The sequence below is a fragment of the Haloarcula mannanilytica genome, assembly GCF_005406125.1.
Classification (GTDB): Archaea; Halobacteriota; Halobacteria; order Halobacteriales; family Haloarculaceae; genus Haloarcula; species Haloarcula mannanilytica.
The window spans coordinates 1-57,671 of record NZ_BIXZ01000007.1 but is presented as its reverse complement, the minus strand read 5'-3'; the positions used below and the strand labels follow the sequence as shown (position 1 = coordinate 57,671).

General features: G+C 60.1%; 47 protein-coding genes and 1 pseudogene (1 of these 48 running past the window's edge). 19 read left to right on the top strand and 29 right to left on the bottom strand.

The window, feature by feature from the left end; all coding sequences use genetic code 11:
• The 6 genes from Harman_RS16185 to Harman_RS16160 form a co-directional block, all read left to right on the top strand.
• Nucleotides 1-1,756, top strand: partial view of a GcvT family protein gene (locus Harman_RS16185; RefSeq protein ID WP_137684822.1) — the 3' portion only. It extends 818 nt beyond the left edge of the window; the window shows 1,756 of its 2,574 coding nt (coding positions 819-2,574); the start codon falls outside the window, past its left edge; the stop codon is at nucleotides 1,754-1,756.
• A gap of 341 nt (nucleotides 1,757-2,097) precedes the next feature.
• The gene (locus Harman_RS16180; RefSeq protein WP_137684821.1) at nucleotides 2,098-3,237 is read left to right on the top strand and encodes an aromatic ring-hydroxylating oxygenase subunit alpha; all 1,140 of its coding nucleotides are present in this window, start codon (nucleotides 2,098-2,100) and stop codon (nucleotides 3,235-3,237) included.
• On the top strand, nucleotides 3,234-3,614 hold the full coding sequence (locus Harman_RS16175) for a hypothetical protein (RefSeq protein ID WP_137684820.1): 381 nt from the start codon (nucleotides 3,234-3,236) through the stop codon (nucleotides 3,612-3,614). The genes Harman_RS16180 and Harman_RS16175 overlap by 4 nt, the downstream gene beginning before the upstream one ends.
• Before the next feature lie 297 nt (nucleotides 3,615-3,911).
• Nucleotides 3,912-6,464, top strand: a complete 2,553-nt coding sequence (locus Harman_RS16170; protein WP_137684819.1) for a GcvT family protein — start codon at nucleotides 3,912-3,914, stop codon at nucleotides 6,462-6,464.
• A 56-nt stretch (nucleotides 6,465-6,520) separates the two neighbouring features.
• Nucleotides 6,521-7,768 (top strand): threonine ammonia-lyase, encoded by a 1,248-nt coding sequence (ilvA, locus tag Harman_RS16165; RefSeq protein ID WP_137684818.1) that lies wholly within the window; start codon nucleotides 6,521-6,523, stop codon nucleotides 7,766-7,768.
• Between the two features lie 91 nt (nucleotides 7,769-7,859).
• Nucleotides 7,860-8,303 (top strand): universal stress protein, encoded by a 444-nt coding sequence (locus Harman_RS16160; protein ID WP_137684817.1) that lies wholly within the window; start codon nucleotides 7,860-7,862, stop codon nucleotides 8,301-8,303.
• Between the two features lie 6 nt (nucleotides 8,304-8,309).
• Here Harman_RS16160 and Harman_RS21625 read toward each other — a convergent pair whose 3' ends face one another.
• Nucleotides 8,310-8,471 carry a hypothetical protein gene (locus Harman_RS21625; protein ID WP_200830935.1) on the bottom strand — a complete coding sequence of 54 codons (162 nt, stop codon included), beginning with the start codon at nucleotides 8,469-8,471 and terminating at the stop codon, nucleotides 8,310-8,312.
• Between the two features lie 400 nt (nucleotides 8,472-8,871).
• Between Harman_RS21625 and Harman_RS16155 the strand changes: the two genes are divergently transcribed.
• Nucleotides 8,872-10,632 carry a BCCT family transporter gene (locus Harman_RS16155; protein WP_137684816.1) on the top strand — a complete coding sequence of 587 codons (1,761 nt, stop codon included), beginning with the start codon at nucleotides 8,872-8,874 and terminating at the stop codon, nucleotides 10,630-10,632.
• 79 nt (nucleotides 10,633-10,711) lie between these two features.
• On the opposite strand, the gene Harman_RS16150 is transcribed toward Harman_RS16155, so the two are convergent.
• Nucleotides 10,712-11,314, bottom strand: a complete 603-nt coding sequence (locus Harman_RS16150) for a hypothetical protein (RefSeq protein WP_137684815.1) — start codon at nucleotides 11,312-11,314, stop codon at nucleotides 10,712-10,714.
• A gap of 104 nt (nucleotides 11,315-11,418) precedes the next feature.
• Between Harman_RS16150 and Harman_RS16145 the strand changes: the two genes are divergently transcribed.
• Complete coding sequence (locus tag Harman_RS16145; RefSeq protein WP_235007242.1) at nucleotides 11,419-11,841, top strand: hypothetical protein; 423 nt, start codon at nucleotides 11,419-11,421, stop codon at nucleotides 11,839-11,841.
• A gap of 54 nt (nucleotides 11,842-11,895) precedes the next feature.
• Here Harman_RS16145 and Harman_RS16140 read toward each other — a convergent pair whose 3' ends face one another.
• The gene (locus Harman_RS16140; RefSeq protein ID WP_137684814.1) at nucleotides 11,896-12,129 is read right to left on the bottom strand and encodes a hypothetical protein; all 234 of its coding nucleotides are present in this window, start codon (nucleotides 12,127-12,129) and stop codon (nucleotides 11,896-11,898) included.
• Between the two features lie 25 nt (nucleotides 12,130-12,154).
• Nucleotides 12,155-14,554, bottom strand: a complete 2,400-nt coding sequence (gene folP / locus Harman_RS16135; RefSeq protein WP_137684813.1) for a dihydropteroate synthase — start codon at nucleotides 14,552-14,554, stop codon at nucleotides 12,155-12,157.
• A 95-nt stretch (nucleotides 14,555-14,649) separates the two neighbouring features.
• Between folP and Harman_RS16130 the strand changes: the two genes are divergently transcribed.
• From Harman_RS16130 to Harman_RS16120, 3 genes are all read left to right on the top strand, one after another.
• Nucleotides 14,650-15,852 carry an alanine--tRNA ligase-related protein gene (locus Harman_RS16130; protein ID WP_137684812.1) on the top strand — a complete coding sequence of 401 codons (1,203 nt, stop codon included), beginning with the start codon at nucleotides 14,650-14,652 and terminating at the stop codon, nucleotides 15,850-15,852.
• 141 nt (nucleotides 15,853-15,993) lie between these two features.
• Nucleotides 15,994-17,739 (top strand): formate--tetrahydrofolate ligase, encoded by a 1,746-nt coding sequence (locus Harman_RS16125; RefSeq protein ID WP_137684811.1) that lies wholly within the window; start codon nucleotides 15,994-15,996, stop codon nucleotides 17,737-17,739.
• Between the two features lie 213 nt (nucleotides 17,740-17,952).
• Nucleotides 17,953-20,124, top strand: a complete 2,172-nt coding sequence (locus tag Harman_RS16120; protein ID WP_137684810.1) for a (Fe-S)-binding protein — start codon at nucleotides 17,953-17,955, stop codon at nucleotides 20,122-20,124.
• A gap of 35 nt (nucleotides 20,125-20,159) precedes the next feature.
• Here the strand turns inward: Harman_RS16120 and Harman_RS16115 are convergent, their stop codons facing one another.
• On the bottom strand, nucleotides 20,160-20,753 hold the full coding sequence (locus Harman_RS16115) for a cyclodeaminase/cyclohydrolase family protein (RefSeq protein ID WP_137684809.1): 594 nt from the start codon (nucleotides 20,751-20,753) through the stop codon (nucleotides 20,160-20,162).
• A 154-nt stretch (nucleotides 20,754-20,907) separates the two neighbouring features.
• On the opposite strand from Harman_RS16115, the gene Harman_RS16110 reads away from it, so the two are divergent.
• Complete coding sequence (locus Harman_RS16110) at nucleotides 20,908-21,285, top strand: hypothetical protein (protein ID WP_137684808.1); 378 nt, start codon at nucleotides 20,908-20,910, stop codon at nucleotides 21,283-21,285.
• A gap of 58 nt (nucleotides 21,286-21,343) precedes the next feature.
• On the opposite strand, the gene Harman_RS16105 is transcribed toward Harman_RS16110, so the two are convergent.
• From Harman_RS16105 to Harman_RS16050, 12 genes and pseudogenes are all read right to left on the bottom strand, one after another.
• A complete protein-coding gene (locus tag Harman_RS16105) occupies nucleotides 21,344-22,306 on the bottom strand; it encodes an electron transfer flavoprotein subunit alpha/FixB family protein (protein ID WP_137684807.1) in 963 nt (320 codons plus the stop codon).
• A gap of 2 nt (nucleotides 22,307-22,308) precedes the next feature.
• Nucleotides 22,309-23,079 (bottom strand): electron transfer flavoprotein subunit beta/FixA family protein, encoded by a 771-nt coding sequence (locus Harman_RS16100; RefSeq protein ID WP_137684806.1) that lies wholly within the window; start codon nucleotides 23,077-23,079, stop codon nucleotides 22,309-22,311.
• A 43-nt stretch (nucleotides 23,080-23,122) separates the two neighbouring features.
• The gene (locus tag Harman_RS16095; protein ID WP_137684805.1) at nucleotides 23,123-25,657 is read right to left on the bottom strand and encodes a GcvT family protein; all 2,535 of its coding nucleotides are present in this window, start codon (nucleotides 25,655-25,657) and stop codon (nucleotides 23,123-23,125) included.
• 408 nt (nucleotides 25,658-26,065) lie between these two features.
• Nucleotides 26,066-26,698 (bottom strand): GTP cyclohydrolase I, encoded by a 633-nt coding sequence (gene folE / locus Harman_RS16090; RefSeq protein ID WP_137684804.1) that lies wholly within the window; start codon nucleotides 26,696-26,698, stop codon nucleotides 26,066-26,068.
• Nucleotides 26,699-28,351: 1,653 nt separating this feature from the next.
• On the bottom strand, nucleotides 28,352-28,714 hold the full coding sequence (locus Harman_RS16085; RefSeq protein ID WP_394347829.1) for a transcriptional regulator: 363 nt from the start codon (nucleotides 28,712-28,714) through the stop codon (nucleotides 28,352-28,354).
• Between the two features lie 238 nt (nucleotides 28,715-28,952).
• Nucleotides 28,953-29,195 (bottom strand): annotated as a pseudogene (locus tag Harman_RS16080) (sensor histidine kinase); the annotation flags it as partial.
• Between the two features lie 253 nt (nucleotides 29,196-29,448).
• Nucleotides 29,449-29,832 (bottom strand): hypothetical protein, encoded by a 384-nt coding sequence (locus Harman_RS16075; protein WP_137684802.1) that lies wholly within the window; start codon nucleotides 29,830-29,832, stop codon nucleotides 29,449-29,451.
• A gap of 249 nt (nucleotides 29,833-30,081) precedes the next feature.
• Complete coding sequence (locus Harman_RS16070) at nucleotides 30,082-31,272, bottom strand: outer membrane protein assembly factor BamB family protein (RefSeq protein WP_137684910.1); 1,191 nt, start codon at nucleotides 31,270-31,272, stop codon at nucleotides 30,082-30,084.
• A 196-nt stretch (nucleotides 31,273-31,468) separates the two neighbouring features.
• Nucleotides 31,469-32,041, bottom strand: a complete 573-nt coding sequence (locus tag Harman_RS16065; protein WP_137684801.1) for a hypothetical protein — start codon at nucleotides 32,039-32,041, stop codon at nucleotides 31,469-31,471.
• On the bottom strand, nucleotides 32,038-32,799 hold the full coding sequence (locus Harman_RS16060) for an ABC transporter ATP-binding protein (protein WP_137684800.1): 762 nt from the start codon (nucleotides 32,797-32,799) through the stop codon (nucleotides 32,038-32,040). Before Harman_RS16060 ends, Harman_RS16065 begins: the two co-directional genes overlap by 4 nt.
• Entirely contained in the window at nucleotides 32,796-33,686 is an 891-nt protein-coding gene (locus Harman_RS16055) for an ABC transporter permease subunit (RefSeq protein WP_137684799.1), read from the bottom strand. The genes Harman_RS16060 and Harman_RS16055 overlap by 4 nt, the downstream gene beginning before the upstream one ends.
• Nucleotides 33,687-33,927: 241 nt before the next feature.
• On the bottom strand, nucleotides 33,928-34,125 hold the full coding sequence (locus Harman_RS16050) for a CopZ family metallochaperone (protein WP_137684798.1): 198 nt from the start codon (nucleotides 34,123-34,125) through the stop codon (nucleotides 33,928-33,930).
• A 972-nt stretch (nucleotides 34,126-35,097) separates the two neighbouring features.
• On the opposite strand from Harman_RS16050, the gene Harman_RS16045 reads away from it, so the two are divergent.
• The 3 genes from Harman_RS16045 to Harman_RS16035 all read left to right on the top strand — a co-directional run bounded on the left by Harman_RS16045 (nucleotide 35,098) and on the right by Harman_RS16035 (nucleotide 37,701).
• Nucleotides 35,098-36,354, top strand: coding sequence for an orc1/cdc6 family replication initiation protein (locus Harman_RS16045; protein WP_137684909.1), 1,257 nt, complete (start codon nucleotides 35,098-35,100; stop codon nucleotides 36,352-36,354).
• A gap of 513 nt (nucleotides 36,355-36,867) precedes the next feature.
• Nucleotides 36,868-37,287 carry a hypothetical protein gene (locus Harman_RS16040; RefSeq protein WP_137684797.1) on the top strand — a complete coding sequence of 140 codons (420 nt, stop codon included), beginning with the start codon at nucleotides 36,868-36,870 and terminating at the stop codon, nucleotides 37,285-37,287.
• 201 nt (nucleotides 37,288-37,488) lie between these two features.
• Nucleotides 37,489-37,701, top strand: coding sequence for a hypothetical protein (locus Harman_RS16035; protein ID WP_235007238.1), 213 nt, complete (start codon nucleotides 37,489-37,491; stop codon nucleotides 37,699-37,701).
• A gap of 33 nt (nucleotides 37,702-37,734) precedes the next feature.
• Here Harman_RS16035 and Harman_RS16030 read toward each other — a convergent pair whose 3' ends face one another.
• The 3 genes from Harman_RS16030 to Harman_RS16020 form a co-directional block, all read right to left on the bottom strand.
• Nucleotides 37,735-38,052, bottom strand: coding sequence for an RPA12/RPB9/RPC11 RNA polymerase family protein (locus Harman_RS16030; protein ID WP_137684796.1), 318 nt, complete (start codon nucleotides 38,050-38,052; stop codon nucleotides 37,735-37,737).
• A gap of 718 nt (nucleotides 38,053-38,770) precedes the next feature.
• The gene (locus tag Harman_RS16025; protein WP_137684795.1) at nucleotides 38,771-39,451 is read right to left on the bottom strand and encodes a class I SAM-dependent methyltransferase; all 681 of its coding nucleotides are present in this window, start codon (nucleotides 39,449-39,451) and stop codon (nucleotides 38,771-38,773) included.
• 243 nt (nucleotides 39,452-39,694) lie between these two features.
• Nucleotides 39,695-40,501 carry a hypothetical protein gene (locus tag Harman_RS16020; protein ID WP_137684794.1) on the bottom strand — a complete coding sequence of 269 codons (807 nt, stop codon included), beginning with the start codon at nucleotides 40,499-40,501 and terminating at the stop codon, nucleotides 39,695-39,697.
• Between the two features lie 102 nt (nucleotides 40,502-40,603).
• Between Harman_RS16020 and Harman_RS16015 the strand changes: the two genes are divergently transcribed.
• Together Harman_RS16015 and Harman_RS16010 are read left to right on the top strand one after the other, a co-directional pair.
• Nucleotides 40,604-41,008: a CopG family ribbon-helix-helix protein gene (locus Harman_RS16015; protein ID WP_137684793.1), complete on the top strand. Its 405-nt coding sequence runs from the start codon at nucleotides 40,604-40,606 to the stop codon at nucleotides 41,006-41,008.
• A 99-nt stretch (nucleotides 41,009-41,107) separates the two neighbouring features.
• Nucleotides 41,108-42,358, top strand: coding sequence for an MFS transporter (locus Harman_RS16010; protein ID WP_137684792.1), 1,251 nt, complete (start codon nucleotides 41,108-41,110; stop codon nucleotides 42,356-42,358).
• A 195-nt stretch (nucleotides 42,359-42,553) separates the two neighbouring features.
• Here the strand turns inward: Harman_RS16010 and Harman_RS22265 are convergent, their stop codons facing one another.
• Together Harman_RS22265 and Harman_RS16005 are read right to left on the bottom strand one after the other, a co-directional pair.
• Nucleotides 42,554-42,892 (bottom strand): DUF7521 family protein, encoded by a 339-nt coding sequence (locus Harman_RS22265; RefSeq protein WP_449271441.1) that lies wholly within the window; start codon nucleotides 42,890-42,892, stop codon nucleotides 42,554-42,556.
• Entirely contained in the window at nucleotides 42,892-43,239 is a 348-nt protein-coding gene (locus Harman_RS16005) for a transcriptional regulator (protein ID WP_137684791.1), read from the bottom strand. Before Harman_RS16005 ends, Harman_RS22265 begins: the two co-directional genes overlap by 1 nt.
• 335 nt (nucleotides 43,240-43,574) lie before the next feature.
• On the opposite strand from Harman_RS16005, the gene Harman_RS16000 reads away from it, so the two are divergent.
• Both Harman_RS16000 and Harman_RS15995 read left to right on the top strand, forming a co-directional pair.
• On the top strand, nucleotides 43,575-45,515 hold the full coding sequence (locus Harman_RS16000) for a COG1361 S-layer family protein (RefSeq protein ID WP_137684790.1): 1,941 nt from the start codon (nucleotides 43,575-43,577) through the stop codon (nucleotides 45,513-45,515).
• Entirely contained in the window at nucleotides 45,515-47,989 is a 2,475-nt protein-coding gene (locus Harman_RS15995; protein ID WP_137684789.1) for an efflux RND transporter permease subunit, read from the top strand. Before Harman_RS16000 ends, Harman_RS15995 begins: the two co-directional genes overlap by 1 nt.
• A 228-nt stretch (nucleotides 47,990-48,217) precedes the next feature.
• Here Harman_RS15995 and Harman_RS15990 read toward each other — a convergent pair whose 3' ends face one another.
• From Harman_RS15990 to Harman_RS15960, 7 genes are read right to left on the bottom strand one after another with little or no spacing between them, the layout of a single operon-like run.
• Complete coding sequence (locus Harman_RS15990; protein ID WP_137684788.1) at nucleotides 48,218-49,465, bottom strand: P-loop NTPase; 1,248 nt, start codon at nucleotides 49,463-49,465, stop codon at nucleotides 48,218-48,220.
• 1 nt (nucleotide 49,466) lies between these two features.
• Nucleotides 49,467-50,078, bottom strand: a complete 612-nt coding sequence (locus tag Harman_RS15985) for a hypothetical protein (RefSeq protein WP_137684787.1) — start codon at nucleotides 50,076-50,078, stop codon at nucleotides 49,467-49,469.
• A 2-nt stretch (nucleotides 50,079-50,080) separates the two neighbouring features.
• The gene (locus Harman_RS15980) at nucleotides 50,081-50,995 is read right to left on the bottom strand and encodes a HEAT repeat domain-containing protein (RefSeq protein WP_137684786.1); all 915 of its coding nucleotides are present in this window, start codon (nucleotides 50,993-50,995) and stop codon (nucleotides 50,081-50,083) included.
• On the bottom strand, nucleotides 50,995-52,032 hold the full coding sequence (locus Harman_RS15975; protein ID WP_137684785.1) for an ethylbenzene dehydrogenase-related protein: 1,038 nt from the start codon (nucleotides 52,030-52,032) through the stop codon (nucleotides 50,995-50,997). Before Harman_RS15975 ends, Harman_RS15980 begins: the two co-directional genes overlap by 1 nt.
• The gene (locus Harman_RS15970) at nucleotides 52,025-52,744 is read right to left on the bottom strand and encodes a TorD/DmsD family molecular chaperone (RefSeq protein WP_137684784.1); all 720 of its coding nucleotides are present in this window, start codon (nucleotides 52,742-52,744) and stop codon (nucleotides 52,025-52,027) included. Before Harman_RS15970 ends, Harman_RS15975 begins: the two co-directional genes overlap by 8 nt.
• A 10-nt stretch (nucleotides 52,745-52,754) precedes the next feature.
• Nucleotides 52,755-53,936 (bottom strand): 4Fe-4S dicluster domain-containing protein, encoded by a 1,182-nt coding sequence (locus tag Harman_RS15965; protein WP_004594247.1) that lies wholly within the window; start codon nucleotides 53,934-53,936, stop codon nucleotides 52,755-52,757.
• Nucleotides 53,936-57,127 (bottom strand): molybdopterin-containing oxidoreductase family protein, encoded by a 3,192-nt coding sequence (locus Harman_RS15960; RefSeq protein ID WP_137684783.1) that lies wholly within the window; start codon nucleotides 57,125-57,127, stop codon nucleotides 53,936-53,938. Before Harman_RS15960 ends, Harman_RS15965 begins: the two co-directional genes overlap by 1 nt.
• Nucleotides 57,128-57,671 lie beyond the last annotated feature (544 nt).

Genomic DNA, 57,671 nt, shown 5'->3' with positions numbered 1-57,671 from the left:
AGGCCCCGACCGGCCGATTCTCCGCGACCAGGACAACGCGATGTACTACCGGAACCACGGGGACGCCTACGGGATCGGCTCGTACAACCACGAGCCAATCGTGCCTGATCCGATGGAACTCGGTGGGAACGACCCCGACGGCGAGCAGGGGTCTGTCCACGAGTTCACCGACTACCACATGGACAACGCGACCCACCCGGACCGACCGGACAAAGCGCCCCGACAGGCCAGCGACGAACTCCTGCCCGCGACGGCCGGCAAAGAACTCGAACACAAGTACAACGGCATGTTTGCGGAGTCGCCCAACGGGCTCCCCGTGATGGGGCCAGTCCAGGAGTACGACGGCCTCTGGACGGCGGCCGCTATTTGGGTCACCCACGCCGGCGGTGCCGGCAAGGCCCTCGCGGAGTGGATGGAGCACGGCGTGCCACGATTGCCTGACGGCCCCATCGACCTCGCCCACTGTGATGTGAACCGATTCGACGAGCACGAGGGGAGTTGGGACTTCGCCCGTGATATCGGCGGTGAGGAGTACCGCATCGTCTACAACATCATGCACCCGAAGTGGGTGTGGACGGACAAGCAGCGAGACATCCGCCGGACCCCGATGTACCACACCCACAAGAAGTACGACGCCGAACTGTGGGCCGAGGCCGGCTGGGAGGAGCCACAATGGTTCGAGTCCAACGCCGACCTGCTGGCGGAGTATGGCGACCAGATTCCCGACCGCGAGGGCTGGGAAGCGAAGTACTGGTCACCCATCGAGGGTGCTGAGGCGCTGAACGTCCGGGAGAACGTCGGCCTCCACGACATGACTTCGTTCAACAAGATGGAGGTAATCGGGAGCGACGCCGGCGAGTTCATCCAGTACCTCTGTACGAACGACATGGACATCGACGTGGGCGACGTGAAGTACACGCTGATGTGCAACGAGGGCGGCGGTGTCCGGGCCGACATCACCGTCACCCGGACCGACGAGGACCGCTATCTCTTGCTGACGACCGGCCGCGAAGTCGGGAACAACCACGTCGCGTGGGTGCGCGAGCAGTCCCCCGAAGACGTGGTCGTCAACGACGTGACCTCAAGCCTGGCGGCGATGGTCTGTACCGGGCCGAACGCCCGGAAGGTCCTCTCGAAGGTCACCGACGTTGACCTCTCGGACGACGCCTTCCCGTTCTTCACGAGCCAGCAGTTCTTCGTGAAAAACATTCCCGTGACCGCACTGCGGGTCTCCTACGCGGGCGAACTCGGCTGGGAGTTCTACACGCCCTCGGAGTACGGCGAACGCCTCTGGGAGCACATCATGGAGGCCGGCGAGGAGTACGGCATCCGCCCGTACGGAAACGGCGCGCTGGACTCCCTGCGAATCGAGAAGGGGTTCCGCCTCTGGGGGAAAGACCTCCACACGGAGCACAACCCATACGAGGCCGGCCTCGGCTGGGCCGTCGATCTCGAGACTGACTTCATCGGCAAGGAGGCAGTCGCGGCGGCCGCGGACGGCGACAACATCGACCACAAAGTCGCGTGCCTGACCCTGGACGACGAGGACGCCGTTGTGCTTGACAACAAGCCAGTCCTCGACGGCGACGAGACCATCGGGTATCTCCACAGCGCCGAATACGGCTACACCGAAGGCGCGTGTGTCGCCTACACCTATCTACCGCCCGAGTACGCCGAACCGGGAACCAGCGTCGAAATCCTCTACGAGGGTGAACGCTACGAGGCGACCGTCCGCGAGGAACCGCTGGTCTCCTGACACTACCGGACACACCGTTCGCTGGCTGTCGAATCGGGAAGCGCGGCCGTGATTGCACGTGCCTCAAATGGCACGTTTAGGAACGTGGGTCTGACCGTCGGTGTTTGCCTGCTGTTTTTCCGAACCTGTGACTGCTGGCCATTTATATTACCGATATCGTGTCATTTGAAATGACATACCGCTACGTAGGTATGCAAGTCAGAGGCAGCGAATCACACGACGCCGGTACGAACTGTGTGTACTCCATTTCAATTGTTACTATGTTCTCTCCGACCATCATTTAAACAGGTGTACTATGTGTGGAGAACGGTGATGTGATAACCGAGCGGATAGGTAATCGTATGACAAGGTGGAACGCGAATAATGACGAAGTTGCAGCAGTTAGTCCCGATATAACCGATGAAACGAATGCATTACCGGCAGAATATTTCACAAGCCCAGATATTCATGAACTCGAAAAAGAGAAAATATTTGGCCAGTACTGGGTGTACGCCGGACACGCGAACGCAATTACGGAGACAGGAGCGTACTTCACGCGAACGATCGGCGACAAGCAAGTGATTATCGTCCGCGACCACGACGACGAGATACGCGCGTTTTTCAACGTCTGCGCACACCGTGGCTCGAAGATGGTCGAGGATACGCCCATGACCAACCCGGGAAACATGGGTCGCATCCGCTGTCCGTACCACATGTGGTCGTACGACCTGGACGGCGACCTCGAAAGTACACCCAAGAGCTTCGAGGAGGCGGGGCTCAACCCGGACCTGGATGACGAGGAGGTCTGCAGTTTGGATGCCAGCGAAAACGGACTCAACGAGGTCCAGACTGACCGGATCGGACCGTTTGTCTTCCTCAACTTCGCCGACGATCCCATGCCCCTAGCCGAGCAGGCGGGGACGCTGAAAACGGAGCTGGAAGACATGCCCCTGGAAGAGTACGAACACGCCGCGCGGTACGTGTCGGAAGTCGACTGCAACTGGAAGACCTTCGCCGGCAACTACTCCGAATGCGATCACTGTCATGCGAACCACCAGGACTGGATAACCGACATCGAACTCGACGAGTCCAATCTCGAAGTCAACGACTACCACTGGATTCTCCACTACACCCACGACGAGGATGTCGACGACGAACTGCGAATCCACGAGGAAAAAGAGGCGAAGTTCTACTACTTCTGGCCGAACTTCACGGTGAACATGTACGGCACAGCCGACGGGTACGGGACGTACATTATCGACCCGATCGACGAGGGGCGGTTCCAGTTGATCGCTGACTACTACTTCAGTTCCGCGGAGATGACTGACGCGGAACAGGAGTTCGTCCAGACGAGCCGCCAGCTGCAGGAGGAAGACTTCGAACTCGTCGAACGCCAGTACGAAGGACTGCAGTCCGGAGCGCTTGCCCAGGCGCAACTGGGACCGAACGAACACACCGTCCACAAACTGCATCGACTCGCACAGGAGGCCTACGAAGCGTGACTTCGGTGTCACGGACGGGCCAGCGGGAAGACGTACCGTTCGTCGCTCGATCCACCGAGACAGGTGCTCGCGTGGAGGCGTCGTCGGCGAACGAGGTAATTGCGTTCTATCGACGCCAGCAGGAACTGCTGGACACGGATCTCGAATGGGAGTTCGCGGACCATCCAGCAGTCACGGAGGCCCCGGACGCTGACAGTATCGACGCTGTCCTCCGGGCGCTGGACGACTACTTCGAGAGCGGCGTCCCGCTGGGGGTTCTCGCCGCCGCGATGAGTAAACAGGGCTGGACCGTCGGGGACACGCTGAGCGAAGTGTACGAACTGCGTATGAGCGGCTCGCTCTGGGAACCACGCGCCGACCACCTCCGGCCTGTCTGACGGGTCGCCGACCGTCATATCGGCCACGGCTACCTACCTGACCGCCTTGATTTGATCGCACACTCACAGCAGCAGCCACAGTGTTCGCAATGGCCTGTCCGCCAGTCGACTGCCAGAAACTGTAAGCTGCGTATAATGCTGAGGTTCGGCGTGACTTGCGTTTCGAATCGGCTCGCTACAGACCTCGTTCTGCCAAATATGCAGCATAGAGCCGCTATAAAGTCGAAATCGTCTGAGAATATATTCGGGCCACCGATGTTTTTATACCTGTGACAGAAGCAGTCCCGAATGAGATACATGAGCACAGAGACTCCCCCATCTCGGGCGGATACTGTTATTATCGGTGCCGGAGCTGTCGGGTGTAGTGTCGCGTATCACCTGACGGAGCTCGGCGCGGAGGATGTTGCCGTCATTGACCAGGGACCGCTCCCGGTAACGGGCGGCTCATCCGTCCACGCGCCCGGCATCATGTTCCAGACATCGCCGTCGAAGATTCAGACGAAAGCTGCCCACTACACCAGTCGATTGCTCTCCGACGCCGGCGTCTACGACGAGGTCGGTGGCATCGAAATCGCCCGCAGCGAGGACCGGATGGACTTCCTCCGGCGGCGGGTCGAGTGGGCCACCTCCTACGGCCTGCCAGAACCGCAACTGCTCTCACCGGAGGAAGTGACCGAGCAGCTCCCGTTGGTCGACGAAGAGGAAATCCTCGGTGGCTACTACTCCCCGACGGACGGGCGTGTCGACGGCATCAGTGCGCTCCAGTGGTACATGGAGAACTCCGCTGCGTCGTTCTACGGGAACACGGAAGTCACCGATCTGGACGTGTCGGGTGGCGAAATCAACGCCGTTGAGACGGACCAGGGCCGCATCGACTGCGAGCGAGCGGTCATCGCGACGAACAACTGGGGCTACCAGACCGGCCAACTGGCCGGGCTGGACCTCCCTATCGCTCCGGTCGAACACCAGTACGTCGTCACGGAACCGATGGACGAACTCGCCGATGTCGAATCGTCTGTCGGCGATAATACGACCGGGCTGGACGTGCCGGGTGACCGCTCCATCGCGGAGTACATGAGCGAAGGCCCACACCAGCCAGTCGGCCGCGACCAGGACCACTCGCTGTACTTCCGGACCCATGGCGACGCGCTCGGACTGGGGTCGTACAATCACGAGACCCTCTCCGTCGACCCCGAGGCGATGGGCAAGAACACCGAGGAGCACCAGGCCTCCGTTCGCGGGTTCACGAAGAAACACTGGGAGACGCCGACCCACCGCGGACGGGACAAGTCCGCGAAGCAGGCGTTCGACGAACTGCTGCCGGCGACACAGGACGTTGAATACGAAGCAACCGAGAACGGTATCTTCGTGTTCACGCCGGACGGCATGCCGGCCGTCGGCGAGACGGCACAGGTCGACGGACTCTGGACCGGGCTGGCAATTTGGTGGACTCACTCCGGCGGCTACGGCCGTATTCTCGCAGAATGGATGGAAAACGGGACGCCACGACTGCCGTCCGGACCGGTCGACACCGGTGGCATCCACGTCCGTCGGTTCGAACCCCACGCGGGCGAGAAAGACTACTTCGTCGACCGCGGGGCCAAGCGCTACGAACAGGTCTACAGCATCGTCGAGCCGCGGTGGCAGCCAGACGACCACCGGGGAATCCGGACGAGTCCGTTCTATCACCAACAGAAAGAACTCGGCGCGGAGTTCTACCAGAGCGGCGGCTGGGAGACGCCACAGTGGTACGAGTCCAACGCCGACCTTGTCGAGAAATACGAGGATCGGATTCCCGACCAGGACGGCTGGCAGGGCATCAACCGCTCGAAGATCGAGGCCGCAGAGCATCTTCACACCCGCGACAAGGTGTCGATGTTCGACATGACGACGTTCAGTTCGATCATGGTCGAAGGCGAGGGGAGCCAGGCGTTCCTCCAGCGGGTCTGTAGCAACGACATGGACATCGACACCGGGCAGGTCCGCTACTCGCTGTTGCTGAACGAGGGCGGCGGCATCCTCGCCGATATCACCGTCGTCAAACTCGACGACGAGGAGTTCATGGTGACGACCGGCGGCGGCAATTCCCCCGGCATCCACGGCGGCCACCTGAAAGACGAGGCCCCCGAGACAGTGTCGGTCCACATCGAGGAAGGAGCGAAGTCGACGATCGGCCTCTGGGGACCGAACGCACGGCTCCTCCTCCAGCGGTGTACCGACGAGGACGTGACCAACGAGGGATTCCCGTACTTCCGGGCCAAGCAGATGTACGTCGGCGACGTGCCGGTCATCGCGCTGCGGGTCTCGTACGTGGGTGAACTCGGATGGGAGCTGTGGACGCCGACGGAGTACGGCCAGCGCCTCTGGGAGACGCTGTGGGAGGCCGGACAGGACCTCGGCGTCCGACCGATGGGCGGCGGCGCACTCAGTTCGATGCGCCTGGAGAAGGGGTTCCGGCTCTGGGGCACGGACATCGACACGGACTCGAACCCCTTCGAGGCCGGCCTCCCCTTCGCCGTCGATATGGACACCGAGTTCATCGGCAAGGCGGCACTGGAGACCGCACGAAGCGAGGGCATCGACAGCAAGATCACGCCGCTCACGCTTGATGATTCGACGGACATCATGCTGAGTGGGCGGCCGGTGCTGAAAGACGGCGAGGCAATCGGCTACGTGCAGGCCGGGAACTACGGCTACAGCATCGACGAATCAATCGCATACACGTACGTCCCGTCCGAGTACGCCGAGGCCGGCACGTCGGTCCAGATACAGTGCGAGGGCGAGACCTACGACGCGACGGTGCGCGACGAGCCGGTGTTTGACCCTGGCCGGGAGCGCATCCTCAAATGATGGGACCGAGCAACGAACTGACGACGCCGGGGTAAGACCCGATACGAAACGAACTCATGACACAATCCGAATCGGACACGCTACCAGTCACGTACGCAGATATCGAACGAGCCCGTGAACGCCTCGACGACGACACCGTCGTGAAGAAGACACCGGTCGAACAGAGCACATCGCTGGGCGGGTTTGTCGACGCGGAGGTGTACCTGAAGATGGAACACCTCCAGTGGACGGGGTCGTTCAAGACACGGGGTGCGTACAACAAGATTTCACAGGAAGTCGCCAACGGCGTAGACGAATTCGTCGCCGCCAGCGCCGGCAACCACGCGCAAGGCGTCGCCCTCGCCGCGACGAAATGTGGGGCGGATTCGACGATCTTCATGCCAGAAAACGCCCCACAGGCCAAGATCGACGCGACCAGAGGCTACGGCGGGACCGTCGAGCTTGTCGGCAACGACTTCCAGGAGACGATGGCACACGCCCAGTCCGTCGTCGAGGAGACCGACGCCGAGTTCGTACACGCCTACGACGACCTGGACATAATCGCCGGACAGGGGACGCTCGGTGCCGAGATGTACCACGACTGTCCCGACGTTGACACGGTCGTCGTCCCTATCGGCGGCGGCGGCCTCATCAGCGGAATCTCGACGGCGATCAAACACCTCTCGCCCGAAACGCGCGTTGTCGGTGTCCAGGCGACCGGCGCGGAAACCGTCCACGAAAGCCTGGACAAGGGGATCCCGGTCGTTCTCGACGAGGTCAACACCATCGCCGACGGCATCGCTACCGGCGGTATCTCGGAGACGACCCTGGCCATCATCGAAGAGAACGTCGACGAGGTCGTGACCGTTTCGGACACCGATATCGCACAGGCGATCCTCCTGTTGATGGAACGGGCCAAGCAGGTCGTGGAAGGTGCTGGGGCCGCCTCAGTGGCAGCCATCCTGAGCGACGGTCTCGACGTGTCGGGTGAAACGGTGATGCCGCTGCTCTGTGGTGGCAATCTCGATATGACACAGATGCGTGAGGTTCTCATACACGCGCTGACGGAACGTCAACAGCTCTTGCAGCTGCGTGTTCGCATTGATGACCGCCCCGGCGTGATGGAAGAAATCTCGGGAGTCATTGCCAGCCAGGGGGCTAACATCCACGACGTTCGCCACGAGCGGTCCGTCGATAATCTGGAAATCGGAGAGGCCTACCTCGTGTTCAACGTCGAGACGAGCGGTACTGAGCACGCGCAGTCGATTATCACAGCGATACGCAACGCGGGTTACACGGTCGACAACATCGCACGGAAAGAGTAACGGGTCCTATCGGCGTTCGGACCGATATCCTGATATTTGTGGGGGAAACCTATAACAGGTTTGTCGTGGATGTTAAAATGAGTCAGGAAGCATGTACGAACACATACTCGTCCCGTATGACGGCAGCGACGAGGCACAGATGGGGGCAGAACACGGTATCAAACTCGCGGCTGCACTCGGTGCGACAGTCCATGCATTGTATGTAATCGACCTCCCGGGCACTCCCCGGGCGCTTGCGCTCAGAGACGACGAGGACAAGATGCGCGAGGAGTACCGGGAATACGGAGAAGACGTTCTGGCGGATCTCGGCGAGATTGCCGAGGAACACGGGGTCACCTACGAGACGCATTTCCGGACTGGGGCACCCAGCGAGGAGATTGTCGAATTCGGGGAGGAAAACGACATGGACGCGATTGTTCTGGGCTCGGCCTTCCGTGGCAAACTTGGGAACCTGATCGGCGGAACAACGGACAAAATAGTCCGAACGTCGAGTATCCCGGTCATCAGTCAGCGAATGAGCGTCAACGATATCTGACCGCCATTATGTATCTACTAGCCGAGTCTCACGGAGATAGATCACCAGACTCGCGCTGAGGAAGCTGAATCCCGCGAGCCGAAAGTCACTCACCGTCATCCCCACGAGTCCGATGCCCATCAGGAGCGCTGCTAGTGCGGCGGCTCCCGTCGCCAGTAACCGTGCCATAGTGGTAGTAAGAGTGAGGCCGAAATAAAGACGCGCCATGCTGCAAGGCCTAGTGACACGTTGGTGGCGACTCGGAAAACTCATTCCCTAAATATCCATACATATTTGCCGAGGCGAACCAGCATTCCACTGTGGTCCGTCAAATATGGGGTCTAAGGTGAACTTTTATAATACTTGCATCAATTGATGTGTATGAGAGTGTATAGCACATAAAACGTCTAACTGCGGGCACGGTGTGCCCGTCGAGTGGAGCACAGTCAAACAATCGGGATGTGAGTGAGGCAGGCATACTGCGCTGGGATGTCCTTGCGTGAAGGTGGCCACACATTACGACAGAACAAAACCGCGACCATGACAATGAGACAACAGAGACCAGTACCGCGTTCGAGAGGGGTAACGTATGCCAGATAGTGATGACGCAACCGGGGAGATGTCGGACGGACTCCAGGTCGAATTGTTCCATCCAGAGTCCGACCGCGAACCCGGTGATACGAACATTCAGGCGGCCGGTTTCGACGTTCACCCGGTTGTCTTCCCGGTAGCGCTCGTGATAATCGCGCTGTTTATCGCAGTGACGGTGTTGATGGGTGAGACCGCGTCATCGGCGTATACGTGGCTGTTCAACACCATCGGGGATACCTTCGGCTGGTTCTACCTGCTGGCCGTAAACATCTTTATCATCACCTTGCTGTACTTCGCCTTCAGCAAGTACGGTAAAATCAAAATCGGCGGCGTCAAGGCCGAGAAGGAGTTCAGCGACTTCTCCTGGATGGCCATGCTGTTCAGCGCCGGCATGGGTATCGGCCTCATGTTCTTCAGCGTCTCGGAACCGCTGTACTACTTCCAGAACACCCCGAGCTTCTTCGGGGCCGAGGCCGGAACCGGTGCGGCAGCGTCCGCCGCGATGGCACAGACGTTCTTCCACTGGGGCTTTCACCCGTGGGCAGTGTACGGACTGGTGGGACTCGGCCTCGCGTTCTTCTCGTTCAATCGCGGGCTCCCGCTTACCTTCCGGTCGATATTCTGGCCCCTGCTGGGCGAGCGGATTTACGGCTGGCCGGGCCACATTATCGACCTCGTGACGGTGTTCGCGACGCTGTTCGGGCTGTCAACCTCGCTCGGGCTCGGTGTTGCACAGGTCAACACGGGCCTTTCCTACGTTGGCGGTGACATGCTCGGTGCAGTGAGTGTCCCGACGGGGACCTGGCCGCAGGTCGCGCTCATCGCCGGAATCACGCTCATCGCGACCCTCTCGGTCGCGGCGGGACTCGATGGCGGCGTCAAGCGCCTGAGTACGCTCAACCTCTACCTGATGTTTGCATTGCTCGGGTTCCTCCTCATCGTGGGCCCGACGGTGTACATCTTCGGCACCTGGGTGGAAGGGCTTGGCGCGTACTTCGGCAACATCCTCGCGCTCGGGTTCTTCACTGGGACGCTCAACGAAGCTGCGAACGGGACACCGACCGCCTGGACAGTGTTCTACTGGGGCTGGTGGATCGCGTGGTCGCCGTTCGTCGGGATGTTCATCGCCCGGATTTCGAAGGGCCGGTCGGTCCGGGAGTTCGTCCTGGGTGTCCTGTTCCTGCCGTCCCTGTTCTCGACGCTCTGGCTGTCGGTGTTCGGCGGCAGCGCGATGTTCAATTCCCTTCAGGGGAACGGGCAGGCACTGGCAACCTACAACGAACTCGGCCAGACCGTCGCGATGTTCGCCCTGCTGGAGCAGTTCCCGCTTGGCGTGATTAGCGGACTCCTCGCGACCGTACTGGTCATTACGTTCTTCGTCACGTCGTCAGACTCGGGGTCACTGGTCATCGACCACCTGACCTCGGGCGGGAAACACGACGTGCCACGAACGCAGCGGATCTTCTGGGCCCTTACCGAAGGCCTTGTTGCGTCCATCCTGCTCATCGGCGGTGGACTGACTGCGCTCCAGACGGCCGCTATCACCACAGGACTGCCCTTCGCCTTCATCCTGTGCCTGATGTGCTACACGGTGTATCTGGGGCTTGACAATGAGTATCAGATACTCGAATCCGAGGAGTTCGCAGAAACGATCCAGGACCTCTCTGACCGGGAAGACGTGGATGTCGTGACAGCCGGCGACGAGATGGTAACGGACATCTCCGACCCAAGTGACGACACGCCGACAGGTACTGACTGAAGGTCTCTCGTTTTGACGCTTTCCAACGGATCCGGTAGCGTCGGTACTCGCCGGGCTACGGCGGCCGAAAACGCTCCTACTACCGGCCGTTTAGTTCTGTCTCGACCGTCCGTTCGGAGTGAATCCAGACGCGTGCGGAGCCGCCGATTCCGAACGCGGCGATAGCGAGACTGGACACGATACTGCCAGCGGGCGAGAACAGGACCCACGTGACCGCACTGAGCGACGCGCCGAGAAGGAGCCCGCGTGATGGATGGCGACTACCCAGAAGGTGGGTGAGGAGCGTCCCGACCACTAAAAACCCAAACGCGGTGAGTAGCAGGAGAAGCGCGCTCCCGATGACGATCCCGATGCGGACCAATATGCCGCCGGCGACACTAAGCCGGGCCAGCGTCGTTGTCCCGTACAGAGCAACAATACCGACTATCACGTACCCCGCGACCCCGTAGAGAACGGCAGTTGCCGGGCTGTCCGAGATCGCATCGATAGCCTCCTCGACGTAGGCCTGGCGCAGTCTGAGTACCAGTGCGCCGGTCACGAGGACGACAACGAACGAGACGAGTGCTCGGAGCGGCCTGGATAGCTCGGTGGCGGGCCCCAGCTGTCCGACAACGAGAGTGCCTGGTTCCGCTGCCAGTCCCAGGACGCTCAGCGCGAGACTGCCGACTGCATCAAAACCCATACCGTACTTACTGTGGGTCGCCGTGAAAACCTACCGACCGCAACGCCGGGTCAGCGTTGGCGCTGCCCGGAAATTTAAGCCGTCAGAATACATACCATGTGACAGTGTCTGGATGGCTCGGAGTCCTGTTCGCGAAGCTTGTCTGGGTTGGCAAGCGGGTCGCCGCGCCGCTCCAGCGGAGTGACGGGCCGAACAAGTTCAGGCTGTCAAGTGTGGACACGGCAACGACGACGTACGACGGCGATATCGGGTGGGCCAGTCGACCCCCGGCAACGGTCGAGTGTCCGCGATGTGAGTCCGAGATCTTCCAACACAACGTGCGTGACAGCATTGACTGCCCGCGGTGTGTCGGCGAGTACAGTCACGACGAGTTCCCCGACCTGAAGCTCCTGTATCTCACCTGTCCCGTCTGCCGAAACCGGATGGAACACGGGCAGCGCCACCCCGAGCGATTCGAGATTCCCGAATGGGCGACCTGTACGGGCTGTCGCTACCACTGGGAGTTCGACCACTCCTACGACAGCTAACGCGGACTGCAGTCGTAACACAGCGCCGTGACCGCTCTCTGCAGGGGCCGACCGTCAGTAGTACTTCCACTCGTCCTCGTTGCTCCCCTGGGTGACGCCGCCGTCTTCCGGACCCTCTGTCTCCTCTGTGTCGTCGGGCCAGCGGATGCCGTCTCCCCTGAGGCTCTTGTACGCAAATGCCCCAAGACCGACCATCATCAGCAAGAGAACGAGAGTGCCGGCGACGGCCGCTATCTGACCGACAGACTCCAGCAGGCCCGAACCGAGTTGCAGCTGAAACAGTAGCATACCGAACGTATGGGCGGGACAGACATCAGTGTTTCCGGGCTTCGGACGCTCTCGATGCCGTCGCTGAGACCGTCTTGAGCACGGCGTTGTTCTCTGAGACATCGTGGACTCTGACAACATCGGCCCCGCGTTCAGCGGCCAGCGCTGTCGTGGCCAGGGTCGGCGGTAGCCTGTCCGCGCTCGGATCGCTCATGTCCGCAAACATCGACTTCCGCGAGTGTCCCAGCAGCACCGGACACCCGAGTGCGTGGAATTCGTGGAGCCGGTCAACGAGTTCAAACGACTCGACAGCGTTCTTCCCGAAGCCACAGCCCGGGTCGACGATCACCTGTTCACGGTCGATGCCGGCTTGCTCGGCAAGCAGTATCTGCTCCGACAGATCCCGGAGTACGTCTCCGACGACATCGTCGTAGGTCACGGACCGCCCCGGGTCCACGGGCGCCGAGAGGCTGTGCATCAAGATGATGGACGCGTCGTGTTCGGCGACCACGAACCGCATTTCGGGGTCCGATAGGCCCGACACGTCGTTGACTATGTCGGCACCGGCGTCCAGCGCCGCGTCGGCGACAGCGGCTTTCCGGGTATCGACGGAAACCGTGGTATCGAGCGACGAAACGGCCTCGATAACGGGCACCACGCGGTCGATCTCCGTTTCGACAGCCACCGGCTCTGCGCCGGGGCGAGTACTCTCGCCGCCGATGTCAATGATGTCTGCTCCGGATTCAATCATCTGTTCCGCGTGACTGACCGCGAGATCACGGCGGTTGTACTTGCCGCCGTCGTAGAAGCTGTCCGGCGTCACGTTGAGAATGCCCATCACGGCTGCTTCCTCGCCGTCGAACGGTGGTTGGAACTCCCTGTCAGACAGCGTGTTTTCGAACTGTGTGGCGAGCCGACCGAGTCCGAGCCCCGCTGAAGGCAGTCGGTCGGTCAGCTGGTGAAACTGTTGTGGCGTTCCCGAGAGGGTCGTCTCGACGAGTTTCTCCGGCGTCCCCAGCGTCGAGCAGGTACAGGTGCCACCCAAGTCCTCGAACTGCTGTTTCACGACATCGGCCTGGGTGCGCCGCACCGTGACTGAAAGCACGCGTTGGCGAACGTCGGACCCGGTGTCAGTTTCACTCGCCCCTGCCGGTGGGGTCCGCTGGCAGGTGTCCTTGGGAACGACCAGTCGGCTCCATCGGTCCCGGGCTTCGGCAACTGCATAGAGGGATCCGGTCACGAGGACGAAATCGTCCGCGTCGGCCGCAGCTATCGCTCGCTCCGTCGCTTCTGGGACGGAGGCGACCTGCTGTATTCGGGACGCTTGCCCCTCGAACGCCCCAGCCAGTGACGCAGTGCTGGCTGCTCGGTCAAGATTCGGCCGCGCGGCAAAGGCTGTCGTCACGGCAGGCAGCGTCTCGATCATCTGCCCGTATTCCTTGTCATGCATCGCGGCGAAGACGACGTGGAGGTCGTCGTAGTCGTACCGCTCGATGAGTTCGGTCAGCGTCTCCATCGCGCCGGGGTTGTGGGACCCATCGAGAACCACCATCGGGTCGGTCGACCGGATCTCGAACCGCCCCGGCAGCGACGCCGCCCGCAGTCCCTCGGAGATGGTTGCCGTGTCGACATCAATCAGCTGGCGTGCCAACGTTGCGGCGACCCCGGCGTTTTCGGCCTGATGCTGCCCGAGCAGTTTGAGGTTCGATTCGAGCGCCCAGTCCGGCCCGGTGAGCGAGATGCGGTTCTCGACGGCCGAGCGCATGCCGGTCTCGACGGCGGTGACATCGGCGTCCTCGCCACCGACGGTAACGGTGTCGGTACTCTCTTGGATCGCTTCGAGGGCAGCGCCGGTCGTTCCCGTCACCAGTGGGGCGTTCCGTGGCGCAACCTGTGCTTTGTCACGGGCGATCTCCTCGACTGTCTCACCGAGCAGATCAGTGTGCTCCAGACTGATACTGGTGACGGCACTCGCCACCGGGTCGACAGCACTCGTGGCGTCGTATCGACCGCCGATACCAACCTCCAGCACGGCCACGTCGACATCTTCAACGTCAAAATGGTAGAGCGCGAGCGCAGTGAGTACCTCGAAATGCGTCGGCTTGTCGTCCTCGGCGGCCAGTTGGTCGATGCACGGCTCCATTCGCTCGACGAACTCCGTTACCCGTTCTTTGGGTATTCGGCCGCCGTTGACGGTAATCTGCTCCCGGAACCCGTTCAGGCCCGGTGAGGTGAACAACCCGACATCGAGGCCCGCGGCTCTGAGTACACTTTCAGTCATGCGAGCGGTGCTGCCCTTGCCGTTTGACCCCGCGATCTGAACACTGTCGAAACTGTCGTTCGGATCGCCCAAGTGTGAAAGCATCCGCGCCGTCGTGTCGGTCCCCAATTTGGGCCGCCGCCGCTGTAGCGACTGCAGGTAGTCCGCGGACTCGTGGTACTCCATACCATAACTGGTCGGCGGCGGCCTGATTAATGTATCGCCAATCGGTCGGATCACGGAGGCGCGGAACTTTTTGCGACCGCCCAACGAAACATCGTATGGGCGAATCGAGACCAGTCAACCTCGCAGCAGCGGAGCCGTACGTCAGGTCCTTCGAGTCACGAGTACGAACTGTCGACGGCCGGACAGTCACCCTTGCGGAGACGTATTTCTACGCGGAAGGCGGCGGACAGCCAGCTGATACGGGGACAATCGCCGGCGTCGACGTGGTCGATGTCCAGAAACAAGAGGGCGTGACCGTCCACAAACTCGCGTCTGAGCCGGGTGTCGAAGCGGGTGACACAGTTCAGGGCGACATCGACGACTCGGCCCGGACCTACAGTATGCGAGCCCATACCGCGAGTCACATCATCTACGGCGCGGGGCGGAAACTGTTCGACGATCACGCCTACGGTGGGTTCGATATCGGCGAAGACAGTATCCGATTGGATTTCGAGACGACAACGAGCGACGGGGACGTGAATCCGCTGACCTTCCAGCGGATGGCCAACGAAACCGTCTGGAACGACCTGGATGTGGATTGGTACGAGATGGATGTGGAGGCGGCGAGCGAACGCGACGACATCGTGTTCAACCTCGGAGATGACGCTGACCCGACAGACACCGTCCGTATCGTTGAAATCGGGGAGTGGGATATCGCGGCCTGCGGCGGCACGCACGTCCGAACCACCAGCGAAGTCGGGCCGATAAAAGTCCTCGATGTTTCCAACCCCGGCGCAGACCTCGTCCGTGTCGAGTACGCCGTCGGTCCGTCGGCGATTCAACGACAGATCGACGAAACGCGAAACGCCACCCGCGCGGCAGACACACTCGATACGAGCGTTGACTCGCTCGCACGACGGGCAGAGCAACTGCTCGAAGAGAAACAGGCAATGCAGAGCGAACGCGACGAACTCGGCGAGAAACTCCTCGACGCCCGGCTGGCGGCGTTAGCCGAGGACACCCACCGCCGGGACGGCGACGAGTGGCTCGTGGGCACTGTCGACGCTGTCGGTCCGAACACTGTCGCGGACCGCCTCAGCTCTCGAGAGGATCTCGGTGCTGACATCGCCGTCCTCGCCGGACAGGACGGGGCCACGTTCGTCGTCGTCGGGACGAACGGCGAGAGGGACGCGAACACCGTTATCGATGACCTGACCGAGGAGTTCGGCGGTGGTGGCGGTGGTCGACCGACCCTCGCGCAAGGAGGCGGTCTAGACACCGAACCCCAGGCTGTCGTCGAATACCTGCGGGACGCCTGAACTGTCTATTCGGTCCGTGAGGTAACCACTCATATAACGTCACCGACACGATGTGGGATTTGTCCGTCTGGAACACATCCTATCCCAGTAGTGTCAGGTACACTAACATTATTACGGTGGTGTAGGGAAGGGCTAGTCGAGATGTCTTCACAGGACGAGGAATCCGCGACGGATGAGACACAGGAGCCGATCCCTACAGACTACGATATCGCCCAGTCGACAGATATGGAGCCGATCTGGGAGCTTGTCGAGCCGTGGGGGCTTGGCCTTGACGACCTCCAGTACTTCGGCGAATACACCGCGAAGGTCAAACAACACGCCATCGAACGCCTCCGCGACCAGGCGGAAAACAAGGAGCAGAACCTCGTGCTGGTAACCGGGATGACGCCAACCCCGAAAGGCGAGGGCAAGACGGTAACGACTGTCGGCCTCGGGCAGACGCTCAATCACGTCGGCGAGGAAGCGATGATCGCGATTCGAGAGCCGTCGCTTGGCCCAGTGTTCGGCGTCAAAGGCGGTGCAGCAGGTGGCGGCCGGTCACAGGTGCTGCCGATGGAGGACATCAACCTCCACTTCACCGGTGACCTGCACGCGCTCACCTCCGCGCACAACCTCATCGCGGCGATGCTTGACGCGAAGATTTCACAGGGCGACGAACTGGACATCGACATCAACAACGTTGCATGGCCGCGTGCGATCGATATGAACGACCGCGCGCTCCGGGAGACGGTCGTCGGCCTCGGCGGCAAGACCGGCGGGACCCCGCGCGAGGACAGCTTCATCCTCACCGCCGCTTCTGAGTTGATGGCCGTCCTCTGTCTGGCCACCGACATCGGCGACCTCAAGGAACGGGTCAGCCGCATCATCGTCGCCTACGACGAGGACGGCGACCCGGTCACGGTCGATGACATCGAGGCGACCGGCCCTGCCACGATGTTGCTCCGGGACGCGATCAAGCCGAACGTCGTCCAGACCATCGAGGGTACGCCGGCGCTGGTCCATGGCGGCCCGTTCGCCAACATCGCCCATGGGACGAACTCGCTGGTCGCCGACAAGACCGCCTTCGGCATGGGTGACTATCTCGTCACCGAGGCCGGATTCGGCTCCGACCTCGGCGCAGAGAAGTTCATGGACGTGGTTTGCCGGATGGGCGACATGACGCCAAACGCCGTCGTCCTCGTGGCGTCGGTTCGCGCACTCAAGTACCACGGACTCGACCAGTGGCCGGTCGACTACGACGAAATCGACGAAGCCGGTGTCGAGGCCGTCGAAGCGGGCTTCTCGAACCTCGACAAGCACGCGACGAATCTCCAGAAGTTCGGCGTCCCGGTCGTCGTCTCGGTCAACCGCTTCCCTGACGACACCGACGGGGAGATTCAGGCCGTACTCGACCACTGCCGCGAGGACCTCGGCGTCCGTGCCGCGGAGTCGAACGTCTTCTCCGACGGCAGCGAGGGCGGTGTCGACCTCGCGGAGAACGTCATCGAGGCGACCGAGGAGAGCAACGAGGAAGACTTCCGAATGCTGTACGACGATGAGGACAGCATCAAGGACAAGATCCACACCGTTGCGACCGAGATCTACGGCGCGGACGACGTGAAATACACTGGAAGCGCACTCGACGATATCGAGCAGATGAACGAACTCGACTTCGACGACTACCCGGTCGTCATGTCCAAGACGTTCCACTCGCTGAGTGACGATGCGAGTCGGAAGGGCGCACCGGAGGGCTGGGAGCTCGAAATCAGCGAAGTCTACCCGTCTGCCGGTGCTGGCTTCCTCGTCGCGCTGACGGCCGACGCACTCACCATGCCCGGCCTCCCGGCCCGGCCGGCCGCCGCAGACATGGACATCGACGAAGACGGCAACATCTCCGGACTGTTCTAACGAATCGGACTCGCGTCCCAGCTCTTTTTTGCGTCGTCGCGGCTTTCGTTGTCACCGGTTCGGCCCCAGTAACGGGGCGTGGGCGTCTGGCAGTAAGCTCTCCCTTATTAAAGCCAACAGAATTGAGGGGGCAGGTCCTTCGGGACCCGACCAGCAGAATCCTACATCGCCAGCGCGTGCAGCGCTGCGTCCGGAGCTGTTAGCCACTCAATCATGATACCACACAACGTGCTACTACTCCAGGCAACCGATGAGGTGACACGGCCGACGTTCTGGCGTATCGGGCCGATACAGAAAGCAATCTTCTACTACCTCGCCGCCCTGGCAATCGCTGTTTTCCTCGTGAGTAGCTATCGGCGAGTACAGCAGTATCTCGCCGGCGGGCCGGACGAGCTTTCCCGACTCGACGAACTGCCGGGTCGGGTGGTCGATGCCGCAAAGGCCGTGCTTTCGAATCGACCGCTCTTCGAGGGTGATCTCGTCGCCGGAGCGATGCATGCGATGATCCTCTGGGGATTTCTGACGCTGCTCATCGCCACGACGATTCTGGGTATCGACATGGACCTCTACCGACCGCTGACCGGCGATTCGTTCTTCGTGGGACAGTTCTACCTCTCGTACTCTTTTGTCGTCGACGCCATGGGGTTGCTGTTCGTTGTCGGTCTCGGCGTCGCAATCTATCGTCGATACGGCGCTCGAACCGACCGACTCCTGGGCCGGCACACTGGCCTCGAAGACGACCTCTTTCTGTGGACCCTGTTTCTCCTCGGTGTCGGGGGCTACCTCACCGAGGGGATCCGTATTCTGGGACAGGGGTTCCCCAGCTTCGAGACCGTCAGTTTCGTCGGCTGGGGACTTGCAATCGTGCTCGAAGGCGCTGGCGTGACGCCACAACTCGCAGCGACAGTGTACCCAGTCATCTGGTGGTCGCATTCGCTGCTTGCGCTCGTGTTCGTCGCAGCGATCCCGCAGGGGAAGCCGTTTCACATGCTCGCCTCGTTCGCCAACGTCGTCGCAAGCGACGACGACGCAGGCCGACGACTCCCCGGTATCCCGTCGGACCTGGACGCGACGAACGCGACCTCGATAGATGATTTCACGTGGAAGGACCGCCTCGATCAGGACGCCTGCACCAAGTGCGGGCGCTGTTCGTCGGCCTGTCCGGCCAACGCCTCCGGCCGCGACCTCGACCCGCGTAACGTGATCCTCGATCTCAAGGGGTACCGTGAGGCCCGGAACGCGGGTGCCGAGTCGGTCCCGATTGTCGCTGATGGCGGGACGAGCGTTATCGATAGTCGGACAATGGAGTCGTGCATGGCCTGTATGGCCTGTATGGACGCCTGTCCGGTGGATGTCGAGCATCTGAAGTCGTTCACGCGGCTGAACCGGCAGCTGGTCGACGAGGGCGAGGTCGACACAAACCTACAGGACACGTTCCAGAATGTGATGCAGGACGGCAACACCTTCGGGAACCCACAGCGCGACCGCGGGGCATGGACATCGGAACTGGAGTTCGATGTCACGGACGCCCGCGAAACCGAGGTCGAATACCTCTGGTACGTCGGCGATTACCCGAGCTTCGACGAGCGCAACAAGGCTGTTGCGCGGTCGCTGGCGACGCTGTTCGACCACGCCGACGTGGAGTACGGGATCCTCTATGACGACGAACAGTACGACGGGAACGACATCCGACGCGCCGGCGAGGAGTTCCTCTTCCTGCAGCAGGCTAGCCACCACGTCGAGACGTTCGAAGACTGTGAGTTCGACAAAATCGTCTGTACGGACCCCCATTCCTACAACACGTTCAAAAACGAGTACCCCGAGGTGGACTTCGGGAAGTTCGAGGACGATCCGATGATGGACACACCAGTCGACGGCTCCTGGGATGGTGCGCCCGTGTTCCACTGGACGCAAGTCGTCGAGGACTTGGTGACATCCGGGGCGCTCGGTCTCTCCGGGACGGAACTGGACGACACGGTCACGTACCACGACCCCTGTCATCTCGGCCGGTACAACGACGAGTACGAAGCGCCGCGGGACCTGATCGAGGCGACCGGCTGTGACCTCGTCGAGATGCCCCGCAACAGGGACGATTCGTTCTGTTGTGGCGGCGGTGGGGGCGGTCTCTGGCTGGACTTCGACGACGAACCGAAGCCGAGTGAGGAACGGTTACGGGAAGCCTTACAGGACACCGCTGCCGGCGATGCGGTCGAGAAATTCGTTGTGGCCTGTCCGATGTGCCTGACGATGTACGAGGACGGCCGCAAGACCGGCGGCTACGAGGACGACATCGAGATCGTGGACGTGGCCGAACTGCTCGTCGAAGCGGTCGAGGAGCAGTCCGACAGCGTCGAATCGCTCATGCAACGACCGGCCGACGGGTAGTGGCTGGAGATCGACTTTCTGCGATAGCGAGGCGATCAGCGGTCCGCGTTTGTGATCGCTTCGTCGAGCGCCGCTTCGCCGGCCGCTTCTGCCTCGTCTGCCCGCCGGGACAGGTCTGCCACAACCGATTCGTCGTCTATCATGTCGAGATTGGCCCGAACAGTCGAGACCGACGCCTGCAGAGCCGCCAGTGCAAGCAGTGCCCCAACAGCCGCGTCGGGGACGGCGACGGGCGTTCCCTTCGCAGTGACCGTTCGAGCGTGCTCAAGGACTGCAAGACAGACCTCAGCCGCCTCCAGTGGGACCGCTGTCGAGCGTTTCGCGGCCGCCTGAATCTGGGTGTCATCACCGGTCTCGAACGCGGCCCCGACCGCATCGACCGCTGCCGCGTCCTCGTCAGCGAGGTCGAGCAGTCGTTCCCGGTGGTCGGTCAGTGCGTCACTGACCTCCCGTAGCTCACCTGCCTCGCTTTCAGACAGATCCGTGCCCAGAGTGTGAATACAGACCATCTCACAGAGCGCCGCACCCATTGCCCCGCCGACGGCCGCGACCGCACCGCCGCTGGGAGTTACCTGTCCCGAGGCAACGTCGTCGAGGAATTCGCCGAGCGGCTGGTTCGCGAACGTCATCTTTTGGGCACAATACCGGCCGCCGCTAGTGATTGACTGTCCATACTGTGGCGCTCTCGGCGCACTCGCCTAATGGTTTCCCTGGAGGTGTTCGGTATCGAATCTGACTGCCCGTCACAAAGTCTATCATCGAACTGTGTCAAGATAACTAACGATGTCCTCGTACGAAATCGTCCAGCCAGCGACGGTACCGACGGAGCAGTTCAACACCTGCGAGACCGAGGTCCGGAAGCTCACGGACCGACTCGGGTGTACCGAGATGCGGGTGAACCAGGTCGTCGTCGAACCGGACGAAGTGACGACACCGCACACGCACGACGGGCAGGAGGAGCTGTTCGTGGCGATGACCGGCGGGCAAATAGCTATCGAGGGGGATGTCCACGAAGTCCCCGAAGGCGGAGTCGTCCGCGTCCACCCGGATACAGTCCGAAACCTCTGTAATCACACTGCTGAGACACACGTCTGGCTCGCCTTCGGTGCGCCGCCCGTCGGAACTGTCCAGAACTTCGGGGAGTACGTCGTCGAAGAATGAGCTAAGGCGGCCAGCCCGTCAGTCCGGTCCGCACACGGAACGGGCGACCGTCTCAGCGCTAGTCGTCCAGCGCGTCGTTTAGCTCCGGAACGACCTCGTGCAAGTCGCCGACGACGGCGTAGTCGGCCTTCTGCATGATGGCCGCCTCCGGGTCGGTGTTGATTGCGAGGATGTTGTCCGCACCCTTACAGCCCACCATGTGCTGCACGGCACCGCTGATACCACAGGCGACGTAGAGGTCCGGGCTAATTTTCGTGCCTGTCTGTCCAATCTGGTCATCGTGTGGTCGCCAGCCCTCGTTGACGGCGGCCCGCGATGCGCCGACAGTTCCACCGAGGCTCCCCGCCAGTGTCTCCAGTTTGTCGTAGTCCTCCCCGCCACCGACGCCGCGGCCGCCACCGACGACGACGCGGGCCTCACCGAGCGAGACACCGGTTTCGTCGGACTCTTCGACGCGGTCGACACTGACCCGAAACGCGCTTTCGTCGAGCGCCGGCTCGAACGGCTGGACAGAAGTCTCGGCTGCTTCGGAAGCCGTTTCCGGCGAGAACTCGTGTGCCGCCGCGGTCAGCAGTTTCGTGTCGGCGTCCAGGCGTGCGTGTTCGACGAGGCTGCCGCCCCACCGCTGGCGCGACAGTTCGTACACATCGCTTGGCTCGACATCGAGGCAGTTTGCCGCCATCGGCAGGTCGCGTTTGGCTCCGACGTGGGCCAGCACCTCCTGTCCGCGGTCGGTCCCCGGAGCGACGACTGCCTCTGGGTCGAGGTCGTCGACCAACTGGGCGATGCTCTCCGCCCAGGCCTCGGGCGCGTACGTGTCTAGTCGCTCGTCGGCGACCCGGTGGACCGTCTCGACGCCGTAGGCACCGAGAGACTCCCCGAGCGCCGCCGCTTCAGCGCCGAACGCGACGGCTTCGAGCGACGCATCGGTCGCCGTCGCCAGTTCTCGGGCCAGCGTGAGCGCCTCTAGCGAGGCCTCGTCGGGGCTCCCGCCAGCGTGTTCGACGAAACTCAGTATCACGATTAGACCACCTCCAGGTCGTCTCGGAGCAGGTCGATGACCGCAGGCACGGCGTCCGTCCCCTCGCCGAGCACCTCGGCTGCGCCGTCCGTGCTCTCCGGGGCTTCCAACTTGACTTTCTCGATAGCGCCGTCGAACTCGCCGGCGACCGGATCCTGCCGCTCGATTGACTGCTTGCGCGCCTGCATCTTGGCACGCATCGAGGCGTAGCGGGGTTCGTTCATTCCTTCCTTCACGCCGACGGCCGCCGGGAGATCGAGTTCGTACACCTCGGTCCCGCCGGTCACGTCGCGCTCGGCAACGGCTTTCCCATCCGCAATCGTCAGATCCGTCACCCCCGCGACGAACGGGATATCCAACTGTTCTGCGACGCGAATCCCGACCTGGTGGTTCGCTACGTCGGCCGACTCGTTGCCGAACAGGCAGAGATCGAAGTCAGGATCGTCGGCGTCACCACTCAGGGCGTCCGCGAGGGCGGCCGCCGTTTCGCGGGGCCGCCATTCCGCCCCGTCGGTTTCCAGTAGCGTCGCCTCGTCGGCTGTCATTGCGAGCCCTGTCCGGAGCTGTTCATCCGCGTCTGCCGGGCCGAGCGACAGCACTGTGGCCGTGCCGTCGTGGTCGTCGGCCACCTGGATCGCCTCCTCGATTGCGCACTCCTCGTGGGGCGATATCGTGAACCCCAGATGGCTCGTGTCTATGTGCTGTTCGTCGTCGGTCAGCGTGAGTTTCGCGCCGGTGTCCGGCACGCGCTTGATGCAAGCTACGGTGTCCATGTCGTGTCTCTCTTGATTGGGTGTGGTGGATTCACTGGCTGTACTAGCTCCTGATGCGGTCGTTCTCCGGGTCGAACAGCGGGCGGCTCCCGACGACTTCGACCGTCACCGGATACTGCTGGCCCATGTACTCGACCTGGAGGCGCTTCCCCTCCTCGGCGTGGGACTGCGGCAGGTACGCCATGAGGAGGTGTTTCCCGACGCTCGGGCCGGTGCCGGCGCTGGTCACGTAGGACCGACGGCCTTCGTCGTCGACCAGGACATCCCCGTTCTCGTCGAGAACCGGTTCGTTACCGAGCATGAAGCGGCGCTCGCCGCCCTCGGGCGCGTGGTCGTCGACGGACAGCGTACACAGCGTGGCGGTGTTCTCCTCGTCAATCGCCTCGGCGTAGGCCTCCTTGCCGATGAAATCAGCATCTTTGACGCCGTGGAACGTCAGCCCGGCCTCTGCGGGGTTGTACTCCAGTTCCAGCTCATGGCCGAACAGCCGGTACCCCTTTTCGAGCCGTCCGGTCGTTCCGTAGACGCCCATGCCGGCCGGTCGGACGTTGTGATCCTGTCCGGCTTCCCACAGCACGTCCCAGAGGCGGCGACCCTGGCCCATCGGGGCGTAGATCTCCCAGCCCTGTTCGCCGATGTAGGAGAGTCGCATCGCCCAGGCGTCAACCTCGCCGACCGTGATTTTCTGTGCCGTGTACGGCTCGAACGCGTCATGGGACATGTCTTCCTCGGTGACGCTGTCGACCACATCGCGGGCGTTCGGTCCCCAGACGCCCAGCGTACACAGCGATTCAGACCGGTCGATCATCGTCACGTCGGCGTCGTCCGGGATGTGGTCGCCGAACCAGGCTCGGTCGGACCCGCCTGCCGCGCCGCCGGTGACGACCCGGTAATGTTCGGGACCGAGGCGAGCGATGGTCAAGTCCGAGACGAAGCCACCGTTCTCGGCGAGTATCGGGGTGTAAACGGTCTTTCCGACCTCGACATCGACTCGGCCCACGGCCATCCGTTCGAGGTAGTCAACGACATCCGACCCGCGGAAGTCGAATATGCTGAAGCCCATGTCGCCGATCATCGACACGTGTTCGCGGGTGTGGAGATGTTCGGCGAGGATAATCGGCGACCACCACCGCGAGTCCCACTCGTTCGGTCGCTGGAACTCGGCGAGTTCGTCCTCGTACCGGTCCAGCAGGTCGCTGTTTGACTCGTACCACTGTGGCCGTTCCCAGCCGGCTGCCTCGAAGAACTCCGCGTCGAGGTCCGCCTGCTTCTCGTAGAACGGGCTCGTCCGGAGTTCCCTCGCAGACTGGTACTGCTCGGCCGGGTGGACGATGTCGTATATCTTCTGAAAGCCTTCGCTGGCCCGATCTTTGACGAACGAGCGGGAGTTCCCGTACTCGTAGAACCGGTTCACGTCGGCCCCGTGGAGGTCGATATCTGACCAGCCACGCGTCATCCACTGGGCGACTGCCTCGCCGATGGCCGGGGCCTCCTTAATCCAGACCGCGGCACAGGACCACAGCCCGTCGACATCTTGCAGTGGTCCCAGAAGCGGCGCCCCGTCGGGCGTCTGGGAGAGCAAGCCGTCGATTTCGTGGCGGATACCGGCTTCGGGGTCGTCGAGGAGTTCCGGCACGATCTCCAGCGCGTCGGCCATCGACTGCTCGAAGGCGTCCTCGGTCAGCGGTGGCTGTGTCGGCGACAGCGGCGCTTCGTCGATGGACGGGATGTCCTCGACATCCCAGAGTATCGGCCGGTGCTGATACGAGCCCACTTCGAGGTCGTTTCCGTGCTGGCGCTCGTACATCTGCGTGTCCATGTCACGAACGACCGGGAACGAGATCTCACCCTCGTAGTCCTCGAAGAAGGAGATCGGGCCGACGCTGACCATCTGGTGGACTGCCGGCGTGAGTGGGATGTCGACGCCGGCCATCTCGGCGATTTTCGGACTCCAGAGCCCGGCCGCGATGACCACCTCATCGGCCGTGACAGTCCCGCGGTCAGTCTCGACCGCCTGTATCGATCCGTTCTCGACGTGGAGGTCGAGCACTTCGGTGTTGGGCGAGACGTGCAGTCCGCCGTCGGTGTACTCGTCTGCCCGCGCTCGCATCACTTCGCCGGCTCGGAGCGGATCACAGGTGCCTGCTCCGGTACTGTAGAACCCGGCTTTGATGAGGTCGGTGTTGACGTACGGGACGAGATCCTCGACTTCCTCGGGGGTCAACAGCTCCGCCGGTTCACCCCACGCCTTGGCCGACTGGACACGCCGTTTCAATTCCTCGACGCGCTCGTCGGTTCGAGCGACCTCGATACCGCCGCTGTTGGTGAACGTGTCCATGTCTTTGTACTGCTCGATGCTCCGCTGGGTGAGATTGGTCATCTCCTTCGAGTGCTCGACCGGCATCAGGAAGTTCGAGGCGTGACCCGTCGAACCTCCAGGGTCGGGTAGCGGTCCCTTGTCTACGATTGCGATGTCATCTCGTCCCATTCGGGCGAGGTGATACGCGAGACTGTTCCCGACGATACCGCCACCGATGATTGCTGTACTGACCTGTGACGGGAGCGAGTCCGAACTCATTGCAGTCTCACCCGTGTGCTGGCGTCTCGAACCGTGCGCTCTACTCTCGTGCTAATAGCTCTCAACATCGTATCGTACGTCTTGAAGGTGGCGTGATTCCAGAATGAAGCAGACTCCACAGTTCTGAGGTGATTTAAGTATTCCCGGTCCGCTTGACACCCATCGGTGGCCGCTACCTGGAAGAATTCGCAACGCCGAAACCCCAGACGAACGCTAGCCAGGCCTACGGCCACAAGTTCGTGTTCTGTAGCTGATACTACCAGAATCGCACACTCAAACTATTGAATATCTAATAATTTGAGTTTTGAACTGCCGACGAAGGCAAACAGTTGGCTGACGATAGAAACGATGTAACGAACAGATCACTCGGACCGGCAACTCCGCCAACCGAGATTCAGTGGCTGGTACTCAGCGGTCACTGGGTCCGCCGGCGTGCCGTCGGATTGACTCTCTGAACTGTGTGCGGTCGGCCTCGCCGATCGTTCCGACGCGTTCCCTGGTGGTCGTTTCAGTCTCCGTTTCGATGCCTCGCATTACCTCGCACATGTGCGTCGCCGTCACTTCGACGGCCACTCCGTGTGCGTCGAGTTCCTCAGCCAGACCGACTGCGATGTCCCGTGTGAGCGTCTCCTGTGTCGTCAACTGGCGCGACTGCCACCGGACGTACCGGATAAGCTTCGACAGGCCAACCATTTCTTCGCCCGGCCTGTACGCCACGTGGGCGACTCCCTGAAACGGAAGCATGTGATGCTCGCACATGCTTTGAAGCGGGATCCCCGTCTTGACGATCAGTCCGTCAGTCTCCGACTCGAAGGTCCGCATTACCGGCTTGGACTCGGACCGTGACCCTTCGGTCAACGTTTCAAGCATTTCCGGGACGCGTCGGCTCCACGTATCCGACAGGCCCGTCGAATCGGGATCGCGGCCAGCGGCTTCAAGCAGAAGGCGCGCGCCGCGTCGTGCCTTTTCTTCGTCAAAGCTGTTTGTCGGTTGGGTCGCAGTGTCCTGTGTGGGCGCAGGCTCTTGTTCCCGTGAATCCATTGCATGCGTATATGAGGAGTAGAGGCAAAAAGGCACTGTACACCGTTGTTCCTGTGTTTAGATAACAATCGTACTTTTGTTATTATAATCCTCAAGCTGACACATACTGTTAATTAAGAAGTTTGGAACTCCCTGGCAGATTTCAAACCATCAATCAACTATAATTCACAGAGGTTTACGAACGACGCTCCCCAACTAGGGGCCAGATAGCGTTGAATCTGTCGTATCACCGAAGGCGAGATAACTACTGCGAAATCAGGGGGCACCCACGGTATACATCTGTAGTGTGTACCTGTGTAAGTCTCGTCTCTGACGAGCCGCTGGATCACTCGTGAGGGAACGAACTGAGTCCTCCTTTGGTGATACAACGATTACCCAGGTGGGATTCATTCTGGATCCCCCGTCTGAGGGGGATGATTTTTCAGGCCCACAGACAGACCGGTACCCACGTCATCTCTTACTGTTCCCGGGCCTGACTGAGAACACGTATAAAACCACGTTGCAGTCCTCCTGTGTTTTTAACTTCCGTCTCCCAGTCCGTACAGGTGGGTCCCGTGACCACCTGCACATCGTAGTCCACGTAAAGCCCACGGGTCCTCTGGTATTCGTGGCTGCCTCATCGCAGCCACTTTCGGCTGTCAGTACTCCCGAAGGGGTGTTTGGATCTGTTGCTCCAGATGGGATTGCGCTACTACTGAAACGTAGACGAATGTCACAGTAGTCCGAGAGGTATCCCTGAGTGAGTCTGGCGATTTTTGCAGATCACAGGTAGTGATGAACTACGAGAGAGGAACTGGTACGTCGGATTCACCGCAGATATATTAGGACTTAAAAAAAGAGTGGACTCGCTCGAACTCTCCGTTTTTCGCTAGTTCCAAGAAACGGTACAACCGGCCGACGATGGACGGCCATGCTATGGAGCTCGTTCCATCGAACGTTACGATAGTTAACACCGTTTTATAGATCGACTTTCTTTTTTGATCGAATATGGTTTTATATTTTCTTATCTATACCCAAGTACCGACAGAAATCTGCATAGATACTATTGTAGCAGGTAATTTTGCCAATAATAACTATAAATAGGGGTGTAATCTCCGGTTTTATCCTGTAACTATATTTTTTGATAGTCACGAGAATGAGCGATAGAGGAGAGAGATACAAATCTACCACTGTTCTAGTACGGGCGAATCCGAGATGAAAAGAACCACAACCTGTATCTCAGAGACATGTGTGACACATGAATACAAATCACAACTGTTTTTGATACCAACTACATACCACTCGGTTGGGTTCTGGTCCCCGCTCCGTTCCCCTTGAATCCTATCCGATTCATCGATTGGCCTGGGACTGGAACCCGTCGTCGTGGATGACGACTTTCAATGGTGCGTTGCACGCCACTCCCCCCGGCTGCCCACCATTTCTCCCATCTTTGCTGCCCTAAACTACTCACTCAAGACCAACCAGTCGATACTGCGCTTGTTCGGCAGTGTCAGTCAGTGCCGCGGTCGGCTCTCTTAGGAGGGTTGGGTCGCTTGGCACACATGCGAACGGTAGGCTTCGGGACACTCCTGCAGGTGAAGACATATCAGCCCCTGTAATCCTCACTATAGTAGCCTTCGAAATATCAGATAGCCACTAGCATCACGGCGACCCTTATTCGTCTTCGTTTATGCGCTGTCGATAGGATTCGAGCAAATCATCGAGGAGCAGGCACCGTGGATCCGTGACCGGGTACGCGGTGTCGATGTACTCCTCTGCGGTCTCGATTTCGCCTCGAATGGCGAACTGGCGGACTCGGGCAGCGTTCTCATAGAAATTCTCGTTAATCTCGGTCGATAGTTCGGTGCCGGTGTCAGGGGACTGATGCTGAAAAACCTCGCTTTCGAGGTCCGTGAAATCAACCATCTCCGGCTCGTAACCGTCAATTTCAGAAAGGACGTACTCTACGGCGAACCGCTGAAATTCGGACTTGCTGGAGAAGACACCATCGTCTACCATCTCCTCAACGCAGTCCATCACCGTTTCGGGAAACCGGACCGTTGATTTGACCACGTAATTATCACCACACCGTGGATCCATATAAAATATACTCCCGAGAACCCGACTGTAGTGTTCCGGGTTTGATAGAGCCAGCAGGATCAAGTGACCGCTACACACACAGCTGAAGGGGGGACTCTCACAGGGACGATATCCTGTTGCTGTGGTACTCCTCAGTGTCCTTCTGATACTGTTTTAGCCTCATTTACCCACGATTTCAGTCGATAGTAGTGTCATCCTCGCTGGGTCGAGAGCTGTCGCGGTCGACATCGCGGAATTCGAAGCGCGCACCCCCGGTAGCGCTCTCCGTGAGCACGAGAGGCCATTCGTGTGCGGACGCGATATCGCGTACGATGTTCAACCCGAGCCCGGTGCCTTCGTCGTGCGTCGTGTATCTCATATCGAACACCTGCTCGCGCTCCGGATCGGGAATACCTGGCCCGTCGTCTGCGACATAAACACGCCGCTGATGTGGATGACGAAGAAAAGAAGGCCAATGCGGCGATTACCGTGCCCGCAACACGAGATGAGAGTTTGAGCATTTCCCGGCCGTAATAGCGGCGAACATATGGACTCTCTCCTGGATACGGACACCTCTGAGACACCGTCAGCGACCGAGTAGCAATTTTTCGGTCCCGTCGTTGACAACGTCTCTTCGCGTTCACTCTCTACCTCTGGAGTCGCTACCGATGGCGTCGAGAGTGGGAACGTCTTCAGCCGGTGTCGGACGCATTGTCGTCGACCCACAGGTCATAGCCGACAACAAGTGCCATGAGACTCGGCGGCGTGCTCAACAGCAACCCGCCACCGGATGGGAGTTCGATCCCTGCAAGCGAGAGCCCGAAGTACACGCCGATAAACACCGGGACACCAGTGAGCGCAGCGCCGAGTCGAAGCTCCCCGGACCGGAGGTAGCCAGCACCCCATCCGATAAGGCCGGAGAATATGAGTCCGAACGAAAGGGCCAAAACGAGTAACGCGGTGAGTTCCGTCCCGATGTCGTTTGGACCGGCTGTGGTGAACAGTAACGTTCCAAGCACACAGATGCCAGTCCCGACGAGGCTGGCGAACCCGAACACGCGCTGTAAGTGTGACATCGACGCGCTGTCGCGTCTAAATAACGCGCTCAAGCCGATGAGAAACAGCACGTTCGCACACATGACGAGCACAGGTATGAGCGTCCGTTGTACCCAAATTGCGCTAAACAGCGGTGGGTCAAAGACATACGAATCTCCCGGCCGCGGTGTGGGCCAGAAGTCCAGCGGAACCGTGGCAATGAGCAAGCACACTGCACTCAGAGCAAGGACGAAACCGGCAGCCCGATGGAAGCGCTGTCCCATCGCAGGTCACTCCCCTCCGAGCGCCACGACAGTGCCCTCTGGTGACACGCTCACAATGCCGCCGTCGAGTACCGCCAGTGAGACGGCCTGATATTCGGACGGGTACTGCCAAACTGCGTCGCCGAAACGCGTAGTGAACGCGGTGAGCCCAATGTCGTGTTGGAACGTGAATACGGCGTCCTCGGACGCGGCAGTCACGGCACCACCGATATCGATCTCCGAACACCAACGGGGCTCCGGCGCTCCCGCATCGACCCGGTTGAACGCGAACGTCGCGCTGGATGCTTCACCGGGTCGTTCGATTACGTACACGCTTTCGGGCGTCACGACAGGTAGCTCCATGGAACCCCTCCGGTCGATACGCCACTGCTCGGTCCCATCAGCGAGTGATCGTCCGAGTATATCGGTGTACGAGCTTGCCACGTAGACTGTCCCGTCAGATACAACGGGAAATCCGGCGGGCCGATCCGACTGTCGCCACTGGATCTCGCCGGTTTCGGCGTCCACTGCTATTAGCTCCTCACCGACGATGACAACGGTGCCTTCGGCCACGGCCAGCCTCGTCCCATCGACGTAGACCGTCCACTGTCGGTGTCCGTCGGTGGTGTCAAATCTGGCTACGCCATCGGTCGTGGGAGCGAACAGCGCGTCATCAATCACCGCCGGAACACCTGCCCCGACTACCTCGGTATTGCGCCACGCAACTGCTCCGTCGTCAGCCTCCAGGGCAACGACGCCGCCAGTCGTTGCGAGGAAGACCCGGCCGTTTGCCATCACCGGGGGCGCAGGGCGGTCTCCGATGCCGGCCGGTGTCTGAACGGTCACTGGTGTGAGCTCGCGTCGCCACTGTTCTGTCCCGTCACGGAGCGACAACGCAACGACGCTTGCTGAAGTTGTCAACACGACAGTGTCGTCGGCGACAACTACCGGACTCGCACCGATGTTTTCAACGCCCGAGGTCGTTGTAGATATATCCCTGTGCCACTGGACCGACGGTGTTGTCGTTTCCATCCGGACCGGGGCATATCCTGTGTTCGCTGCGTCGAATCGCGGCGCGGGCCATGAACCATCGGGGACCGTCTCGAAGCCTGCGTTGTCGGTACCCGATTCGACCGTGTAGGACGGATCTGGCGTGCCGTCGTCAGGGCACGACGACGAGCAGCCAGCGATACTGGCGACTGCTCCGGTGGCGACCATTCCGAGGAATGATCGCCGCAACGTGGAGGGCATCAAACGCTCGTTTTACTAGCTTCATACAAAATGTTAGCGTAACGTCTCGTCGGACGAGAGGTGCAAACGAACTCCGCTTCCGAGTTCCGGAGAGTTGAGGAGGAAGCCCCGTGCTTTAGTGCGGGGAGGATGTCAATCACGACCAATCGAGACGGACCGCGACTCACCACAACTGTTTGGTCGTGATTGTCACCGCTATCTCCGGAGTAAACGACTGCCATTCGTCGGAGTCGCCGCTGGTATATTCGAATATCGGCAGTTCGTGCTCGCCCCGAACGTATGCAGTCCCTGCCCCACGAATGCCGTCACCATGCAGCTCGTAGGTTTCACTGAACCTTTGTCCGGAGGCAAGTGTCTGGACGAGCGGTGTCGATTCAGTGCTGTAGTTCCGGCGGCTCTCGATGTCGACGTACTGGCTGGTTTCGTACTGCTCCGTATACAGCAGCGTCCCGCCCGGACCCTCGGCATCGGGCGAGCGGACGAGCTTCAGGAGGCCGAACGGCCACACACCCCTATTCCGCACGCGGAGCGGTTGATCCGCACGGTTGCGGAGTTCAAACTCGAGCCGCGCCGGGTGTTCGATGACGGCATCTGGCTCCGTGACGGTCACGTCGAACTCGAACGGCGCTGCTGCCGTCACCGCAACATTCGTGATCGTGTACTCCGTGTCACCCAGGCAGCCCGCAAGGCTCGCCATCGAGGCCCCCGCGGTGGTGAGCAAGGCGCGTCGTCTCATCGCTCCCCCTCCACGGCCCGGTCGTCTGCAGTGACCGCCTCGTCGGTGATCGAGACGAAGATTTCCTCCACCGAGGCGTCCGCATCCACGTCGGCGCTAGTCCGGAGGTCATCGACGGTTCCCTCCGCGACGATCTGCCCGCGGTGGAGGATTCCGACCCGGTCACAGACCAGTTCGACCTGGCCGAGGACGTGACTTGAGAAGAAGACGGCCGCCCCGCGCTCGTTTTCCTCGTGGACGATTTCGCGGACGGTCCTGACCCCGTGAGGGTCGAGGCCGGTGAACGGTTCATCGAGAATGAGCAGGTCGGGGTCACCGACGAGTGCCATCGCGAGCGCCAGCCGCTGCTCCATTCCTTGCGAATACGTCGCAATATCCTGGTCGATTACATCGCCGAGCCCGACACGATCCAGCAGCTGTTCGGGGGAATCACTCGCTCGCTTCGTGTTGCTGACGAGTGCGAGATGCTGTCGTGCGGTGTGCCCGTCGTAGAGACTGTACCGGTCAGGGAGGATCCCCAATCGGTCGTGTATCTCGACGACATCGGCTTGGGGATCAGCGCCCAGAACGCGGACAGTTCCCGCCGTCGGGCGGACGTAATCCATGAGGAGTCCGATCGTCGTCGACTTTCCCGCGCCATTGGGGCCAAGGAAGCCGTAGATTTCGTCGTCGGTGACGGTGAGGTCGAGGTCGTCAACTGCGACCGTCGATCCGTATTGTTTCGTGAGCCCGTCGGTTTCGATAACGGCCTCAGTCATACCAAATCCCTCCTAGAGAAGACGACCCGAGCGAGTCCGAACGGCACAACCAGCCACGCGAGGAGGATGAGGAGACCGACCGATTCGTGGAGGTAGATCGGAACCGTGCCGGGCTGGAACGTCGCTTCGACGACCAGCGCATTCGTCGATATCGTTGGCTTGAGTTCCGAGAGAACCGAACTGTACGTGCTTGCGGAGTTTCCGACGCCGAGTACCCAGTTCGAGACGACGTTGTATGCCCCACTGGGCGAGAGCCGGTGGAGAACAAACAGCGGCCCCGACGCCGGGGGGTCGAATGGGTTGACGGGCCGACCCGTCACCTGCGAGTAGATCACCGTACTGATCCGTGACCAGAACACGAGAAACGGCAGAAACACCACACCGAAAACAGCGCCAGCGGCCGTGACGGTTCGCTTGGCGACCGCAGAGATGGACACGGCAACCGAAACGAGTACGCCGATGTAGGCGAGGGTCACGAGAACGACCCCAAGAAACAGGAGTGGGTCAAACAGCCCGTGGTTCACCAGACCGATGCCAGCCAAAACGAGAAACGAGACGGAGACGGGACCAGCAATACCGGCCGTCCGGCCGACGATCTTTCCGAGGAGAATCTCCGTTCGCGTTAGCGGGAGTCCGACGATGAACTTGACACTTCCCGAGGTCCGTTCGCCGACAACCGACTGGTAGCTCAGCAGTAACACGCCAAGCGGGAGCAGTCCTGTTCCGGCCAATTGCACGTATCCAGCCGTGATGTTCGCTCCCAGGCCATCCCAGCCGACGTAACTCGGCCGATAGCTCCACAGAACAAGGAGAGTGGCCAAGAGCCAGACACCCTTTGATTTCGCCACTGTTCGTGCTTCCTTGCGAGCAAGCGGGGACCAACGCATCGGATGGTGCAACTCAGGCCATTTGATTATATTTTACCAAACCAGACAGAACGGCGGTAGACAGAGCCAACGATCTAATTAATCAATCTCAGGGAGTCTGGTTTGGCGACGAAAACTACAATAGGAATGTCGTGGCGGTCGGGCAAGTTGTTACGGGAATATCAGCAGTAGACACACCGATGCTGTCGAAGTGAACGTTCCCTGAAAGTGTCGAAGGGAACATTCACTGAAAGAACAGTACTCAGACGTGAGCAGTATACCCGGCGTTTTCGACGGCGTCTACGAGAGCGGCGGTATCGGCGTCACCGTCGACGCTTGCACGCTCCGTCTCTCGGTCGACAGTCACGTCAGTAACACCGGATACGTCCTGAAGCGCCTCTTCTACTGTCTGTTCGCAGTGACCACACGACATGCCCTCCACGGTGATAGTCGTCGGCATACAGAACGGCATAGGGTCTCCATTCTTATGGGAATTCTCCCTTTGAAAAAGTGGTCATAGTACACCTGAGGTTTGGATTCCAAAGAGAATCGGTCTAAACACATTCTGAGGAAAGCCAAGCGAAGACTGACACACCACTGTTTCCGGAGCTTTGCAGTTCTAGCAGTCCGAGTCGGAAGGAGTTCGCGCGTTCAGGGTACCAGTGAATAGAGCGCCCTGACGGAGCTCTGAAACACACCACCACTTCCGAAGTAATCACTGCGAAATTGGTCTATACTTCGTAGAAGGCCCGGATAGAGTTACAGTGGAAATAGTGGTCCAACGACGACAGAGACACACCACTGTTTCCGAAGCTATCGGGGTCAATACGCAGGCGTTACACACCAAGCAGCTGTTGACACTATGTAGATCCTGAGTCAGTACGAAAACGCCCATCCCCGGATTTGAGGGTGTATCTGTTGAGAATTGACAAAGATCGGTGGTAGATCTTGGTATAGAACCCTCCACCGTTTCCGAAGCTTTTCACAGTTCAAGGAGAGACCAACCCTCACACCACTGTTTCCGAAGCTATGGGAGCAACGTGTGGGGGGAGGGCTGTAGATACCAGCTAGAATTACTTGGTTTGGGGCTAATCCGAACTCATTCGAACTCGATTTGAGAAATTCTGATCGGTTGAACGATCTACCTCTAGTAGTTCTTAGTGATTTTACATTTGCTATAGTTTTATTTACTGCTTTATGGATGCTGTTAGCTATATATTGTAATAAAACTTGCCTAATTCATAATCAGAGTGACGGTGTGGCCCCAGACAGATCTCCGAAAGCTTCGGAAATAGTGGTGTCTGTGTGTTTTATAAGTAATAGAGCATCGGAAACGCCGGTGTGCGTCACACTTATAAAAACACAAGCTTCGGACGCTTCGGAAGCTTAGGAACCGGTGGTTTTATGATATCATGCTGTGAGTAACTCCCGCATGGGGATGTTTGAGCGGGATCAGCAGGTGTTTGCGGATGCGACTCCCCTCGACGATTCGTACGAGCCAGAGGACATTCGGGAACGAGATGATGAACTGGAAAAATATCAGCGTGCTCTCCAACCGATCATCGACAACCGGCCCACGTCCAATATTTTCCTGTACGGGAAGACCGGCACCGGAAAGACCGTCGCGACGAAGTTCATGCTCTCCCATCTTGAGTCGGACGCGGCTACATACGACGATGTCGAACTCTCGACTATCTGGGTCAGCTGTGAGAACCTCTCCTCGTCGTATCAGGTCGCCGTTGCGCTCGTGAACGAACTCCGTCTTGGCCAGGGCAAAGATCGGATCAGTACGACGGGGTATTCACAGCAACGGGTGTTCGATCTGCTCTACGACGAACTGGACTCTCTCGGTGGTACTGTCGTGATCGTACTGGACGAAATCGACAACATCGGGCAATCAGACGATATCCTCTATGGACTGCCCCGTGCCCGGTCGAACGATTATGTCGAGGATGTTCGTCCCGTTATCGTCGGCATCAGTAACGACTTCCAGTTCCGGGAGAACCTCTCGCCGAAAGTCAAGGATACGCTGGCAGAGAAAGAAATTCTGTTTCCACCGTACGACGCCAATCAGTTGCGGTCGATTCTCCACCCGCGGGCGGAAAAGGCGTTTCACGACGACGTACTCGAAGACGACGTTGTCCCGCTCTGTGCAGCTTTCGCCGCACAGGACACCGGCTCGGCGCGACAAGCCATTCGTCTCCTCCGCGAAGCCGGTGAAATCGCTCAAGCCGAAGAAGCCGAGGCCGTGACTGGCGACTTTGTTCGGGACGCCCAGGACGAACTCGAAAAGAACCAACTCTACCAGGGGATGCAGGAACTTACGACGCAGGGACACGCCGTCCTGTGTGCGCTTGCGTATCATCAGGCACTCGATGAGGTTCCAGTCCGTTCCCGTGACCTCTACGACCGGTATATCAAAATCTGTGACCGATTAGACGCCGATAGCGTCAGCGAACGGCGTGTCCGTGATCACCTGTCGGACATGAACATGCTCGGACTCATCAGCGTGTACGAGCGCAACGAGGGACTGTCCGCCGGCCGCTATCATGAGTACGAACTCGACGTTCCGCTCAAAGCTGTCCTCGATGTCTTACTGTCGACCTCGCGGTTCGAAGATGTCGCGAACATCATTCAGTCGACCGCCGAAGACAACAATTTGCTGCAGTCTAACCTTTCGAATTACTGAGTCTGACCCGGCTTCAAAAGCTCCGGAAACAGCGGTGTGTAGCTCCGGAAACGGTGGTGTGTGTTGGTGTCCACTTTTCGGACTGGCATGGTCCGTTCGTGACCGAGTTTGATAGAGCTTCACGAGTATCTTGAGGCGCAAAACCGTGTTCTCAGCGATTCGTACCTGTCGAACAGCATCACGGCGGCCCATATGATTCAGTCCATACACTCAGCGAGACAGTGACGTTCGATAAGCGACGGGGTGTAGGCTCCGGACCTCTAGAACCACACGAGCAGCCGTTCGATTCGTTCCCAGTGAGGTGGTTCTGTCCCACTGAGACCGCTTTCCGGACGCAGTTCAAGAACCGTGAATCGCTTCGGGATCGCTTGGGTGAGAACAGACATCCTTCGGGCATGTGACCTCCCAGCAAGAACATCCGGTATCCGATTCGGTGTTGGGTATCCGCTACTGACTACTCTAGACACATCACTTACCCGTGTGGGTGATCAACTGGGAGGTACCCGACTTATCATGGTTTCCGGAGAGTCACTACACCATCCGCCGGACGAACACGAGGAGTACCCGCCGATTCGCTGTGATGCGTGTCGGGCTGCGCTGCAGTCCCCTGACGGGATGCCGTCGTTCCTGCTGCTCGATCAGCTGACGGTTCCACTTGTCGGCTGTACTGACCACCTGACGCAGTTCAAAACCGTCTGTGGGTATACGACCACAGCCACCGCTGAACTGCTAAACCACAGACCGGCTGGCGGTGTGGGCTGTCCGAGCTGTCACCTGGCAGTACACAACCCACAGCAGCCGGTAGTGCAGGTTCAGGACGGGGCTGTCGCCCTACTCGCGTGTCCGAGACACCAATCCGAGATCATCAACCGGTTTCACACGGGACTGGACACACAACACCAGCTGGAAGCGCAGTTCGAGACGTTCTCCTGAGAGGGCTTCCGCTTTCGGACTAGACCATTCGATGTCTATTTGAAACCGAGTGAGTGCCTGCTATCCAGCTGACTCTTTTGCAGTCACTGTTTTTCTACCGATTGAAATGACTGTCCCGATGACCCGATAACCGAACCCGAAAGCGACACTAGTAACGACATAGGTGCCGGTCAGATTCCGTATGTCATCCGTCGCCAGACCGTGAAGGAAGACCGTGACAACGAGCACGTTGCATTCCTGCGGGACGAATACGCTGAACTGGAAGGCCAGACCAGGGTTGACGTGGCCGACGAACTCGATATGCGCTCGAAGGACGTGTCGGTGACGGACTTGCACAAGGCGTTTGTCGAGCTCGCGGCGGGGAACCCGCTCCCGTGGCATCGATACTGGAAAACTGGAACTACGAGCACCTGAAATAACCTGCATCCACCGCTTGGGAATGTGCCGTCAGGACTCGCGCCACTTGTGGCCACACTCGACGCAGGTGAACAGCCGGACCTCGTAGGAGCCGCCAGGCTTCGGCAGCATCTCGTAGTAGGCCCGGTCGCTATCACAGTTGTCCGCCGGACAGGACTCCTGTATCGTCTCGGTGGATCCCTGGGTCGCGTCGGCCACGGCGGGAGCCCCATCGTCCTGCTGTCCATCCTCCGTTGCCATCGCCGCTTCTGCTTGTGAGTCCCGCGGCTCCTCGTTCTCACAGGAGCGACACACCCACGTGTCGCCCTCCGTGTGCATCAGCGACCCACACTCATCACAGAATTGCATATATCAGAGGAGCACACGGTCTCGGATATATGTGTTAACTTCCGCTCGTCGTGGATTGCAGTCAACTGCGAATGCTGACTGTACTGGGTTCTAGAATCGGAAACAGGCACCTAGAGTGTCTTAAAACAGTTCACAAAGGGGTTTAATCCAGAACTTTCGGGGAGAACTATTGTTCAGTACGTCTGCGAACTGAGCGAGTCATATAGTTGAGATGGCCACGTACGCGAAGGGAGCCACGCACATATAGAGCAGCGCAATAACGCGAAACCAAGTCGCCATTTTTCGTCTATCCTTTGGAAGGACATCTGCAAATGTGAGCAGAAGAACCCATGGTGCTCCAACAATTGCGGTTGGAACGGATGTCCAACCTACCCATATCGTCCACGCGATCGCAAGTGCAAGCATAATCCACGAGAGATTGGTTCTTCGGGGCTCTCGGGAAAGTGTAGAGAGGACAGAATTGGAGATTGTATTGTCCTCGACCATAATTCTACATCTATCTTTATCGGCATAATATCTTGGCTGTTATTTGGATTCTCTGGCTAACCGATCCATCACTACTCTACACTGACCAACGCGAGGATGCGAAAACTGGGTATATAAGCCGTTATATGACACTCTCAACAGGCAAGGTTTGGTCTTGCACGACATCATCACACTTTCAGACAGAATCACGACGCGGTGCTATTCTAATTGGATAGGCAGAACGTGGTTTGGCTCATCCCGGGATGTCGCCCCCGATTATGTACTGTTGATAGTCGGGTTCTTCGCCCCAGAATACCGTATCCATTAACGGTTCGGACTCGACATTTTCAACTCCGTGCTTACTCAGTAGTTCTGATAGTTCCTCGGGAGGACGGCCGTCATACAGTGGCAAGTCCTCGTGGATGTCCTCGTATCCGTCGAACGCACCTGTGAAATCCCAATGACCTTCGATGAGAATGAGACGACCACCGGGGCGGACAACTCGGCACCATTCCTCTATTGCCTGGGCTGGAGATGGTAGCGTCCAAATGAGGTGACGAGAGGTCACCATATCGTACGTGTTGTCGGGCTGTTCTAACGCTTCGGCATCTCCAACACGGAAATTGGGGGCAGCGTCCTTCTCACTGCCCTTCTCACGGGCTTTCTCTAGCATTTCAACTGAGTAATCGACGCCTGTGACATCATGACCGAGTTCTGATAACAGGAACGAAATTACGCCAGTACCACAGCCGACATCAAGGGTCCGTTGTGGTGGGTCAGCTGTCCAAGAATCTAATACCGACAGCCATGCTTCATGCTGGTCCTCCCCATGAAGTGCATGGTGACTATCGTCGTCATACGTCTCAGCCCGCTCGTTCCAGTACGTCCGGACCTCCTCTTTGATATCATCAGCAGATAGTTCGGATCCTGTCATTCCCTGTCATCTTCTAAACTGATCTGATGTTATGTAATATTCTCGATTTGAGCATGTGAGTGTTCTTCATGATCCCCACTATTTGTCACGCACCGTCTCTCTTAAACTTAAATATGGGTAGCGCTTTTGAAGCACTTTCAGACCGGTTCTATTTGCGTTCTTTTCGGTGAGATATTTCACTCGTACCGGTATCGATCGAACCCCCTACAGAACGGTGCGACGCTGGGAACGGCACATTTCCGTTCAGAAGACGCCAACGATGAATCCGATCCCCATGATGGCGAGGACGGTCGCCGAAAACAGCGAAAGGTATGGTGTGTATCGCTCAACTGTTGCCTCGTACTCCTGATAGCCAGCGATAAGCAGCATCGTAAGCCCGACAATCCCCAGAATGACCGTCAGCGCATATGCGGTCATTAGTTCCAGACAATAGACCGAGCCTGCACAGAGCCCGATAATCTCGAATTCTTCTTCGTGGGCAAACCCGAGAACGAATGCGAACCAGGCGATTCCGAACAGGCTACGATTGGAGTCGGTTGCTGATTCTGTGTTATGTGCATGCGAATGTCCCTCAATTCCTGTGAGCCGCGCTTTCAGCCGTTCATATAGCCCACTTGCGGAGTGTTCCAGCGTAGATGACGTGGCGGCGTGGCCGTGGGCGGAGTGGTCCGTCGTCGGCTCATCGTGGTCGTGATCATGCTGATGGGAGTGTCCGTGTGTGTACTCTCGAATGCCGAGCCCTATGAGTAACACACCGGCAATGATACTCACCGGGCCGCCAATGGCGACACCGTCGATCAAGATCGGTTGGTTCACCTTGGTTAAATGAAAGTACGATTTCGCGTAGAAGAACACACCGACCATCGCCAGACTGCTGATGAGATGTCCGATACCAATGAGTGAACTGGCGGCGAGCCCGTGGAGCCACTTATTAGATCGATCAAGCGCATAACTCGCAGCGACCGGCCACCCATGCCCGGGTTCAATACCGTGGACGATGCCCAACCCAATTGCACCGACCAATAGCGGAAACGCTTCACCGTGTAGCATATATCGAGTCCTCTATCCCCGCTTATATAGGGATTGTTAGGACTGAAATGGGGTTGCCGTAATAATCGAGGAATCAAGTCAGAGGGAGATCAACTGGAGACTATGCGAACAAGCTTGAACGTCTCAGATGACATCCTCGAAGCATTCGACGAAACGTGGCAAGCCGAAGGACTGGATTCTCGCTCGCGAGCGATCCGTGAAGCAATGCAGGAATATATCGAGGGGCATTCACAGCTTGAAGAGGTTTCAGGTGATGTCGTGTCCGTAGTAGCCTTCGATTACAAGCATCATGAGGTGATTCAGGATCTTCACTCCGCCCAGCACCACTTCCAAGACATAATCGAGACGATGAGTCACACCCACCAGGGAGACTGGTGTTTAGAGACGGTCTTCTGTCACGGTGATGCGGCACGAGTCCGCGAACTCGTGTATCGCCTTCGGGACTTCGATGGGGTTGGTCGCGTGAAAACAATGTTACTCAGGGAAACCACTCCACCTGATCAATAGTATCGCCTACCACAGGACAGCGTGTCATAGAACCGCTCTGTGAGCCACTCTAGCTATGACTCAGCACCTATTTAAGAGAGCATTAGTTACCGGGATATAATGCCTTTCCGTGTGACTGATCGATTCCAATTCTATCCCCTCTATCTGACTCGGTTCGTTGCGAGTCTTGGGTTCATAACACTGCTCACACTGCTCCCGAATTATATTGAACAACTTGGCGCGACGGGTGTTGTTGTCGGACTCTTCGTCACAGCGCTTGGCATCGGTCGGACGGTAGCACTCGTCCCACTTGGATGGGCCGCAGATCGGTACGATAAGCGTCTCTTGCTGTTGCTCTCGATGCTACTCAGTGCCGTCTCCTACGCACTGTTCGTCTTTGTCGACTCGTCGGCGGGATTCATCCTTGCACGGATACTACAGGGGCTGGGTATCGTCGGGACCGGCATTATCAGCCTCGCTCTTGTCGGAGAACTCGCCGCCGAAGACGAACGCGCAAATCAGATCGGGAAGTACAACTCATGGCGGATGGCAGCGGGGATTATTGGAACAATTGGAGCGGGTGTTCTCTACGATGCGTTCGGATTCGATCCGATCTTCGCAGTCCTGGTTGTTCTCTTTTTCATCGCGCTTCTCGGTGTCTGGTTTCTCGTCGAGGCAGACGATTCGACCATCGAAGGATTTGCCTTCTTTGAACTGGCACTCAACGAGCGGATTCTGACGGTGACGAGTTTTCGTGCCCAGTATGCCGTCTCTGTGACGCTAGTTCGAAATTGGGTTCCGATATTTGTCGGTGTCTCCGTGGCTCGTGGTGGGCTTGCGCTTAGTGCCACTGCTGTGGGTGCTGTCGTTGCCGCTGAAAAATTCACCAATATGCTCGGCCAGCCATTCATGGGCCGGTTTTCGGACAGCTATGGCCGAGGGCTTTTTATTGCGGTCGGGGGCGGCCTGTACGGTCTCATCGCAGTCGCGATCCCACTGGCGTCATCGGCAGGTGGGGGGCTCGGAATCTCAGTGACGCTGCCACTACTCGGGACCGTCCCTGGCGTGTTTTTCGTCGTGTTGCTACTGAATGGCCTCCTTGGGTTTGCAGACAGTGTCCGTGAACCTGCTAGTATGGCCCTCTTTGCTGACGAAGGGAAAGGCAACGGGATTACGAGCAGCATTGGAATCCGTGGACTCGTGTGGCGGCCGGGCGCGCTGCTTGCGCCCCTTCTGGGTGGGTACCTGATGGACTCTGTGGGAATGGAGTGGGTGTTCTTCGTAGCCGGCGGAACTGCTTTGACCGGGGTACTGACATTCCTTGGAATTATTTCTAGACGGTTTGGAACGGACGCACTGGCACGCTGGTAGTGTCCCTGTGTCCACAACAGCGGTCGGCCAATCCTTCGCGGTGAACACCAGTCTGTGGACCAACGTGCAGGTGTTGATTACTGGCGAATATTCTGGACGGCACTCATCAGGACGGTCGATAGAAAGCGGACTATATCCATGAATTTATTTCACCGAGACATAATTGAATTATCTGTCAGCTCTCCGTCTCACGACTCACGAATGACTCCGTAACGAAAGCGAGTAAATAATACATCCGATACCGATAATTTTGATGCTATTGCTCACGAATGGCGAATAAAAAGTATATACGATCAGGTCAAGACTGAACTGTAATCCAACAATCGAAAGTATAAGCGATGCAATTGGAGAAACAACAGTAATGAGTGCGAGCCCGGCCGCGAGAAACAGCATCTGTCGTCTGTTACTTCTACGATATCCTTGATAGGCTTGATAGACAATAAATACCCCCATCCCAACAGCGAGTAACGTCACTGCTAGGAGAACAAAATGGTAGGGGGGAATCGCCGAAGGGTTAACTTGGGCCGATTGCATTAGATCTCTCCCCACAGTTCGGTGAACCGGTCCGCCATCTTTTCTGTCGGTTGTTCTTCGATTTCGATCTTGAGTTCATCGTTTTCTAACTCTATTGTGAGACGTTTGAGCCGTGCCTTGTAGACACTGTAGTGGTGGCCGCCGTCTTCGATCTGGGTTTGTTCTTCGAGGAGTCCACACTCGATGAGGCGTTCAGTGCGTCGATAAATCGTCGGGAGCGACGCATCACATTCCTCACTGAGTTCCTTCGCCGATTTTGCCGTCGTGTTTGTTGCCGTGAGGATAGCGCGAGCGTACTCATCATCGAGGAGGGCGTAAATCTCGCTCGACTGGATATCCTCACTCACGTGTAGGTGTTCACGCAGGCATGCTTGGTATGATTGCTGATTTTCTGGCTCTGAAAATGTACTCACACTATTTGCTCACTCAGAATACGAGCCATCTCAGCATCTCTCCACGAGAGTATTCTGCGTGTGTGTTTGACTGCCAAACAAACGCTCTACCCGGCTCTAGAGCAGTTTTTCTGGCGTAGAAAATCTGCATCTCTGTTTAATTCCTCACTCTCCTTCCATTCTCTCGTGATACGAGAACCGTTCCAGCACACACTTTCCAGACAACGACTACGATTACGCTGTCTCTGCGGGCTGCGAGCCCGCTCACGGCTATCACGAGGGGAGACGCAATGAATCGTAGCAGTATTGGGAGTATCCTCTTTGCTGCTATCGTCGTGTCGGTTGCGAGTGGCACTGCCGTCGCCGCCGTGACCGGAAGTCCCCAAATCGAGGTTACGTTTGCCGACCACACTGTCGCCCCCGGCGAGGAGACGACACTCGACGTTGTACTCTCGAACAGCGGCGACCTCGACACCGGGTCATCTACGAACCCAAGTCTCAACAGCGAGGTGACGACCGCCCGGGGTCTGAGTGTCGATGTTAGTTCCGGCGATGCCCCCATGGCGATTACCACTAACCGACAGCAGACTGGCGACCTCGCCACGGGGTCGCCCCGTACGGTGTCGTTTGACATCAGCGTCAACGACAGCGCCGAGGCCGGCACCTATCGCATCCCCGTGCAATTGGAGTACGACTACTACAGCCTCGTCGCCGAGTCTTCGGGAACCCGTAATGAGGGGAGCGTCTCCCGAACAAAGTACGTCACCGTCCATATCAGCGATGACGCCACGTTCGACGTGATCAACGTCGACTCCGACGCTCGCGTGGGATCGACTGGTGGTGTCGAACTAACCGTCCAGAATACGGGTGAGACCGCCGCAACCAATGCCGCGGTGACGCTGACCAGCCAGAACAGCGAGTTCACTGTCGGCGGTAGCGAGCAAAGTTCCCGCTTTGTCGATACGTGGGAATCCGGCGAGAACCGCACCTTCCAGTACCGCGTCGGCGCTGGTAGCGACGCCAACCCTGAGCCATATAACTTCGGCCTGTCCGTGGCGTTTGATGACTCCAAAGGCGTCCGGGAGGAATCCGTTAGCAGTACGGTCGGCATCGCCCCCGCGCCCGAACAGTCGTTCACGGTCGTCAACACCTCCAGTACGGTGGCCGTCGGCAACACCGGCGAGTACGAACTGACGCTTCGCAATGACGGGCCGGTCACCGTTGACGACGCCACAGTGTCGGTCTCCTCACAGAGCAGCGATATCACCTTCGGCGACGCCAGCTCCACCTCGCAGTTCGTCGGGGAATGGCGCCCCGACGAGGTCCGAACGGTGACCGTCGACGCGACGGCAAACTCGAACGCCGAGGTGCGTTCATATGCGCTGTCGGCGTCGGTCCAGTACGACGACCCCGAAGGCGACACGGGTACCGACGACTCTCTCTCGATGGGTATCGAGACCACACCGAAACAGGAGTTCTCGCTGTCGGACGTGTCCGGAACGTTGCAGGCGGGCCAGGACGGCACGCTCGAAGCCACACTCGTCAATGACAGCCCCCGGACTGTCGAAAACGCCGTGGTCAACTGGGAGAGCGACCACTCCAATCTCTCTCCGCAGGAAACCCAGTACGCCCTCGGCACTCTCGAATCCGGCGAGTCGACGACCGTGGATTTCGGCGTTGATGTCTCTGATAGTGCCCGTGCGGGGCCACGCCAGTTCGACTTCACTGTCGGCTACGAGGACGACACCGGCGACCAGCAGACGAGCGATACGCTGTCTGTCCAGTCCGACGTTGCCGCTGGTGAGGACGAGTTCGGCCTCGCGCTCGAAAAACGAACGATTACCGTGGGGAACTCACGGGTCGTCTCGGTCGAAGTGACGAACAACCTCAACGAGACGGTTTCCGACATCGAGGCGCGGCTGTTTGCCGATGACCCACTCAGCACCAGTGGCCCGGACACCAGCTACATCGAGTCCTTAGAGCCCGGTGAGTCCACGACATTGAACTTCGAGGTGTCAGCGGCGGCCGCCGCGACAGCGGGAAGCACGTATCCGATTTCGTTCGACTTCCGGTATACGGACAGTAGTGGGAATACCCATCTGTCGGATACGTTACGGAAGCCACTCGATGCGGCTCCCCAGAGCGGCGGCGGGCTGCCTCTCCCGCTCATTCTAGGGGCGGGAGTCGTTATTGTCGGTGGTGTCGCAGTCGTCTACTGGAGGCGCAACTGATGTCACTTGCGGAGACGGTTGAAACGGCGACAGAACGCCTCAACACGACAATCGTGGATCGGCCACGAGCGGTTATCGTCGTATTTCTCCTTGTTACGGGGGTCTTTGTTGGCGGATTAGGGTCTATACAAGTGAGTGCCGGCGGACTTGACTCGTTCACGGAGGGGCTCCCGGAACAGGAAGCCGAAGACCAAGTCACCGAGAATTTCCAGGGTCCGTTTCAGTCGGACACACAGGACACGACCCAACTCATTCGGACGGACAGCAATGTGCTGACCAAAGAAGCACTTGTCCGTGACGCACGCCTTATCGAACGTATTTCGGACCGTGATGACCTTCGGATGGAGTCGGCTAATGGGCCGGCTCCAACTATTGCGCGGCAGCTGAACCCGTCAGCGTCAACCCCGGAAGACTATCGGCGGACGCTCGAACGTGCGCCACCGTCTGATATCAGACAGGCTGTCCGCGAACTCGAAGAAGAGTCCCGACTGAGCGGATCGGTATCGAACGATTTCAATCCCACGAGCGTCTCGGCGTCTGCATCGATCACGATAATCTCGCATGACTTCCCCGAGAGTTTCGACGATGTGACCGCTGTCCAGACAGATCTGCAGACGGTTGCTGACGATATGCCGGGCGATGTTCGTGCGTTCGGGTCGGGGACGACCGAAGCAGAGATACGGCAGTCGATGACGGATTCGCTTGGGATTGTGATGCCAGTGGTGATACTACTGTTACTGTTCTTCCTGATTGTCGCATACCGTGATCCCATCGACGTACTGCTGGGACTGATTACGCTCGTGATGACGATTATCTGGACGTTCGGCTTCCTCGGATACGCACGGATTCCGTTTAGCCAACAGATGATCTCAGTTCCGGTGTTACTGCTTGCTGTTGGTGTTGACTTCGGTATCCACATCATCAATCGCTATCGAGAAGAGACAGAGCGCGGGTTCTCAGCGATCGAAGCGATGCGAGAAGCGAACAGCCAGCTCATCGTCGCGTTCATTATTGTGACCGTGACCGCAGTGTTTGGCTTCGGTGCGAACGTTATCTCGACCCTCGATCCGATTCGGAACCTGGGCATCGCGTCAGCAGTTGGGATTCTCTTCACGTTCCTCCTCTTTGGGGTGTTCTTACCCGCGGCCAAGTTGGTGAGCGACGACGTACGGACGCGTCTGGGCGTTCCGGAGTTCAACTCATCTCCGATTGCGTCGGAGGACTCCGCACTCGGGCGAATACTGGCGTTTCCTGCACAGGTGAGCCAGTACGCTCCGACGGTGATCGTCGTCGGGTTACTCCTGTCAGGCGGCGCCATGGGCGCGTATGGGTCGGGCGTCGGCACCTCCTTCGAGAACGAGGATTTCCTGCCGCCCGAGGAGATTCCAGCCTACCTCACAGAGTTGCCTGCGTCGCTTAGTCCAGGCGAGTATACAATAACGTCGACGATCAACTTGCTCGACGATAAATTCGGGAGCAGTCAGGGTAGTACCGTGACAGTATATGTCGAGGGGAACCTCAAGCAAGACCACGCTCTTGAAGCCCTCGCCGCTCCGAACGACAATCCGCCAGACCCACTCGCCGTTGGCTCCGGTGGGCAGGCAGAGGCACAGAGCATCATCACCGTCATCAAATCGCACGCGAACGAAAACGAAGAATTCGCTACCTTGGTCGACCGAAACGACCAGAACGACAACGGCATTCCCGACCAGAATCTCGAACAGATTTACGACGAACTGTTCGCGTCTTCGGCGAGTGAACGGGCCGAACGGTACCTCACTGAGGATTACCGGTCCGCGAAGATCGAATATCAGACTGACTCCGATGCCACACAGACGGAAGTGACGGCTGGCGGGGCTGAACTAGCAGACAGGCTCCGGTTCGACGCGACAGCCACGGGAAGTGTCGTCGTCCTTGCGGCGGTGATGGATCGCATCTTCCAGTCTGCAATTCAGGGGCTCGTCATGGCAGTCGCACTGACTGCTGTATTCCTTGTGATTATCTACGGCATCCTGGAACGGAAGCCGCTGCTGGGAGTGGTTAACATCTTCCCGATACTGGTGGCGATTGCATTCTTGGTCGGGACGATGCGATATATGGATATCACGCTGAATGCACTGACAGCGACGATTCTTTCGATCTCAGTCGGGGTTGGAATCGCCTATTCAGTGCATACGACACATCGGTTCATTGACGAATACGACGCGACGACAGATGCCCACAAGGCGATGATGATCACGCTGACAGGAACCGGTGGCGCACTATTCGGCAGTATGCTGACAACTGCGCTGGGAACTGGTGCGCTCGCACTCGCCATTACCCCGATTCTCGGCAACTTCGGGGTCCTGATTGGCATGAGTGTCACCTATTCGTTCCTTGCGGCGGTGATTGCACTCCCACCCGCAGTGTTGCTCTGGGAACGAGTACACCAGTGGGATATCGATCTAAAGGCGCGTCTCCGTCCCACAACCTAGGCGATATGCCTTTTCGACTGGGATACGCTATTTTTCAGCGATCAACAGTCGTCTCAACGGTAACTACTATCTAGACATCTCTCGCACGTACTAGTTTGTCGGCTGTCATTTGCCGAACCTGTGGCCCTTCTTCTCGCAGACAGAAGGTGAGATCGCCGTCCTCAGTGCATACAACTGAGACTTACGGGCGGTACGATCTTTTCACCGATGTGGCTCTCGACCGTGGTCCTAGCAAGTCACTTCCTCGGTTCCGTCGGGGTCGGCTTTGGACAGTTGTAGTGCCCACAAACCGGGCCCTTTCCGATCCGTAGCCACCCGTAGCGGTACCGAAGTGAGGTCTTCGAGGACCCCTCTGACATCACCTGGACGGGTGTCCGTCAGGAGATGGAGAGACTCGCCAGGCGCGAGCGCATCGAACTCGACGCGGACCTGCTCGATGCGTGCCTGATCGGGGACGCCGCGGAGGTCAAGTGCCGTTTCCGGTACGGAGACCGTCTCATTGTCGGGCAGGGCTTCGCGTACGTCGTCGCCTAAATCACGGAAGGCTGCGGGAACGTCTCCCTCGGTCGAGCGCAGCGATTCATCAATGGGCAGCTCCGCGAGCACGTCCGTACTGATGTCGGGGTCGCTGCCGAAGGGGGCGTGCTCGTCGCCACAGGTGGGACAGGTGAACCCGGCCATATTGACGACCGCGCCGAGTATCGGAATGCCTTCCTCCCGGAACAGCGCCGTCGAACGCTCCGTATCGCTGGCGGCAGTCGGGAACGGCGTCGTTACGAACACCGCGCCGTCGACGGGGAACGACTGCAGCGTCGTCAACACGATATCGCCGGTTCCCGGTGGCAGGTCCAGTACGAGCGTATCAACGTCCCAGGCGGCGTCGGTCAGCAGTTCCTCGACGGCCTCGTGAGCCATCGCGCCGCGCCAGGCCATCGGTTCGTCATTGGCGATCAGGCCCACGCTGACGACCTGCAGGCCGTCGACCTCGATCGGTTCCGCGCGGCCGTCGTCGGTCGAATCCAGCGGCCCCTCGATACCGAGCAACTCCGGCGTGTTCGGGCCGTACACGTCGGCGTCGAACAGCCCGACCCGCTCGCCCGACGCGGCCAGACCGCGCGCCAACTGGGTCGAAACGGTGGTCTTGCCGACGCCACCCTTCGCGCTGGCGACGACGATGATGCGGTCCACGCCGGGCACGACGGTGCCGTGGTCCGGCGCCGCCACGTCCGTGTTTACCCGGACCTGCTCGACACCACTACATTCGAGTACCGCCGCTCGCATCCGGTCAGCGAGCGCGTCGGCTGTAGCGGGGTCCATGCCCGACAGCGCCGTCTCCACGCTGACGGTCCCGTCGGCGACGGTCACGGATGCCACCAACCCCGCAGCGATCACGTCCCCGTCGCCGTCGGGAGCGGACACAGTTCGAAGCGCTTCTCTGACCGCGTCTTCCGTGGGTTCGGTCTCCTGTTCAGACATGTTACCACGTCTCCCCGTGTTCGGTCTCGGGTTCGGGGCCGTCGTCATCATCCATCAGCGTGCCGCCGTAGGGGCTGTATTCGATGTCGAACACGCTGTCCATCTGCTCTAGCAGGTCCTCACGCTCGGCGATGACCTCGGTGTCGAACGTAGCGGCTTCCAGGGCGTCGACAAGGCCATCATCGTCGAGCCGGCCGTCGCCGTACGCGGCGGCGACGCCGTCCCGGAACGTGTCGGCGTTGCGCCGACACCGCAGCCCCTCGTCGATGTCCGTTTCTGCCTCGCTTCGGTCCCCGTCCAGCGGGACAGCCTCAAAGTGCTCGATAGCCCGCCGGTCGAACTCGGCGGCCTTCGAGAGTACTTCGGTGGCCTGTTCCACCGGGCTCAGTGCCGCCCAGGCGTCCCGCGCGGCGGGTGCGACCATCGTATCAACCACGTCGTCCCAGGCGGTCGCTCGCTCGGGGTCTTCCAGTGCCTCGGCGACGAACGCGCCGACGTGGTCGTCCGGGATGGTCATGCCCAGCGACGACTCAGCGTCGCCGCCATCGTCGCTTTCTGACTCGTTTTCGTCCTGTGCCGCTGCCGTGCCGGTCGAGTCGAGTTCGTATGGCATCGTCAGGTCCTGTCCTCCGGGTCGGTGTTCAGGTCACGTCGTGGGTCGAATCCGGGCGCGCCGCCGGGGGCCGGCGACCCGCTCCCAGACCGTGCGGAGCCAAAGGAACCGGCGGGGTCGTAGCCGTCGACGGACTGCTCGGCGGGCGTGTCCGGTCCGCTTCCGGGGGCCGACGGCGGCCCGATTTCGACATCCAGGTTCTCCGGGTCGGTCCCGCGGGCGCTTGCGAGCGCCTGCTTGGCCGCGCGGGCAACGTCCTCGCTCTGGTCGGTCACGCCGTGGGCTTCGAGCGCCTGCTCCGCTCGGCCGGTCGCGAGTTCGCCGAGGCTCTCGGCGGCTTTTGCCCGGGCGAAGGCGTTTGGCTCCCGGGCCAGCATCGCGGCCAGGATGCGTTCGGCCTCCGATACGTCCTCCGCGACGCCGCCGAGGAACTGCGCGGCGTACTCCCGGACCGCCGGATGGGGGTCGGTCTTGATACAGTCGACGAGCAGCGGCTGGTCGGCATCGCCGCGCTTGCCCAGCGCGATGACGGTGTTCCGTCGAACCCAACCACTATCGTCGTCAAGCGCCCCCTTCAGCTGGTCGGGGTCGCCGCCGACCCGCGAGAGGGCAACGACGGCTTCGGCGCGGACCCACGGCTCGGGGTCGTCCAATGCCTGCCGGACAACGGCGGGTTCGGCCCCGGCGACACCGAGCGCTTCGACGGCAAATTGCCGCACCTCGGGGTCGCTGTCTTCTAGTGCGCGTGTTCCGAGCGCGTCAATCGTCGCCCTGTCGAGGCCCGATTCGGCCGCATCCACCAGCGCGATGGCGGCGTCCTGTCGGGTTCGGACTCGTGACGCATCGAGCGCGTCACGGACCTCCGGCTCCGTCTCGCCCGGCGTCCGACCGCGTGCGCTCCAGTTCTCGTAGCTCATCACGCCAGCCTCCAGTAGAGGACTGTCCAGCCGGCGACTGTTGCCGCAACGAGCGTTCCGATCGAGGTGAACAGCGGGTTCCCGCCGCCGCTGCCGCCGGAACTGCCGTCGCCGTCGCTGCCACTGGAACCACTGTCGCCGCCGGCGGTGTTACTTGACCTCGAACTGTCCCCGCTACCGCCGCTCTCTGCAGCCGCCAGCTCGCCGGATTCGGTGTCGAGCGTGCTGTACTGCATCGTCAGTGACTTCTTGCCGTTGACCTCGTCCGCGCTGCCGTTCCAGACAGCGAAGGCCAGATACATCGTCTCGTTCTGCGAAAAGGTCGCGTCGTGTTGGCCTTCGCCGGTGTGTTCCCGGACGAAGACGACGGACCACTCGTCGCCGTTGCGGGTCGCCTGTGCGTCCACGTTCTGCTGTGGCGCGTTGCTCAGCGACCCGTAGCCGGCCGCGTAGTAGTTCTGCCCGTACGTCTCGTACTGATCCTGTGACAGCGGGTTTCCGGCCGCGAGTCCCGGCTTTGTCTCTTCGTCTGGGTGCGGGTAGGCGTACATGTCGTTGCTCCACTCGGCTTCCTGGTCGGTCCCGTACTGCCACTGGGACCGCCAGTACCAGATGTTGACCGGGTCACCGCCGGCCCCCATCGTAATCGGCGGCTTCTCGCCGCTGTGGAGCATCACGGCGGCCGCGTCGCTGTAGTTCCGCGGTGATCGGATGTTCGTGTCGTTCGTCGGATCCTCCCAGGTCAGCCGGAAGGCGACGTGGGTGTCGTTGGTCAGCGCCTGCACATCCATCTCGTCGATACTCCCGCCGCCGTAGGGGACGGCCATCTGCTGTTTCGACAGTGAGACGGTCCGTGATGGCGCTTCTGACCAGCGGTCGCTCTCGGCGGTCTGTGGCACTTCGTCGGTCGCGACCATGGGTTGCTGGCCGCCGGTGACGGCCGCGGCGACGGCCATCTGGCCGGCGACCAGCAGCGCCATGACGAGCGCCGTCGCCGTCGTCGCCCGGCGGGCCGCCTCGTAGTCCAGTTCAACCATCGGCTCTCACCCCCGTTCCGGGCGAGACCGGGTCGGGATGGATCGCTTCGTCGAACTCGACGAGGGCCGCTGCCAGGTCCGCGGCAGCGGCGTAGACGGCGCTCGTTTCGGGCAGGTCACGGTCGGACGTACCGTCGCCGTTGACGGTCTCCCGGATCCCATGAGCGAACGCGGGAACGAAGTCACCGAGATGCTCGTCCAGCACCGTCGCGCCCGCTCGTGCGAGGCGAACAGCCGTCTCGTCGTCGCCGCCGTCGAGGGCGACCGCCCGCTGTGCGGCGAGCACCTGCAGCAGTTCCAGTTCCACGGTGACGTGGTCGTGCCGTTCGTCGAACTCGTCGCTGATTTCGAGGCCGAACTCCTCCAGTAGGCCGACGACCGTGGCGATGCGGCGCTGGCTCTCGTTGACCTCCTCGCCGGTGGTGTAGTGGGCCTCGTAGGGGACGACCGGATAGGTCCCCCCGTCGCCCGGCAGCCCGAACAGCCGGTTGTACGCCGGTTCGAGCGCGTCCCGGTCGACACCGTCAAGCGCGTCAAGCAGTGCGTCGACCTCCGTTTCGAGGTCGAGCGCAGCACCGGCCTGTCGGACAGCGTCCTGTACCGCCTCGTCCTGCAAATCAGCGATGACGGCCTCGTCGGGGTACTGGAAGACCGTCGCGGCGAACCCGTACAGCGCGGCGCGTCGTGTGTGGTGTTGTGGCGTGTTCTTCATTGTACGCACCTCACGGCTGGTTGGTCCACTGTTCGCCCTCGCGGACCTCCATGGGCTCCTCGATTGGCACGTCGACGACCTTCTCGCCGTTGCGGTCCCAGCCCTTCACGCGGTTCTCCTTGACGTTGTAGGTCTCGATGAGCCGCGTCGTCGCACCGAACAACTGGAGAATTCCGAGCACTTCGTGGCTGGGGTTGCGGGCCCGCTCCTGAACGATGCGGACCGACTCCTCGTAGGTGTCGCCCGGCCACTCGTTTTCCTTGACCTCGGTGTTCGGCGTGAACATCTGGGTCAGGAACTCCGGCGGGACGTGGTAGGGCGGCATGTAGAACACCTGGGGCTGGGTCCCGAACTGCGGGTACAGCGGCAGGGCCACCTTCTCGTCGGAGTGGACGAGGTAGTTGATGGGCGAGCGGCCAGATGCAGCGGAGGATTTGCCCCCCGCCGGCCCGGCGTCCGGCCCGCGGTTGATGTTGCCATGTAGGCGCGTCTTCCCGATACAGGAGGAGACACACCGCGGGACGTTCCCCTCCTCGATGCGGGGGTAGCAGCCGACGGGCTTCTCAGTGACGCCCGTTTCGGGGTTGTACATCGGCTTGTGGTACGGACAGGCCTTCACACAGCGGCGGTAGCCCCGGCACCGCTCCTGGTCCAGCAGGACGATGCCGTCTTCCTCGCGCTTGTAGATGGCCTTCCGCGGGCAGGCCGCCAGACAGGCGGGGTTCTTGCAGTGGTTACAGAGCCGCGGGAGGTAGAACTGCCAGATGTCGTGGTACTCGTCGTTTTCGAGGTCGGATTCGACGACCTCCCCTTCGGGGTACTCCCCGTGGACCTGGTCGTCGCCCAGCGCGGGGTACTCCCAGGCCTGCTTCTCGGCAATGTATCCGCGGACCTGCTCGCCGTTCTCGGCGGCGTCGAAGATGGTCTGGTCGGCTTCCAGGTCATCGAGCAGCCGCATGTCCCAGCCCATCGGGTAGCCGCCGTAGGGTTCGGTCTCGACGTTCATCCACCACATGTACTCCTCGCCCTCACCGCTGGTCCAGGTGGACTTACAGGCAAACGAGCAGGTGTTGCAGTTGATACACCGGTTCGTGTTGATGACCATCCCCCAGTGGTAGTCCCGCTCCTCTTCGCGGTGTTCGTAGGGATAGCTGTGCTCGCGGCCGAGTTGTGGGTTGTACGTTTGTGCCATCAGTCATCGCCTCCTGGGGTCGATGTTCCGGTACTGCTACCGCTGCCGCTGGGCTGTAGCGACCCGCCGATGTAGTCCTCGACGAGGTCGTCCCGGCGGGCGTCGCCGGGCCACCAGTCCGCTTCCTCGTACTTCTCGACATCCACGAGGTCGTCCCGGTTGGTCCCCGTCGGGGCCCACACCGTCTCCTCGTAGCCGTGTTCCAGTTCCGCGCCGTGCCAGGCGATGTCCTCGTCGACGATATCGGAGACGTTCGGGTCGCCGAACACCGCCTTGTGGACGAGGTCGTCGGTCTCCTGCAGCGGGTCAAGCCAGATGTTCGTGATCGTGTTGTACCCCTTGACGCCGTCCTCGTCGGCCTCATCGTCGGGGAAGTGCTGGGGCCACCAGCCGTGCCACAGCGTCAGCTGTCCCATGTCGCCGGCCGACCGTGGGCGCTGGCGCTCGCTGACCATTGCCCTGACGACGAGGTCGCCGCGCTTGCCGGTGATCCGGACGTAGTCGCCGTTTTCCACGTCAATGTTCTCGGCGTCGCTCGGGTGCATCTCGACGAAGGCCTCCCCGAGCGGGGCGACATCTTCGGACTCGCCGTCGCCGGTGGGGAACGAGAAGTCGTCGACGAGGCGGTCGGTTCCCTCCGGGTCGCCGCTGACGCTGCCGAAGTCACGCGAGGCCCAGATGAGGTTCCAGTCGGTCATCCCCCACGAGGAGTGGGTCCGGTACTTCGGGTGTGGGGTGTTGTAGTAGAACTGGTTGCCCTCGTCGTGATAGAGGGGGTTCTCCTCGTCCTTGGCCTCCTCCCACTTCTTGTTCACGCCGTAGGGGGTCCCCTCGACGCTCTCGACGTGGTCGATGTCGTCCCGGTCGAGTTCGATGAAGCGGTCCTCCTCCTTGTGGAACTCCATCCGACCGGTCTTCGTGTAGAAGGGCCGGTCCTCGTGGACCTGCGAGTAGAACGGAATCCGCGGATAGGTCTTCAGATCCAGCCGTTCCGGGCCGTCTTCTAAGTCATCGACATCGATGCTCTGGGTCGTCATCCCGCGGTCGAACGTCTCCTGGATGTAGTTGGTCACGTCGCCGTCTTCCTCCAGGAACTCCTCGAAGTACGCCCGGTAGGAGTCGACGTTGCGCTCCTCGGGCGGAATCTTCTCGTCCAGTTTCTCGGCGACCATCGCGACGGCCTCCCCGTCCTGTTTGGTGTCGTAGATGGGTTCCATCACGCCGTGGTCCATCTGGACGAAGGGGTTCTCCGGCCCGACGGTGATGTCGGGATACTCACACTCCAGCCAGGACGGCACCGGGAGCACGATGTCGGCGTGCCGGGCGGAGTAGGTCATGTGCATGTCCGAGACGATGAACAGGTCATTCTCGGTGTCGGGATGCTTGACGAAGTTCTCGATGACGTGCTCCTGATGTTTGGTCTGGTTCAGGAGGTTGCAGTTCATCGTCCACAGGACCGACGGCTTGGACATCGTGTACGAGCCGGCGTTTTTCGGCATCACCGGTTCCTCGGCGTCACCCTGGGCCACGAGGTCCAGCTCGCGGTCGAAGTCGCCCCGAACCTCGTGGGGGTCGAGCTTCTCGCCGCCGAAGAAGGCGAAGGCGTAGCCCGGATACATCCCGTGGGCCGAGTGGCCGTCGGGGTTGACGTAATGCGGGTAGCCGTCCAGCAGTTCGATCTTGTACTGGCCGGAGTAGTTGTAGTACCCCTGGCCGGCGTCGCCGATGTTGCCAAGCATCGCCTGGACGAGGAACACGGCCCGCTGGAGTGCGTCGTTAGAGTGGAACCAGTGGTTGATACCCTCACCGGTGAACCACTGCCCCTTCTCGGCGTCGGCGAACTCGCGGGCCGTCTGGGCGAGCTTGTCCGCCGGAATCGTCGTGATTTCCTCGACCGTCTCCGGGTCGTAGTTCTCGATGATGTTGTCCCGCTGGCGGGCGAAGTCGCTCTGGACGGTGACTGTCGAACCGTCGACCAGTGCGACATCAGTGTCGACATCTAGCTGCGGCGTGGTCGGCATCTCCTCGCCGACCTCCTCGCGGGTCATCGGCACTGGCTCGCCGTTCTCGTCCAGCACGACGAAATCGCCCCAGTCGTTGTGCTCGTGCTGGGTGTCGAGGTCCTCCGGGGGCTCCTCGTGATCCTCGAACACCTCGTGTGCCCGCAGGTACTTGCCGGTGTCCGCCCGGATCAGTAGGGGAAGGCTCGTGAACTTCCGCATGAACTCGGGGTCGTACAGGCCCTCGTTGATGATGACGTGCGCCATCCCGAGCGCAAACGCCGGGTCACTGCCGGGACGGACTGGGAGCCACCGGTCACACTTCTGAACTGTCGGCGAGTAGTCGGGATAGACGCCGACCATCTTGCCGCCGCGCTCGCGGGTCTCCTGCAGGAAGTGGTTGTCCGCGAGCTTGTTGTGGATGAGGTTCTTTCCCTGGATGATGGTGTAGTCGGCTTTCCGCCAGGCGGCGGCGTCGGCGTCGGAGGTCTGATAGCCCGTCGTGATGACGTGGCCCGGCGGCAGGTCGGCATACCAGTCGTACTCGGTCCACTCACAGCCGCCGAAGACAGATGCGAGTCGACGGCCCGACCCGTGGCGGGTGAACAGGCCGTCCGCCTTGATGGCGTTGAAGATGTGGAACCGCTTGTTGTCCTCCAGACTCGCCATCTTCTCGGCGATGAGGTCGATGGCCTCCTCCCAGGACACCCGTTCGAACTCGTCCTCGCCCCGTCCCTCGGGGTTGGGGTCTTCGGGGTCCCATCCCTTCCGGACCATCGGATACTTGATGCGGGACGGCTCGAAGGTGCGACGGTGCAGCGAGAGCCCCTTCATACAGCCCCGGGGGTTCCAGTGCTGGCTGACACCGGCGTCTTCGTAGCCTGACGGGCCGACGGAGGGCTCCTCGTTGTGGTACACCTGCTCGGCCCGTATCGGCACCCCGTTTTTCATGTAGAAGTTCAGCGCACACGACTGGGTGCAGTTGGGGTGACACACCGTCCAGTCCACCTCGTCGTACGCGTAGATGTCGTGGTACACCTGCTCCCAGTCCCGGTTCGGATAGGACTTGAGCGGGTTGTCCACGCTCGTTATCGGTTCCGTGGACTGTGTTGCGCCCCATGCGCCTTCGGCGAGCGCACCGACCGCCCCCGCGCCGGCCGCGGTCAGGAAGTCACGCCGTGACAGTTTCACCGACCATCACTCCATTGGACAGCGCGTTTCTGCATGTCCGGAACCCATGGCCATTGCTAAATGAACAATATCACAGGTTCCCAACTGGTGAGACAGGGTGCGAAGATATTCGGCGAAAACGGGCTTATGTTCTGAATTGAATTCCGACTGTCTGCCAAACTGTTTTATTTCCCTCTACTGAAAAATTGGACATGGGCGATCCGGCCTGTTACCGAGAGTACTGTCCGGACTGTGACACACAGGTGACGATTGTCGATGAGCGGTGCCCGTCGTGTGGACAGTCGCTCGCTATTGACTGAAGACCCCACTGTCGCAGTAGATGAGTCTGGCCCAGTGATTCACTTGAACGCCTCCCGTAGTGTTCCCCTTCGTTCTCTCGAAGCGGGAGGGTACTGGGCTCAATGGATCCCCGTTGTTCTGCTCTGTTGAATAGCGATCTAATTAGCTGTTATCGCGGAGTAGAAGGACGAAGCCGAGGAAATCGACTCTGTCATGGAAATCGACATCCTCGACTTCGTTGAAGAGTGTCGGCATCTAGCTAAAC

Bases quoted from the DNA above. Each gene is read 5' to 3' on its own strand.
- Harman_RS16180 (WP_137684821.1), top strand. From the start codon at position 2,098: ATGACAAGGTGGAACGCGAATAATGACGAAGTTGCAGCAGTTAGTCCC.
- Harman_RS16170 (WP_137684819.1), top strand. From the start codon at position 3,912: ATGAGCACAGAGACTCCCCCATCTCGGGCGGATACTGTTATTATCGGT.
- ilvA (WP_137684818.1), top strand. From the start codon at position 6,521: ATGACACAATCCGAATCGGACACGCTACCAGTCACGTACGCAGATATC.
- Harman_RS16160 (WP_137684817.1), top strand. From the start codon at position 7,860: ATGTACGAACACATACTCGTCCCGTATGACGGCAGCGACGAGGCACAG.
- Harman_RS21625 (WP_200830935.1), bottom strand. From the start codon at position 8,471: ATGGCACGGTTACTGGCGACGGGAGCCGCCGCACTAGCAGCGCTCCTG.
- Harman_RS16155 (WP_137684816.1), top strand. From the start codon at position 8,872: ATGCCAGATAGTGATGACGCAACCGGGGAGATGTCGGACGGACTCCAG.
- Harman_RS16150 (WP_137684815.1), bottom strand. From the start codon at position 11,314: ATGGGTTTTGATGCAGTCGGCAGTCTCGCGCTGAGCGTCCTGGGACTG.
- Harman_RS16140 (WP_137684814.1), bottom strand. From the start codon at position 12,129: ATGCTACTGTTTCAGCTGCAACTCGGTTCGGGCCTGCTGGAGTCTGTC.
- folP (WP_137684813.1), bottom strand. From the start codon at position 14,554: ATGGAGTACCACGAGTCCGCGGACTACCTGCAGTCGCTACAGCGGCGG.
- Harman_RS16130 (WP_137684812.1), top strand. From the start codon at position 14,650: ATGGGCGAATCGAGACCAGTCAACCTCGCAGCAGCGGAGCCGTACGTC.
- Harman_RS16125 (WP_137684811.1), top strand. From the start codon at position 15,994: ATGTCTTCACAGGACGAGGAATCCGCGACGGATGAGACACAGGAGCCG.
- Harman_RS16120 (WP_137684810.1), top strand. From the start codon at position 17,953: ATGATACCACACAACGTGCTACTACTCCAGGCAACCGATGAGGTGACA.
- Harman_RS16115 (WP_137684809.1), bottom strand. From the start codon at position 20,753: ATGACGTTCGCGAACCAGCCGCTCGGCGAATTCCTCGACGACGTTGCC.
- Harman_RS16110 (WP_137684808.1), top strand. From the start codon at position 20,908: ATGTCCTCGTACGAAATCGTCCAGCCAGCGACGGTACCGACGGAGCAG.
- Harman_RS16100 (WP_137684806.1), bottom strand. From the start codon at position 23,079: ATGGACACCGTAGCTTGCATCAAGCGCGTGCCGGACACCGGCGCGAAA.
- Harman_RS16095 (WP_137684805.1), bottom strand. From the start codon at position 25,657: ATGAGTTCGGACTCGCTCCCGTCACAGGTCAGTACAGCAATCATCGGT.
- folE (WP_137684804.1), bottom strand. From the start codon at position 26,698: ATGGATTCACGGGAACAAGAGCCTGCGCCCACACAGGACACTGCGACC.
- Harman_RS16085 (WP_394347829.1), bottom strand. From the start codon at position 28,714: ATGGACTGCGTTGAGGAGATGGTAGACGATGGTGTCTTCTCCAGCAAG.
- Harman_RS16075 (WP_137684802.1), bottom strand. From the start codon at position 29,832: ATGTCACACTTACAGCGCGTGTTCGGGTTCGCCAGCCTCGTCGGGACT.
- Harman_RS16070 (WP_137684910.1), bottom strand. From the start codon at position 31,272: ATGGTCGCCACCGGAGCAGTCGCCAGTATCGCTGGCTGCTCGTCGTCG.
- Harman_RS16065 (WP_137684801.1), bottom strand. From the start codon at position 32,041: ATGAGACGACGCGCCTTGCTCACCACCGCGGGGGCCTCGATGGCGAGC.
- Harman_RS16060 (WP_137684800.1), bottom strand. From the start codon at position 32,799: ATGACTGAGGCCGTTATCGAAACCGACGGGCTCACGAAACAATACGGA.
- Harman_RS16055 (WP_137684799.1), bottom strand. From the start codon at position 33,686: ATGCGTTGGTCCCCGCTTGCTCGCAAGGAAGCACGAACAGTGGCGAAA.
- Harman_RS16050 (WP_137684798.1), bottom strand. From the start codon at position 34,125: ATGCCGACGACTATCACCGTGGAGGGCATGTCGTGTGGTCACTGCGAA.
- Harman_RS16045 (WP_137684909.1), top strand. From the start codon at position 35,098: ATGGGGATGTTTGAGCGGGATCAGCAGGTGTTTGCGGATGCGACTCCC.
- Harman_RS16040 (WP_137684797.1), top strand. From the start codon at position 36,868: ATGGTTTCCGGAGAGTCACTACACCATCCGCCGGACGAACACGAGGAG.
- Harman_RS16030 (WP_137684796.1), bottom strand. From the start codon at position 38,052: ATGCAATTCTGTGATGAGTGTGGGTCGCTGATGCACACGGAGGGCGAC.
- Harman_RS16025 (WP_137684795.1), bottom strand. From the start codon at position 39,451: ATGACAGGATCCGAACTATCTGCTGATGATATCAAAGAGGAGGTCCGG.
- Harman_RS16020 (WP_137684794.1), bottom strand. From the start codon at position 40,501: ATGCTACACGGTGAAGCGTTTCCGCTATTGGTCGGTGCAATTGGGTTG.
- Harman_RS16015 (WP_137684793.1), top strand. From the start codon at position 40,604: ATGCGAACAAGCTTGAACGTCTCAGATGACATCCTCGAAGCATTCGAC.
- Harman_RS16010 (WP_137684792.1), top strand. From the start codon at position 41,108: ATGCCTTTCCGTGTGACTGATCGATTCCAATTCTATCCCCTCTATCTG.
- Harman_RS22265 (WP_449271441.1), bottom strand. From the start codon at position 42,892: ATGCAATCGGCCCAAGTTAACCCTTCGGCGATTCCCCCCTACCATTTT.
- Harman_RS16000 (WP_137684790.1), top strand. From the start codon at position 43,575: ATGAATCGTAGCAGTATTGGGAGTATCCTCTTTGCTGCTATCGTCGTG.
- Harman_RS15995 (WP_137684789.1), top strand. From the start codon at position 45,515: ATGTCACTTGCGGAGACGGTTGAAACGGCGACAGAACGCCTCAACACG.
- Harman_RS15990 (WP_137684788.1), bottom strand. From the start codon at position 49,465: ATGTCTGAACAGGAGACCGAACCCACGGAAGACGCGGTCAGAGAAGCG.
- Harman_RS15985 (WP_137684787.1), bottom strand. From the start codon at position 50,078: ATGCCATACGAACTCGACTCGACCGGCACGGCAGCGGCACAGGACGAA.
- Harman_RS15980 (WP_137684786.1), bottom strand. From the start codon at position 50,995: ATGAGCTACGAGAACTGGAGCGCACGCGGTCGGACGCCGGGCGAGACG.
- Harman_RS15975 (WP_137684785.1), bottom strand. From the start codon at position 52,032: ATGGTTGAACTGGACTACGAGGCGGCCCGCCGGGCGACGACGGCGACG.
- Harman_RS15970 (WP_137684784.1), bottom strand. From the start codon at position 52,744: ATGAAGAACACGCCACAACACCACACACGACGCGCCGCGCTGTACGGG.
- Harman_RS15965 (WP_004594247.1), bottom strand. From the start codon at position 53,936: ATGGCACAAACGTACAACCCACAACTCGGCCGCGAGCACAGCTATCCC.